Source organism: Staphylococcus microti (genome assembly GCF_000934465.1).
GTDB classification, from domain to species: domain Bacteria; phylum Bacillota; class Bacilli; order Staphylococcales; family Staphylococcaceae; genus Staphylococcus; species Staphylococcus microti.
The window spans coordinates 115,344-168,429 of record NZ_JXWY01000033.1 but is presented as its reverse complement, the minus strand read 5'-3'; the positions used below and the strand labels follow the sequence as shown (position 1 = coordinate 168,429).

Here is a 53,086-nt window from a genome sequence, read left to right as displayed (position 1 = left end):
AAGTGAACACGTTGAAATGGTGTTGTCATCACAATCACTCCTTAAAGTTTTATGTCTTTTAATAATCTGTGTCTGCTTCTAACCCTTGCATAATTTGTACGCCTGCACTTGCCCCAACACGTGTTGCGCCTGCGTCTAACATTGCTTGGAAGTCTGCCAAGTTACGCACGCCACCTGACGCTTTCACTTCTAATGCATCGCCTACTGTATCTTTCATTAATTTCACATCTTCCGGTGTTGCACCGCCACCTGCGAAACCAGTAGACGTCTTCACAAAGTCCGCTCCTGCTGCTTTAGAAAGCTCGCATGCTTTGACTTTTTCTTCGTCTGTTAACAACACTGTTTCGATAATCACTTTAACCGTTTTATCGCCAGATGCTTCAACAACCGCTTCGATGTCTGCTTGTACATCATCATAACGTCCGTCTTTCAACGCACCAATGTTGATTACCATATCGATTTCATCTGCGCCTTTCGCAATCGCATCTTTCGTTTCACATGCTTTCACGTCAGATGTTGATGCTCCTAATGGGAAACCAATAACCGTACATACTAAGACATCTGAGTCTGCTAATTTTTCAGCCGAATACGCCACATGTGTTGGATTCACACATACTGATTTGAAGTGGTATTCTTTCGCCTCTTCAATAATTTTATCAATTTGTGCACGTGTTGATTCAGGTTTTAATAAAGTATGATCAATATATTTTGCGTAATTCATCTTATCATGCTCCTATCTCTATGATTTATATATTAATTATAACATTGTGCTTGATAAAAACCGATTTATTAAGTGTTGCACTCACAAATATAGTAGTGATTCAAACATTTTCAATTTGCCTACGCCACACAACTATTTAGAAAACCATTTCAATTTAACCCCTTACAAGACGGAATTATATTATTTTTCTGATTATTCTGTTGAAATGTCTATTGCGATATGCTAACATAACCGTATTACAAAAACACTTTAGTTTGGTAGAGAGTGAAAGCGAGGTTAACAAAATGGAGAATGCTTTGATTACATCGAAGTTGGATGAAGTATCTTTTTTACGTTTGGCGGAACAACGTGGCTTTCAACTCATTGACACGTCATTTATCGAGACGTTGAATTGGGAGGCACTCACGCCGGATGATTTAAAACAAATGCAAGAGCGAAGTGTGTGGCAAGACCATGAGAAGTTGTTTGCGTTGCGCAATGACTTTACAGATCAACTTGTGCGCTACTATCAGCAGTACGATCGTCAACATGAATCTGTCGCTTATTCTGGTCCGATTGTGCGACATCAAAAGATTCAAACACAACTCGGTCTTGAGTGTTATCAGCCAACCATTCAAGCGATGCAACGTGCATTCACTACATTTTATGACTATATTCGTGAAGCGTTACGTGACGACATTGATTATGTCATCATCGGTCATTATGAACTCGTTCATTTATTGCTTGGTGATCAACAAACCGATGCGGTAATGACTGCACTCGCACAACGAAATATATCGGTGCTTGCAACGCTTCTCGGTATCGAACATCCACTCGTTCAATTGTTGCAGACACCTACACAAGAACAGTTACAACAGCTTAATACACGTTTTGATGCGAGTCATCACATTGTTGCAACGTTGAATCATTGGGATAGCTTTTTCCGTTCACTCGGCATTAAAGCGATTCATTTGGACTTAACACCACAACCACCACGTTCTTACTATAAAGGCATTTTTATGAATGCTGTCTTAACAGAACGTAACACAACATTAAACGGAGGCTACTATAAAGGAAATCTTGAGGGATTCGGTCTCGGTCTCACATTATAACGTTACAAAGGGGGTTCTGGCATGCTCACCATCGCATTAGCCAAAGGACGTTTATTAAAAAGTTTTATTGATTATCTTACACAACGCGGTGAACGCGACTTAGTACAACTTATTGAGTCACGCGATCGTCAACTACAAGTTCAAACAGACCAGTATCGTTTGTTATTTGTGAAAGGGAATGATGTTCCCACTTATGTTGAACAAGGGATTGCGGATATCGGCATTACAGGCAGTGATATTTTAGCCGAAAAGTCATATGACGTTAACCAACTCATTCGTTTACCATTTGGTGCGTGCCATTTTGCGGTTGCTGCATTTGAAGAAACGACTGAATACCGTAAAATTGCGACATCGTTTCCTAAAACCGCACAGCGTTATTTTAAAGAAACTGGACGAGATGTGTCGCTTATCGAATTATCTGGTTCGATTGAACTTGCCTGTGTGATTGGCATGGTTGATGGTATTGTCGATATTGTACAGACGGGGAATACGTTGCGTTCTAACGGGCTTGTAGAAAAGGAATTTATTGGAGATGTCCAAGCACAATTAATTACAAATCGTCAAAGTTTCTTTACCGCATCTGATGAAATTGATGCCTTTATTAATATGTTAGGAGTGTCGCTCATTGATTTATAATACAGAACAATTTTTCGCGCAATATCAAGCTACTGCCCAGTTGGATACGCAATTACATGATCAAATCGCTACTATTTGTGAAACGGTCAAACAACAAGGCGACGAGGCACTATTTCGTTACAATCAACAGTTTGATCGTGTCAACGTAACAACACTTGAAGTGCCACAAGCAGAGCTACAACAAGCATACGATCGTTTAGATTCTCAGTTACGCCAAGCGCTAGAACTCAGTTACAACCGCATTCGTACCTATCAAGAAAGCATTCGTTATCAAAACCAATCGAGTGATCAAGAAATGTACGAAGTGTATCATCCAATTGAACGTGTGGGCGTCTATGTACCAGGTGGTAAGGCAAGTTATCCGTCTACTGTATTAATGACTGCTACATTGGCGAAAGTCGCTGGTGTAAAAGAAATTGTCGTTGTAACGCCACCCCAAGCTGAAGGCGTTGCACAAAGTGTATTAGCTGCTTGTCATATCGTTGGCGTCGACCACGTCTATCAAGTTGGTGGTGCGCAAAGTATCGCAGCGCTCGCCTACGGGACAGAAACCATTCCAAAAGTAGATAAAATCGTTGGGCCTGGTAATCAATATGTTGCTTATGCAAAAAAACTCGTTTACGGCGAAGTGGGCATTGATCAAATTGCAGGACCGAGTGAAATTGCCCTTATTATTGATAACACATGCGATATTGAAGCCGTAGCATACGATGTATTGGCACAAGCAGAACATGACGAACTCGCTCGCACATATGTCATTTCAACTGATTTAAAATTACTAGAACGCCTTGAAGTACGTTTAGCAGAACTTGCGCAAACATCTGAGCGCCAAAGTATTGTCTCAGCAAGCCTACGTGACCATCACTACGCCATTCATGCAGAGAGTTTTGAAGCATGTTGTCAGCTGATGAATGAAATTGCACCCGAACACGCATCTATTCAAGCCGCGCAACCTGAACAGTTCGTGCCACATATTCACTATGTCGGCAGCTTATTTTTAGGCGGTTACGCACCGGAAGCGATTGGTGACTATATCGCAGGACCAAGTCACGTCTTACCGACTAATCGAACGGCTCGTTTTCAACACGGTTTATCAGTGAATGACTTTTTAACAAAACATACAGTCATTCAACTGTCTAAAACAACCTATGCGAAAACATATCGTGAGGCTGCCATCATTGCAGAAGATGAACAGCTTTATAATCACAAACAATCTTTATTAGTCAGAATGCGAGGGGAACAGAATGATTAGAATCGATAAAAATGAAGGTGTCGGAACGCCTTTATCAGCAGAGACATACTTTGAAATACTGAATAACCAAGATTACAACTTGTACCATGACAATGACTATGACCGCTTCTGCCAAGCGTATGCTAATTATTTTGGCGGCTTTTCAAAAGACCAAGTCTGTGCCGCAAATGGCTCTGATGAACTGATTCAAAAGCTCATGCTGATTATGCCTGAAGGTCCCTGTCTTACGCTGAATCCTGACTTTTTTATGTATCAAGCTTATGCCGAACAAGTACAACGTCCGATTGAATTTGTCGATGCCACAACAGACTTACAATTTCCGATTGAAAACGTCTTAAAACGCATCGATGAAGTCAAACCGAGTTTCTTTATTTTAAGCAATCCTCATAATCCAACGGGACAACGTTTCGCTGAAGATTATATTTTACAAATTGCCGATAAAATGCGTGAAATAGGTGGCTATATCGTTGTCGATGAAGCATATATCGACTTTTCAACACCACTCGACATTACGTTAGAAGATCATATCGTAGTGATGCACACATTGTCCAAAGCGTTTGGACTTGCTGGTTTACGTGTTGGTGTATTGATTGGCACACCAGAGACAATTGCACGTGTACGTCGTATCGAACACCCGTACCCACTGAATATTTTGTCACTACGCATTGCGACGTATTTGTTTGAACACCCTGAATCAACGCAAATGTTTGTTGAACAGCAACGTGCATTAAGTGCGCGACTTAAAACGATTTTTACACGTTATGTCGATGATAAATTGACCCTTTACCCGAGTGAAACGAATTTTATTTTAACAGCAGGTGAACAGGCAAAGGCACTGGGTGAATATATTTATGAACGCGGCTTTAAACCAAGATTTTATGATCCTGTGACAGAGCAACCGATGGGTGATTGCGTACGTTACTCTATTATGTCTACTGAAGATATGGACCGTTTTGAAGCAATCGTAAAAGAATGGAGTGAACAGAATGACCTTTCAAATTAAACGTGAAACGAAAGAAACAAAAATTGACATCACGATAACACAATCAAACGCAGAAAGTCATATTAACACAGGCGTTGGTTTTTTAGATCATATGCTTACACTGTTCAGCTTCCATAGCGGGTTATCTTTATCTATTGATGTTCAAGGCGATACATGGGTAGACGATCATCATACGACAGAAGATATCGGCATTGTATTGGGACAATTGTTGTTACAGCTCACTCAAGGCAACCCGTATTATGAACGCTATGGACAACAATATTTACCTATGGACGAGACGTTAGCACGTGCTGTTGTTGATATTAGCGGACGTCCTTATCTCAACTTTAACGCCACTTTTAGTAAGGAAAAAGTGGGACAGTTTGATACTGAACTTGTCGAGGAATTTTTCCGTGCTTTCGTGATTAATGCGCGGTTAACAGTTCATATCGACTTATTACACCAAGGCAACACCCATCATGAGATTGAGGCGATTTTTAAAGCTTTTGCACGTGCGTTAAAACAAGCATTAGCCCCTGCTCAGACGGCACGCATTCCATCATCAAAAGGTGTGATTGAATCATGATTGTCATTGTAGATTATGGACTCGGCAATATTCATAACGTCAAGCGTGCAGTTGAACATTTAGGATATGACGTCGTTTTATCACGTGACCCAAAGACGATTCAGTCGGCAGATCAACTCATTTTACCAGGCGTCGGTCACTTTAAAGATGCGATGACCGCCATTCGTCAGTACAATCTTGATACACTCTTGCAACAATACGACAAGCCGATTGTTGGGATTTGTCTCGGTATGCAACTGATGTATGAAGGAAGCGAAGAAGGTCATGAGACCGGACTTGGACTACTTAAAGGGCAAATTACTGAAATCCAAACACCGTATACTGTGCCACATCTCGGTTGGAATAACTTGATTGCGCCAAATGCTGATTTAACGCATGACGTCTATTTTGTGCATAGCTATCAAGCGCCGATGAATGATGATGTTGTCGCATATGCGGACTACGGCACACGTATTCCGGGCATTGTACAACACGGCCGTTATATCGGTATTCAATTCCACCCTGAAAAAAGTGGTGAAATCGGGCTACAAATACTCGCACAAGCACTCAAAGGAGGATGGCAACATGCTTAAACTATGGCCAGCAATTGACTTAATTGAAGGACAAAGCGTGCGCTTAACAGAGGGCGATTATAATACATCAGAAGCGATGACACGTTCAGCAGAAGACAGCATTCAATTTTATCAACAGTTTGACTGTGTCGATCGCATTCATATTATTGATCTTATCGGTGCTAAATCACAACGCGCGATAGAAATGGACTATATTCAGAACTTGATTGATAAAAGTACGAAACCTATTGAAGTGGGTGGTGGCATTCGTGATGTCGAGACAATTCGCGCTTACCTATCCCGTGGCGTGGACTATTGCATCGTTGGAACGAAAGCGATTCAAGATACAGCATGGCTTACAGAAATGGCTACATTATTTCCCGGGAAACTGTACGTTTCTGTTGACGCATACGACACCGACATTAAAATTAACGGTTGGTTAGAAGACGCGCAACTGAACCTATTTGATTATGTATCAACAATCGAACACTTACCGATTGGTGGCATTATTTATACCGATATTTCCAAAGACGGGAAACTACAAGGACCGAACTTTGAACGTACCGCACAACTGGCAGAACATACTCGACTCCCTGTTATCGCATCAGGCGGGATTCGTAACCAAGATGACTTGCAACGTCTCGAAGCAACAGGTGTGGCTGCCGCAATTGTAGGCAAAGCCGCTAACCAACCTGAGTTTTGGGAGGGATTACAATGATTAAAAAACGCATTATCCCCTGCTTAGACGTAAAAGACGGGCGTGTTGTTAAAGGTGTACAATTCAAAGGATTACGTGACATTGGAGATCCTGTGGCACTGGCAATGTATTATAACGACAGCGGTGCGGATGAACTTGTCTTTTTAGATATTTCAAAAACTGAACGTGGTCATGATTTAACGTTAGATATCATTCAACAGACCGCTTCACAATTATTTATTCCATTAACAGTTGGTGGCGGCATCTCAACATTGGACGATATTTCTCAACTGCTTAAGCACGGTGCGGACAAAGTATCACTCAACTCGGCAGCACTTAAAAACCCGGAACTCATTCGTCAAGCGAGTGAAAAGTTCGGACGTCAATGTATTTGTATCGCGATTGATAGCCAGTACGACCCTGAGACGGATGACTATTACTGTTGCACGCACGGTGGAAAGAAACGTACCAATAAACGTGTTTACGATTGGGTGAAAGAAGTTGAAGCGCTTGGTGCAGGTGAACTACTCGTCACAAGTATGGCATACGATGGCATGAAAAACGGCTTTGATCTTGAACATTTGAACGGCATTGCTGAACGTGTCAACATTCCGATTATTGCTTCAGGTGGTGGCGGCAATGCAGACCATTTTGTGGAACTATTTAATGAAACACCTGTGTCTGCCGGACTCGCTGCCAGTATTTTACATGATAAAGAAACGACTGTTACCGCCATTAAAACAACACTCGATCAAGGAGGGATTCCAGTCAGATGGCACTAAAACCAGACTTTTCCAAAGGCCTTTTGCCGGCTATTTTACAAGACGCCACAACACAACAAGTACTGATGTTAGGCTACATGAACGAGGAAGCATTTGAACGCACCGTAGACGAAGGTGTCGCATGGTTCTATTCTCGTTCAAAGCAACGTTTGTGGAAGAAAGGCGAAACATCAGGTCATACACAAAACGTCGTCGACATACGTCTCGACTGTGACAGCGACGCCATTTTAGTGTTCGTCCACCCACAAGGACCAACATGTCATACCGGCTCGCAAAGTTGTTTCAACACGGAAATCCCATATCGACTCCAACAGCTTGAAACAACGATTCAGCAACGCGTCTCAGCACAAGACGACCAATCGTACACCCATTACTTATTAACACAAGGGAAAGAAAAAATTACGAAAAAATTTGGCGAAGAAGCATTTGAAGTGGTCATTGCTGCTATGAAAAATGACCGCTCCGAACTCATCGCCGAAAGTGCAGACCTACTCTACCACTTCTTCGTTCTCTTACATGAACAAGGCGTAACGATTGAAGAAGTGGAGACGCTACTCGCCGAACGCCACAACACTCAAAATAACTTCAAAGGCGTACGACAAGATATTGAGAATTGGTAATAACCATAAAAAAACATGCCACCATTGCCGTGAGCATGTTTTTTAATGCTGTTCATCTCTTTGAGCCCTCAACAGATGTAATTGTTCCTTTCCCAACCTCATCATCTCTTTCTCAATAGTATGCCACTTGCCAAAGAGACATGCTTGTAGAACTGCTGCTGCTCCATTTTTGTCTTTGTAAGAATCATACACACATTGTTTATCTCTTTGATAAATTTGAATTTGATCGAATTGTTTTTCGTCTTCAAGTTCTTGTAGATTGCCGACTAAATGTCTCACAATATTGTCATGGTATGCTTTGGATGTCGCTCGAGCCTTATTAGGATCAACCGCATAAAGTTCTTCATATCGGATTAAAGTACTGAGATATGATAATTCTGGCTTTGTCGCAATCAATGCTAAAGATACTTTGTAACCATATGACTTTAATAATCTAGCAGTTTTTCTAGGAACTTCCGTTGTTCTCAATGTCCCTTCTATTAATAAATGATAACCTTGTTTACCAAGTACACACACTAGATGTTCAACCATTTTTCCAGCAAACCATTTCGTATAATTGACACTTTCTTTACCATATTCTCTCTGTATAGCAAGATAGTTAGGATGCAGGTAGCGATAACTATCCCCATCAATGATAACGATATTCCCTTGAAATTCCTTTTGTTTAATGCGGTGTAAAGTTGTCTTACCGGCACCACTTTGCCCCCCGAGTAAGATGGCTCGAGGGTGTTTTGATGGTGTTTTACCACGCGTTAGAGAACGAATTATTCGATTTAGTGCTAACTGAAGCTGTGTCTCACTAAATGCCTCTAGCTTCATGAAACAACCGCCTGCTTCATAGCATGTTTGAGCATCCGCTCAATGCCATCTAAGTAACCATTATATCGTTCTATTTCTTCAAAGGTATCAACAAGATAAATCTTCATATTGATAAGATCAGATATATCATCACTCATGATAATCCAGGGATTTGCGTCGTCATCAAAAGCTATTCCTTGACTGTCTTGATAACGGTAGAGTTGTGATAAAATTGATGATCCTCGCTCTTTAATTACCTCAATTTTTAATGTGAGTTGATAATCTTCTACAGGTGTTAACATTTTTTCTTCACCTACAATATCAACATACGATACATTAAATTTTTGACAAATACGATCGATTAAGTCTGTAGAAACAGAACTCGTTCCATTTTCATATCGGCTAAGGCTATTTCGTGAAATATTTACCATCTTAGCAAATTCTGGTTGTGTTAAATGGTTGGTTCTGCGTAAAGATTTTATATTTTGTCCAATCATAAAAAACCTCCTATCGTTGTTTTGATTATAGCAAAAAAGCAGATAACGCACCAATTTTGGTGCATTATCTGCTTTCTACTTAAAAAGTGAATATATCATCCGCTTCCACCATAGCGCTATATGATATATGCACTAATACCTCTAAATAAAAGCATGACATTTCACTTTCCCACTTAATTTTGTACTTATAAATGTGTATCTTCTTCATCTTTTTCATTCGCATGTAAGATGCTTAGTGAGCGTCGTTCAATCTTCTTAAACCGATCAGCACGCGTTTGAAGCGCAATACGATCAGCTGATAACATCATCATAAAAGATATCATGATAATAACAAATATGATGATAAGCGGGACACCCGCAACAATAGATGCTGTTTGTAGAATCTCAAGCGCACGTTCGCCACCAACAAGCATTAGTGAAAACGGTAATAAGCATAGCGCAAACGCCCAAAACAAGCGATTCAATTTAATGGGCTCTCCTTCTACGCGAAGCTGTGTCGCTGAAGCCACAATATATGATGCCGAATCAAATGTCGTCACTAAAAATAAAAATGCTGAAAGGACGAATAATCCGATTATAACTGGCGCAAACGGTAGATGATTCACCACTTCTATAATCGCCGCTTCTGTACCATGTGTATCTAAGAATGCTATCACATCAAATTGACCTGTAATCTGTAGATACGTTGCATAGTTACCAAAAATACCAAAGAATAACATACAACCAAATGTACCATAAACAATTGTACCTAGAACGACTTCTTTCAATGTACGCCCTTTTGAAATTCGTGCAATAAACAAGCCAATAAATGGTGCAAAGACAATCCACCAAGCCCAATAGAAAATCGTCCATTGTTGAGGGAAATTCGTTTCTTCACGCCCACCAATACCACCAAACGGCTCCAACCATGTGGCCATTTGGAAGAAATTTTTAAGCATATTCCCAAAGCTTGTAACGGTTGTTTCCATCATAAAAATTGTCGGTCCAACGATAAAGACAAATCCCAGTAAAATCAATGATAGCCATACATTTACATCACTTAATACTTGAATACCTTTTTTCAAACCCTGATAAGAGCTGTATGCAAAAACAATCGTAATTGCAATAAGTACACAGCTTCTTACAACCATACTAGATCCATCAACACCCGTCAATTTCTCTAAACCAGCTGAAATCATTGGAACCCCCAGTGCAAGTGATGTTGCAGTCCCACCAATCAAACCAAAAATAAATAAAATATCAACTAGTTTACCAATAAATTTATCCGTTTGCCCTTTTAAAATCGGACGACACGCTTGACTGATTTTAAAAACAGGTTGCTTTTTTACAAAGACTAAATAACCAATTGGCAATGCCGGTAAAACGTATATCGCCCATGCGATCGGCCCCCAATGAAACATGCCATACATTGTGGCAAAATTTAGTGCGGCATCATTCATAGGCTCGGCACCTTGAGGCGGGGCTTTAAAATAGTACGCCCATTCAATCACACCCCAATACAAAATATTCGAACCTATTCCAGCACAAAACAGCATAGATGCCCACGCAAAATCACTGAACTCTGGACGATCACTTTCACGTCCAAGTGTCACTGAGCCATACTTTCCGAACGCAATATATAAAACAAAACAAAAGATTGCGAGACCCAATACAAGATATGTCGCTCCGAGATTTGTTGTCACGACTTCATTCATCGCCACAACAACAGCACGACTTTGATTTGGAAATATCATCATTGGTATAACAGCAAGCAACAAGATACACGCTGCCCCACAAAAAACAATCCAATCCATTAATTTTTGATTTTTATACATCCTAACATCCCCTTTTTATCTATAGCATATGTCATATCTCCAATGTATCTTCAATACATGTCATTGTTGGAAATTGGACAACATCAATTTACGAACACTAGCCTTCAATGTATACTGTAACAAACCAGTAAAATATGTCATCATGACACTCGCACCAACTTTCTATACAAAAATACAGTGCTTTATCAGCTTATAACCTATTCCCTATTTTTATTCATGAGTAAACAACAGATAGATACCTTTTTGAAAAAACTAAAAAACAAAGGGGACGATATTGATGAGCCTTATCACGCTTATATTAATAGGTATTATAGGAACACTCTTATACGCACTCATTTGGACATGGCTATTCAACTGGAATCAAAAAAGGAGAGCGCAACGGTTCGCAAGCCAGTCTCCTCTAACAAAAAAACAGCGCTATGTTATCTTTTGGGTGCATATGTTGTTCGGCTTTATTTTCGTAACATATTTAGTCTATATGAACTACAAGTAAACAAACCATTTCACGACATAAAAATACCCTCACATCAGAACATATCTGCCTAAAAGATGTGAGGGCGTTGTCGTTTTAATTTGATGATAATCATACACTTAACACTGTAAAACAAAATTAGCACAGGTTATACCTTTTTTCACAGGTAATATGATTCAAAATATATCTTCTTAGAAAGTTTGTGTGAATCATGAAAACAATGATGTACGTTATAAATGCCGCTAATTACTTAGTACTTTTAGTCTTACTTTTTCTCCCTATCACACCTTCAGATTGGTATGGTGGGGACAGTCTTAATAGTTTTGTTGTGACCTCATTTATTTTATTAACATTCTCTTTACTACTATTAATCGTTAGCCAACCTGAACATAAAGCCATTTGGAAAATAAGTAGCTTGATTAACACTATCAATTTAGTGGTGTTATATCCTCTTCTCTTGTTCTTATTATTTTTTGGTCTTCCCTTTATTTAACCATAAAAACAGCCCTTAACTTTACACAACGAATGCGGTGTGGTTAAGGGCTCTATATGTTAGATTCGATATGATGTTACGGCACCATCGTCCGGATCATTTTTGCCGTGAACATAGTAATCCACATGTTCTGGCTCTAATGGTTTCACACCTTTGATGATATCTGCTGCTTTTTCAGCGAGCATAAGCACTGGTGAATGGATGTTACCGTTCGTTGTGGTTGGCATAACAGATGCGTCAACAACACGTAAGTTTTCCATGCCGTGCACTTTCATCGTTAATGGGTCTACCACTGCCATTGGGTCTGAGGCAGGTCCCATTTTGGCGCTACATGATGGGTGCAATGCTGTTTCTGCATCACGGCGTACCCAGTCCAAAATCTCTTCGTCTGTTTGAACGCTTGGTCCCGGAGAGATTTCGCCACCGTTAAAGCGATCCATTGCGGGTTGTTTCAAGATATTACGTGCGACACGAATCGCTTCAACCCATTCACGTTTGTCTTCTTCTGTTGATAAATAGTTGAAGACGAATTTCGGTTTCACGTATGGGTTTGTTGATGTAATTTTCAAGCTACCACGTGAGTTTGAATACATTGGTCCTACGTGTACTTGATAGCCGTGTGCTGTTTCTGCTTTTTGTCCATCGTAACGTACCGCAAGTGGCAAGAAGTGGAACATTAAGTTTGGATACGCTACTTCATCGTTTGAACGTACGAAGCCGCCACCTTCAAAGTGGTTACTTGCGGCTGCACCTGTACGACGTGTTAACCACTCTAAACCGATAAATGGCATTTTCAATTTATTCAAGCTTGGTTGCATTGACACCGGTTCTTTACATGTATGTTGAATGTAAACTTCCAAGTGGTCTTCAAAGTTCTCACCGACACCTGGTAAATGAACACGTGGTTCGATACCTAATGTTTTTAAGTATTCTGTGTCACCAATACCTGATAATTGTAATAGTTGTGGTGTGTTGAATGCGCCACCTGATAAAATGACTTCTCGTGCTAATACTTTGTGTAAGCGACCGTTGCGTTTATATGTAACGCCTGTCACTGTATTGCCATCAAAATGCAGTTTCTCAACAAATGCACGTGTTTTGACTGTTAAATTTTTACGTTTCATCGCTGGGCGTAAATACGCACGTGACGCTGAAACACGACGCCCGTTATGAATTTGACTGTCGAATGGGCCAAAGCCTTCTTGACGATAACCGTTCACGTCTTGTGTTTTTTTGTAGCCCGCTTCTACCGCTGCATCAAAGAATGAATGGAATAGCGGATTGTTCGCTGGTCCACGACGCAATTTGATAGGCCCATTTAAACCACGAATTGGATCATCCTCTGCTGCACCAAATGCTTTTTCCAAGCGTTTAAAATATGGTAAGCAATGTGCATAGTCCCATGTTTCCATACCTTCTGGGCTACCCCATTTTTCATAATCAAGCGGGTTCCCACGTTGATAGATCATGCCGTTAATCGAACTTGACCCACCGAGTACTTTCCCACGTGTATGGAATACTTTTCGTCCATTCATATGTGGTTCGCCGTCTGTTTCATATTTCCAATCATAAAAACGATTGCCTGACGGATACATCAGTGCTGCTGGCATTTGAATTAATAAATCCCACGGGTAGTCACTGCGTCCCGCTTCTAATACCAACACTTTTTTATTTTTATCTTCACTCAGGCGTGCACCTAATACAGATCCTGCGCTACCGCCACCAATAATAATATAGTCGTACATTTTATCGTATGCTTTACCCATCGAACATCCTCCTCAAGTTTAACTTCAAGTGATTGTTTCTCTATGTGCAAATTACTATTCTTTACTGCTAAACCAATTCACTGGTTCTGGATTTGTATTCGTTAAAATATGTTTCAACTCTAAATATTCTTCTAAACCTGCTGAACCGAGCTCACGGCCGATACCTGATTGTTTATAGCCGCCCCATGGTGCTTGTGCAAAGTAAGGATGGAAATCATTCACCCATACTGTGCCCATGCGTAACTTGTGTGCAACGCGTTGTGCTTTACCAATATCTTGTGAGAACACACCGCCTGCAAGTCCGTAAATGGAATCATTAGCAAGGCGAATCGCTTCTTCTTCTGTATCAAAGCCTTCGATTGTCACGACTGGACCGAATACTTCTTCTTGGACGATACGCATTGACGTCTCACAATTTGTGATAACAGTCGGTTCAAAGAAAAAGCCGTCTTGTAAGTCTTCACGTTCCGGACGCTTACCACCAATAGCGATTGTCGCGCCGTCTTCTTTGGCAATTTGCATGTAGCTTTCGACTTTATCACGATGCGCCGCTGAAATAAGTGGGCCCATTTCTGTTGCATCGTCAAAGCCATTGCCCATTTTAATACCTTTGACACGTTCAATTAACGCTGCTTCAAAATCATCTTTGATCGCATTATGAACGATTAATCGTGAACCAGCTGAACATACTTGCCCTGCATGGAAATATGCCCCGTTCAATGCTTGGTCTACAGCTAAGTCAAAGTCTGCATCGTCAAACACAATATTTGGATTTTTACCGCCAAGTTCTAATGCAACATTTGTCACATTGTCGGCCGCTTGTTTCATAATGCGTTTACCTGTTTGAATGCCACCAGTGAATGATACTAAGTCTACTTCTGGATGCGTTGACATAACGTCGCCAATTTCAGAGCCAGCACCTAAAACAAGGTTAATAACGCCTTTCGGAAAACCAACTTCCTCCATCAATTCAAAAATACGAATTGTCGTTAACGGCGTAATTTCACTTGGCTTCATGACCAATGAACAACCTGTTGCTAAAGCTGGTGCAATTTTCCATGACGCTTGAAGCAACGGATAGTTCCACGGTGTAATTTGAGTAACCACACCAATCGGTTCTTTCACGACTTTGCTTTCTGTATTTGGAATTGGCGAATCGATCAGTTCACCGCCATCTTTGTCTGCTAATCCTGCAAAGTACATAAAAACATTATGAATATCGTCCATATCCGCACGAGATTCTTCTAACGTCTTACCTGTATCCAACGTCTCCAACTGTGCAAGATTTTCACGATTTTCTTTAATTTTATCGGCAATTTCACGTACTTTTTGCCCTTTATATTCGGCAGTTGCTTGCGCATAGTCCCCCGCATCAAACGAACGACGTGCTGCTAAAATCGCACGTTCTACATCATCCGTTGTGCCTTCTGCGACTGTCATAATAACTTCTTGATTGTATGGATTGATAATCTCACGTGTGCCGTGATTACTGCTTTCTACCCACTCGCCATCAATAAACTGACGGCGTGACAAATTTTTAATCAGTTCCATCCTATACACCTCTGTTAAGTTTGTTAAGTTTTTATTTAACGAATTTCACAAAATTAACTCTAACACACCTTTTGAAAGCGGTCAACTTTCCTCAAAACGCCTTGATAGCCCATCGACTTTTCAATTTTTTGCGAGAAAAACTTGAGTTTCTGCTCTCAACAAGCGTACAATTTAGCCGATAGGACTCATATTAAGGGAGGTGACCTTGCAGTGAAACATCATACAAATTATGAGGCACAATTAGAAGACGCAAAAGATATTGTGATTAATTCGATTGCTGAAACAATGGATTTATACGGTATTAACCGCAGTGTCGGCAACTTATATGGCACAATGTTATTTGAAGAAAGTATGACACTCGATGAAATGCGCGCGGAACTCCAAATGAGTAAACCAAGCATGAGTGCAGGCGTAAAAAAATTACAAGAGTTTGATGTCGTAAAACAACGCTTTACACGTGGTAGCCGTAAACAACATTTTGAAGCTGAAAAAGACTTCTTTACGTTTTTCAGTAATTTCTTCACACAAAAATGGTATCGTGAAATTAAAATCAATATGGCAGCCCTTCAAGAAGCAGAAGCGATGATTGATGAAATTCTTGAAGCTGATGATGTCGATGATGCGGTACGACAAGAAGCACAAGAAGTGAAAGCACATATGGGCCACTCACGTCTATATTATCAATGGCTTAATTCGATTAGCGATGCGATTAAATCAGGCGCTATTTTTGAACATTTCCCAATTCCAAATGAAGAAGACGCATAAAAAGAAGTCTGGCACGACGAACTGCCAGACTTCTTTTTATGTTATAAATTATTATCTTCATCCTCTTTTTCGCTCACTTGCAAAATTCTAAGCGAACGACGTTCAATTTTCTTAAAGCGTTCTGCACGGCTTTGTAGCGCAATGCGGTCACCCGATAAGATCATCATAAACGAAATCATAATAATGATAAATATTGCGATAAGCGGCACACCTGCCACAATTGACGCCGTTTGTAGGATTTCAAGGGCTCGCTCGCCCCCTACAAGCATTAATGAGAACGGCAATAAGCACAGCGCAAACGCCCAGAATAAACGGTTTGCTTTCAATGGCTCACCTTTCACACGTACTTGTGTCGCCGCAGCAACAATGTATGATGCTGAATCGAATGTCGTGACTAAGAACAAGAACGCCGACAAGATAAATAGTACGATCATCACATTTGAAAACGGCAGATGATGTACCACTTCTATAATTGTCGCTTCAGTACCATGTGAATTTAAAAAGCCAATCACATCAAATTGTCCTGTGATTTGTAAATACGTTGCATAGTTACCGAAAATACCGAAGAACAACACACAACCAAACGTACCGTAAACAATCGTTCCGAGAATGACTTCTTTCAACGTACGTCCTTTAGAAATACGTGCAATGAACAAGCCGATAAATGGCGCATACACAATCCACCAAGACCAGTAGAATATCGTCCATTGTTGCGGGAAGTTCGTTTCTTCACGACCGCCTACACCGCCAAATGGTTCCAACCACGTCGCCATTTGGAAGAAGTTTTTAATCATATTCCCGAAACTTGTAACTGTGGTCTCCATAATGAAAATGGTTGGTCCTACGATAAAAATAAATGCGAGAAGCACAAATGAGAGCCAAACGTTCAAGTCACTCAACAGTTGAATACCTTTTTTCAAACCACGGTATGAACTGTACGCAAATACAATCGTAATTGCGACTAAAACGAGACTTTTCACAGTGAGACTGGAACCGTCGATGCCTGTGAGTTTCTCCAGTCCAGCTGAAATCATCGGCACACCTAGTGCGAGTGATGTCGCAGTCCCGCCGATTAAACCAAAAATAAATAAAATATCGACGAGCTTACCAATGACACCATCTGTCTTCCCTTTTAAAATCGGGCGACATGCCTGACTAATTTTGAAAATCGGCTGCTTTTTCACAAACACTAAATAGCCAATTGGTAAAGCTGGCAATACATAAATCGACCATGCGATAGGTCCCCAGTGGAACATGCCATACATCGTCGCATATTGAAGCGCTGCATCACTCATCGGTTTTGCGCCTTGCGGTGGGCCTTGGTAGTAGTACGCCCACTCAATCACACCCCAATATAAAATATCCGAGCCAATGCCGGCACAAAATAACATAGACGCCCAAGCAAAGTCACTAAACTCTGGTCGATCGCTTGCACGTCCGAGCGTTACAGAACCGTACTTACCAAACGCAATATATAATACAAAACAAAAAATTGCGAGACCTAATACAAGGTATGTCGCTCCTAAGTTCGTTGTGACAAAATCATTCATCGCCACGACGACGGAACGGCTTTGTTTTGGAAAGACCATCATAGGTATGACAGCGAGTAACAGCACCATTGCTGTCCCGCAAAAGACAATCCAATCCATTAGTTTATTCTTTCTATGCACAGTGAATCCCCCTTCGTTAATCTGTAGCATGTCATCATAAAACCTCTGCTTTAGCCTAACGAAGATTACATTTTAATGCAAATTTCATTCAATATCATACACATACGATTATGAATATATATAACAACTCTACAATTGAAACGCTGACAAAACAACGTTATAAAGTAGGTTAAGAACGTTAAATCAAAACTTAACAATTCATTTTATGTATTTTTATTCATAATTAACTAATAATTATTTATTTTTAAAAAGCACAAAAATACTCACCTTTATATAAGATGAGTACATTATTTTAAATATTTGGACCATATAATCTTGGGGTATCGTCAACTGATTCGCCAGCAATACGTTTTGCCAATGTAGCGTGCCAACTTTCAGGTGTAAACGGTGCTTCTTGTAGTTCCTTTAATGACGCCATATCAGTTGCACCACGCAATGTATCATTCATGCGCTGTATCGTCCATTCAGGATAAGGACGTTCTTTTAATTCTAGCGTATCGCCTTGTTGGATATAACCTTCTTTGAGCACACGATAATACCAACCCGCTTTACCCGTTTCTTCTAGCATTGCACCAAAGTCCATAATGCGTTGACGGCGGCTCGTCTTCCAACATGGACGTCTCGGCTGTGACACTTGCACAAGCGCATCGCCAATCTGATAAATATCGCCGATACACACATTTTCTTCATCCATTCCCGTTACCACAATGTTCTCGCCATTGCTGCCAACACGTATCTCTTGTTGGTAACGCTCGCTAAACGTGGCATAATGCAACACAGCATAAGCAAATAATGCTTTTTCTGGGCCACCATGATGGCGTGTGTCCGCCACAGCATCCCCTTTTAACCCTTCTTTACTCAGCCACACAGGCTCGGTTGTTTCTTGCTTATACATCGCTGTTGTCCATGTTTGTGCCATTTTGTCGTCTACATTGGTTTCTCCGTGTTGTTGTACTTCACCGACATAAAGTTTTTGAACTTGACGTGTCACGCACATCGTCCCCTTTCGAACTTGTCAGATTTAATCGCATACAATCTTTACGCTTGTATCCAATGAAAATGCCTTATACACTAACAATAACCAATATAGATAAAGGTGGCAACAACTTATGCAACATACATTATTTCAACATGGGACTTTAGGAACATTGATGGCAGGTGCATTGGAAGGCACATGTTCAATCGACACACTACTTCAACACGGTGACCATGGCATTGCGACATTGACAGGCTCAGACGGCGAAGTCATTTTTGTTGACGGTCAAGCATTCCATGCGACCACTTCTGATAGTGACGTACACAAACTAACTGGTGATGCACTGACACCTTATGCTTCTGTTTCAAAATTCTCAGCAGATACAACCTTTGAATCTAGCACATCGGATCATGAGACTTTATATCAAAAAATTCGCGAACAAATGCTCAGTGAAAACTTATTTGCGATGGTTAAAATTACTGGCACATTTCAGCACATGCATGTCCGAATTATGCCAAAACAAAATCCACCGTACACACGATTAATTACATCAGCGAAAGCGCAACCTGAATACCATCGCGACAATATTTCCGGTACGATTGTGGCTGTTTATACACCTGAAGTCTTTCACGGCATTGGTGCGGCAGGTTTCCACGCACACTTTATTTCTGAAGACCGTACATTTATGGGACATATTTTAGGATTTGACCTTGCAGAAGGGACTATCCAAATTCAAAATTGTGCACGATTTGAGCAACATTTATCCACCGATCCGAGCTTTCTTAATAAAACATTTGATTATGAAGATATTGCAGAAGACATTCGCCAAGCAGAATAGCAAACCGCCCATTCATAGACAATTGTCTATGAATGAGCGGTTCAATATTTTATTGCTGATCATAGAAGTTAAAAATATGTTCTGCATTCTCAACGTTATTAATATGACCGCGGAATGCTTCAGCACCTGGTCCATAAGCATACGTATTTACATCGACACCCGTATGACCGTATGATGTCCAGCCCGTATGTGACGCATCATTAATTGGCTGTTGCACTGCATTTTGTAACGCTTGATACTGTTGCTTGTACTTGTCTTCATCTTTCTTTTCATCTAATTTCGCAAGTTTATTTGCTTCTTTTGTTATCTTTTCAATCGCTTTGGCATCCACATCAAAGCCATAACCTGCTTGAATTGTTTCTTCTATAGATTTTCCAGCTACAATCTGTTCTGTCATCCATTGTGATGAATGTTTCATATTGCGTATAGGTTCAGCATCCCATGAATATTTGCCATCTTTTCCGACCGATAAACCACCTGTTGAATGGTCTGCTGTCGCCACAACAAGTGTATCTGGATTTTCTTTCGCATACTGCATCGCACCTTCAAACGCCTTTTCAAAACCTTGCATTTCTGACATGACACCTGTGACATCATTCGTATGCCCTTGTTTATCAATCGACGCACCTTCTACCATTAAGAAAAAGCCCTTGTCATTTTTCGATAAACGATCTAAAGCCGATTGTTGCATATCAACAAGACGTGGATCATCGTCAGGCGCATCAATTTGTAATGGCATATTCTTTTCGGCAAACAACCCTAATACTTGATCACTGTCTGATTCAGCCAACTCTTCTTTGGTAGTTACAACATCATAACCATCTTTTTCAAATTTTTTATCAAGCTGTCCATTCTCTTTACCGAAATATTTCGCACCACCACCGAGCAATACATCTACTTTATGGTTTTCTTGAATACGATCTTCAAAATACTGTTTCGCAATTTCATTTTTTTGATCACGATCCGGTACATGTGACGCATACGCAGCAGGTGTCGCATCCGTGATTTCTGCGGTTGTCACCAATCCTGTTGATTTACCAAGTGACTTGGCACGTTCTAGCACTGTTTCCACTTTATTTTTATTCGCATCCACACCAATCGCACCATTGTACGTTTTATGTCCTGAACTAATCGCTGTTCCAGCCGCTGCAGAGTCTGTGACATTTTCTTTCTTATTAGCAGAGAATGTACGTTGGCTACCGACAAAATAATCATCAAATGCGGTTAACTCCATATCTTCTGTTTCCGGATTATCAGCAAAATAACGATACGCCGTTTGATAAGAAGGTCCCATACCATCGCCAACCATGAAAATGATATTTTTCGGACTTTCTGTGTCACCATAAACAGATACTTGATCTTCCGTCTTTTCTTTAGCCATCGTTTCAGGTGCCGTCCCAACTAACGACGCACCTACTAATGAACTTGCAATGACGATATTGCTCAATGATTTTCGTAACTTCATATGTCACAAACCCCTTTTCAAAATATTAGATTCAGCCTTATTGTAATCAAAGTTATTAAAGAGACTTTGAAGTTAATATGAAGATTATGTTAAGGCCTTCCGAAGCTAGAGTTTAAGGGATTGGGACTCTAGAAATGGGACAGCAATCTCATTTTTACAAAAAGCTTTCCCTGTCCTTCCGATTAAATATGCATCAAACATCTACTACTAATAAGGTTAATGGAAATTGAATACACTGAGATTCTAATCTGCTAAAATCCTAAACGCTTGTATTCCAACCTCACGTTCCACATGAAACATTTTGACTAATGTACAAAAACGTACAAAAGGTAGACTCCCCGCTCACTGCCAGTAGCCTACCCGCTGTTTAAAATACTAATTCTCCATTATACATATTGAATTGTCGCCGTTAAAAGCACTTGTTCTGTCGTGTCATTGCGATAACTGTGCTTACTATTTCCATTAAAACTAATCGCTTGTGACCCTTCTACTTGATATATTTGATCGCCTATTTCCAACGCAAGTGTTCCGTCATTAACAATAATAAATTCTTTAGAACCTTCTCGATGTCCTTCCGATTCCAACTTACCACCCGGTTCAATAACCATACTGAACATTTCAAATCCATGCGCATTATCATATGGAAAATATGGATACACAATGACCGATTGATCGTCATTATAAATGGGTGTTAAATCTTCTGTCGCAACGTGCTGTATGCCACGTTTATCATAACTAATCAACGCATTTAACGGTAAATGTAAGCCATTGGCAAGTTTCCACAACGTATTAATACTTGGATTCCCTGTCCCTTTTTCAATTTGACTAATCCCTGTTAACAGTCTATGTGTCTTCTGAATAATATTATTCACTAAATTGGCGTCTGAAAATCAAAGTTAATACCAAAATAACAACTGAACTTAATGTCGCCGTTAAAAAGACCGGCATAAATGCTGTGCTTGCTACAGACTCTAGTGCGTGCATCAACGCTTGACGTACAGGTGTCTGTGGCATGCTTTCCAACTGTTGCCAAAGTGCATACGTACTGCCATTCACTTGTTCCACTTTATCCATTAAATGTGCCGGTACCTCTTGTCGCGCAATACGACGTTCGGCTAACGTATCCATTACTTTTGCCATCGTTTGGCTAAAACCAAGTTGAATCAATGTCGCAAATAACGTTGGGGCAATCGTGATCCCCATTTGACGTGACACAGATAACGTCGCAATAACCGTACTATTACGATCTTCAGCATAACCTGCCGTTCGTGTCGCCAATACGGTCATAGGTGCACCAATCGTAAAGCCAAATCCAAGACCAGCAATAATTGAAAAGCACATAAATGTCACGACACCCGTTGTAAATAGGGCTAAACCACCATAACCAAGTATGCTAATCAAGCTCGCCACGATTAATGCAAAAACAGGTCCTTTTTTATCGACCATACGACCACCCATAGACGCACCGACACCTGATGCCAATGCGAGTGGTGTCAGCCAGAAACCACTATCTGCCGCACTCACATGTAATACATTTTCGACAAAAGAAGGAATAAAGATAATGGCGCCGATTAACATACCCGAACAAATTCCCATAACAAGAATCGCAGAAAATGTCGGTTTACGTAATAAAGAGTATGGTAAAAATGCATCAATATTTTTGCCTTCATTGCGTTTTTCAATCCAAATCATTAGCGCATAGCCTAAAATGGCTAATGCGAAGAAAACAACAACAGACCAACGCATCGTGCTACTCATTGCACTGCTTGCACGAATATTATAAATACCGAACATGACAAACAATGTCGAAAGTGAAAACATCATAATCGCATACGTATCCATTTTCTTTTGAACCGGTCGTTGCGTTTCTGACATTTTCAACATGACAAACACAGTAATAAACACCGCAATCGGAACGTTAATCAAAAACAGCCAGTGCCATGTGCCTGTGAGTTTAATCAATAAACTGCCAAGGTTCGGCCCGAGTACGGAAGCAATCCCATTCATCGCACCTAACGCACCAAGCATTGCGCCTTGTTTAGAACGATCATACGTTGAGATGAAATGCGCACTCGCAATGACGAATAAACCACCGCCACCGAGAGATTGAATCAAACGCGCGATAATAAAAAATGTATAGTTCGGACTTAACGCCACAAGTAATGACCCGAGTCCAAATAAAATCACTTCAATGATATAGACTTTCTTGCGCCCATACATATCCGCCAATTTACCGGCAATCGGTGTGGCAACCGCCATTCCTAGTGTATAAATCGCAATGCCCCAAGCACCCATTTGAGGCTGTATTTCAAAAGATTGGTTAATCGTCGTTAAAGCCGCACTAATAATCCCATTGTCCAATGCAGCCATAAATACACCAATCAATAAGAGCATCGCTACAAAATTAAATTGGGTTTGTTTCCCTGACTCCACCAAAAGTCCTCCCTTATCGTTTTTCTTAATACTACTATTTTATGGTAGGGATGTGAATAACATATGAACAAATAAAAAGACTACATGCAACAACCTTCTTAGTCATTACAATGTAGTCCTTGATGTCATCATACTTATTCTGCTTTATGTGCTGCATGCACGATATAATTCAAATCAGCTTTATGACGTTTGAACGTCGTGAACATACGCATAAATATCGGTCGATTCTCTTTTTTTAGTGCATTTTTAACAATCTTCACAGTACCCTTCACGCCTTCATCATAAATCATTCCTTTAGGCGTCATCAACGTCATCGGTCCCTGTTCAGTTTCAATATCCGTAAAACCGGCTTCACGATACAATGCCGCCCACTTCTCTTTTAATTGAGGGGAAACATTTACATTAATTGCTTGAGACAAGTCGTCAATAACTTCCGCTTCTTTCTTGGAATCTTGAATGACAATATCGTGCGTTAAAAGTACACCACCCGGTTTCAGTACACGGTAGTATTCTTGCAATGCCTGTGCTTTCGCTTTCACTGGAAGCATCGTTAACATTGCTTCATTCAATACAATATCAAAACTGTTGTCTTCAAACGGTAAATTCATCGCATTCGCTTGTTGCAAATGAATTTTATCAGACAAGCCTGCTTCTTTCACATGTTTCTCCCCTTGTGCTAACGCCGTTTTGTTTAAATCAACACCTTCAATATGACAACCGTACGTCTTTGCCAAATGTATCGCAGTCGTGCACATATTACATGCCACTTCGAGTACTTTTTTATCTGAACGAAACTGTCCTTTATCTATCAACCAATCCGTCGCAAGCTTACCACCTGGACGTAATCTTGTTTTACCGAGTTTTGCTAAAAATGTATGGCCTGCTTCTTTTCTCATATGTGTCACCTCGAATAATTGATAATGATTATCATTATTATAGCATGACAAAAATAATGCCATCGCACACCAAGTATGGATATTTCATGACATTCTCACACGCAAATAGACGTGAAATGATTTTTTCTAGCGCATTGTTTATGATAGAACTATCACACAAAAAGGAGTTGCCTTATGAAACCTGTTTACTTTAACCATGACGGAGGAGTAGATGACCTCATCTCACTTTTCCTACTATTACATATGGATAATATCGAATTAATTGGCGTCAGTGCCATTGGTGCCGATTGTTACGTAGAACCTGCTGAAAGTGCATCACGTAAAATTATCAATCGCTTCAGTACATATCCAGTCGATGTCGCAACCTCATATGAGCGTGGTAAAAATCCATTCCCAAAAGATTGGCGTATGCATGCTTTCTTTATGGACGCACTCCCAATTTTAAACGAACAGCGCCCAGTACAATCACATGCACTTGGAACACACGCTTATGAAGACATTATCGAAAAAGTACAAGCATCTGAACAACCTGTCACACTCTTGTTCACAGGTCCATTGACAGACCTTGCGAAAGCTTTAGATGTCGCACCTGACATCACAAACAACATTGAACGACTCGTTTGGATGGGTGGCACATTTTTAGCTAAAGGCAACGTAGAAGAACCCGAACATGATGGCACAGCCGAATGGAATGCTTTCTGGGATCCAGAAGCAGTCGCACGTGTGTTTGAAACAGATATCCCTATCGATATGGTCGCTTTGGAAAGTACAAACCAAGTGCCACTCACACCTGCCATCCGTCAATACTGGGCAGATCAACGTGAACACACTGGGGTAGACTTCCTTGGCGTGAGCTATGCAGCTGTTCCGCCGTTAACACATTTCCAAACAAACTCAACGTACTTCTTGTGGGACGTTTTAACAACCGCTTATACAGGCAAGCCAGAACTCGTTCGTCAAAAAACCGTCCATGCTTCTGTTATCACACACGGACCAAGCCAAGGACGTACGTACCTTGACGACACAAACGGACGTCCACTAAACCTCGTCTATCATGTAGACCACGACGCCTTTTTTGCCTATATCACAGACCTTGCTAAAAAAGCATGTGATTAATCAATAGCGGGCAAACAGGCATAAGGTCTGATTAAATGTTTTTCGACACTTAATCAGACCTTTTTTGTTACTTCTTAGGTTTTTCTAATAAAATCCAAGCGATTAATAGAAATACAAAAGTAACCGCCTCAACAAAATTCCCCTATTAATAGCGCCAGCCGGTACCAACTAAAATGTATGAAACTAATGAACGACTCCCTTAATAACTTTCTCTATACTCGATGTAACAATAATATGACATCGCAGTTCTTTTTATACTCATTTTTATTTTTTCTCTAAAACATTTAAAATAATATTATATACTTAAAGGAGCTGACACTAATGACATATCATGATGATACAACAAAACGTTGGATTTACGGCCTTGTGTATACGTTAATTGTTATTGGCTTTATTTTGCTTTTATTTGATTTTGTCATCGCTTGTGTGTGCATATATATCGTTACTTCAATTATTTTGCTTATCTTCAATTTAGCGAGACAAAGAAGCTTTCAAGTCATCATTAGTTTATTAATAGCCTTGGCTCTCATCGCTTATTTAATTTATTACAACAGCTAAATATGATGGCTATCTTCCCCCACAGGATGCCCTGTCAGGGGGTTTTCTATAGATTAAAGCTGACCTTTTTCCATTGATTTTGAAAATTTCACGTAACCAATGACTAAAAAGAGTACGCTCAATATAATTGAAATGACCATTAAGACGATTTTATTGTAACCGTTGTACAGTGTAAAAACTAAAAATGAATAAAAGTATAAATGACTCACATACGTTCCTATAATCCCTACGAAAAAGTTGCCAATCGTTAGCAGAAAACTTATTACAGCAGGTAACACAAAGCCTTGGAACAAGTGATTCAACATATAAACGAAACTAATGACTGGCAATGACGTTACGATTAACACAGGTAAAAGTGGCAATGCGTTAAAATCCACGTTCTGCATAAAAATTAAAGAACACGCCACGTATGTTACGTATGCAATCAATAACATGACAATGGCAATAAAAACATAGAACAGAAAATGTAGGACATAATATGTTTTTAAGCTTTTAAAATAAATTAACGAATTTTGAAATGCATGGTGTCTTCTTTCAATTCTAAACATTAAGCCTATAATTAATGTGATCGCGAAAGGCAAAACAATTTCTAGAAATAATTGCAGTGCCGTAATACGAAAAATTTGCGTATCCGTTTGATTTGCCAAAAATCCTAAACACGAAAATAAGGCGACCGTCACAATAGGCAATGCGACCATAATCGGCACGATAGACGTGCGTTTCATTTTTAAAAATTGGCTTTTCAAAAATAACATATTCTTAAAATTCCTTTCGATTAATATAGGCGCTGGATACGATTAATACGAGTACAAATACGAACACACTATAACTGCCATACACGAAAAACGATGTATCAAAAAACATGACGTTGTTTTGGTATAATATGTGTTTTGCATTAATAATATGTTCTGGAATTTTAAACGGCATCGTCTCTGATTGCATCAGCAAACTAACAATCGCAAATAACATCCCTAATGCCATCACATACACTCTGTTCTCAATCACTAACGCAATGAAAAATTGAATGGCTTGCATCGCTAACGTACCAATAAACACCCCAAACATCACGTATAGTAAAGTCATAAGTTGCGGTATGGCTCCCGTCACTAAAAGACTCATTACTACATGTAACACTGTAAAAATGACAGTCGTTAACACCATCAACATAAGTAGTACTAAAAATTTCGCAAAGATGATCGTGTTTTTACTTTTCTGACTGACGAGCAACACGGACCACATATTATTTTCATATTCCGTCGATACCAATTTCGCACTGAATATGCCATATAATAAATAAAATACTGGTATAAACCATGCGATTGCATAAATGAGATAACGTAACGCTGTTCCCTCAACATCTGAAAAATGTAGGTTATACGTATACAAGCCGATTGCTAAAGCTTCCGAAATAATCACAGCCACAACAATAGAAATGACAAAATGAACTTTTGGTACTTTGAATAATTCTGCTTTTATCAAACTATTCATCGGCAACATCGCCTTCAACTTGTTCATTTGTTAATTTTAAGAAGATGTCTTCCAACGATGACTTTTCATGATAAATTTCGTAAATATCTACATCATGACCGACAAGCGTTTTATTAATTTTTGGAATATCATTGCGATGTGCTTGTACATGCAAGCGTTCATTTTGAATTGACGTGTTGAAACCGTCTAAAAGTGACTGTGCTTTCTCATTATCGCCCGTCATAAAATACACATTATCTTGATTGTACTCGCTCAATAACGTCTGCATCTCGCCTTGAAACAGTAGTTTCCCACTATTGATTACACAGACATAGCTACACATTTGTTCAATTTCAAATAAGTTGTGACTTGAAACGATAATACTAATACCGCGTTCTTCAACGAGCTTCATTAATAGTTCTCGCATTTTCTTAATGCCACTCGGGTCTAAACCATTCGTTGGTTCATCTAAAATAATTAATTTTGGATTGTTCATAAGTGCAATCGCAATACCTAAGCGTTGTTTCATGCCTAACGAATAGTCTTTCACTTTTTTATGCGCTGCATGTGTGAGTTCGACAATCTCTAAGACATTTTCTATTTCATTTTCACGATTGTTGTGAATATATTGCATGATTTTTAAATTTTCATACCCGGTCAAATGATCGTAAAAAGACGGCGAATCTACTAAAGCACCGACTTGATTTAAAATCTCTTGTTTATGATCTTCAAGTGCCATATCAAATAATTTCACATGCCCATCAGTTGGCTTGGCTAAGCCTAACAACATACGAATAGTTGTCGTTTTTCCTGAACCATTAGGGCCTAGAAACCCACATATTTGCCCCTCAGGAATACGAATATTTAAATCTTGAACAGCTTGAAAACTCCCAAACTTTTTACTGACATTTTGCGTTTCAACAACATTCAAAACAGTTGCCTCCTTCTTGATATGTTTGTATGATCTATTTTTTAGGTTTCGCTAATTTCAACGTGATTAACGCAAAGACAATCGTCATCACCGCATATACAATGGCTGAAACGATAATAACTGTACTATTTGGATTTTCAAGTTGTATAGGTAGTGGTGCGTAACCTAACTTCAAATAACTGTCCGTATGTGCTAACGCTACAAACATATGAATCGTACTCCAAGCTGTTACCAGCGTAATAATTCCTAAAATCACTGCTAAAATTTTTCTTCCCATCATGCCCATCTCCTATCCATGTTTAAATTAAATTATTTTGTCTCTTAAACTTTTTACCCTTAATATATAGATGATATTCATAAAATAGTCACATTTGCACACGCTTATTGTGTATAATTTTCTGAAAAACAGCATCACAAAAAAGCCCACGTTACTATGGGGAGAACGTAGGCTAAAGCATTAAAAATATGAAAATAATTAACACTGTAAACGTATTATAACATTATTTTATATTAAATTTATATAATAAAGTGTGACAAAATTAAAATAATTAGGTATTGTTGAACGATTGTAACATGTTGTCATACGCTTGTTACATCTTAAAACGCATATATGATAAAACAAGCATGCTGATGTAACGATTTTGTCCATCAACATGCTTGTCTAATTATTACGATCTATTCAATTATAACCCTAAAATTGTTTTAATTGTTAACCCAACACATACTGTTGTGGCAATTAAGAAAAAGCCTGGTAGTAAGAAGCTTGTTGTTTTGGTGGATCGCGTTTCATCCACATCTACCGCAAACAAGATTGTCGGTTGTGCTGGAATGACAAAGTTTACATTCAATGTTTGTACTATTGCCAAGAAGAATGTTGGCGGAATGCCTAATGTTATCACAATCGGTACCATAATAGACGCTGTCGCTGATTGTGAAATAACGACCATAGATACAAGGCCTACGAATAAAATCAATAACCATGGCGCTTGTTCAACGAGCCCACCAATTTGTGTTTCCATAATGTCACGATTCGATGGCGCACTAAAAATGGTTGCACCTAACCAACCCGGTCCTAATACCGCAAATAAAGCACCGATAGCGGCTTGTGTAATATGCGAATTTAAAATTTCATTTGGCTGAATTTTAATTAATAACAAGTTAACCATTGCGCTCATATACATAAAGAGCTGTACAAGGTCTGTCATTTGTAACTTGACGATCTCGCCGTCCATTTTAAATGATGGTCCAAGTTCTGGGAAAATACCAAATGTTAAAATACAAACGACTGCAATAATAAATGACAATACGCCGATTTTGACGCGTGTTGAATATGTTTTTGTAGCATCTTCATTTACAATTTTTTGAAGCATTGTTTCCGCTTGACGCTCGTCCATTTTTGTTTCTCCTACGAGTGTCACGAAAGTGCTTAATATAACCATACTAATGAGTGCGGTTGGGAGTACGATTGATAAATACTGTCCCATTGTAATACCTAGCCCAGCGAATTCTGAAATCATATATGCTGTTGCTGATGCTGCTGGACTACATAGTAAAGCGATATTTGCCGTTAACACAGAAGCTGTTAATGGCTTTTTAGGTTTAATACGTGCTTTTAACGCTGTTTTCGCAATAATCGGTTCTAATGATAATGCGATATTTGCTGTCCCAATTCCAAAAACAAATAAAAAGACGATCATTGGCGCAATAAAGATAATCGACTTTGGAAAACGCTCGATAACTTTTGAGGCTAAGTGAACTAAGTAATCAATACCACCTGTCGCTTGAAGCGTCCCGCCAGCAATACCAATCGCTAAAATGATTAGTACAGCTGTTACTGGGGCTGAACCCGGAGGCAAACCAAAACCAAATATCATAACTAATTGTGCAACAATCGCAAAAATCCCACACCCAAGTGCGCCTGCTGTACGTAAACCGAGTACGATCGCAAGCACCATAACGATGATTTCTAAACTAAAAAGAAGCATTCTTTTTCTTCCTCTTTCCATTTTTTCAATGTGAATATTTTAACACAATACTAACAGCATGATAACGTGTTTTTTATACGCTTTTTGACATATTTGTTAACATCTGAACATGCTTCATAAAGCAGTTTGTTTCCTTATAACCACTCAATGTGTTAGGTTATGGACGAGATACAACCATGATATTAACGTTCTGGAAGGTGGAAAATTGATGGAAACACTTAAAAATAAAGTAGCTGTTGTAACGGGGGCGAGTAGTGGCATTGGGGCTGCGATTGCGCAAAAACTGAACGAACAAGGCGCAAAAGTCGTGCTACTGTCTCGTAACGAAGACAAAATGAATGAAATTACAGATGATTTCACAGATGCGCTTATTATTCCAACAGACGTCACAGACCGTGAAGCTGTTGAACAAGCGATTCAACATACCATTGCACATTTCGGTCAAGTCGATATATTAGTAAACAGCGCAGGACTGATGACCTCTTCAGCGATAACGAAAGGTGACGTTACGGGCTGGGATGCGATGATTGACGTCAATATTAAAGGGACGCTCTATGCGATTCATGCCGTGATGCCTCATTTACAAGCACAGTCAAGCGGGCATATTATTAATATTGCATCTATCTCAGGCTTTGAAGTCACAAAAGTCAGCACGCTTTATAGCGCAACGAAAGCAGCTGTTCATGCGATCACACAAGGGCTTGAAAAAGAACTCGCACGTACAGGCATTCGTGCTACAAGCATCTCACCAGGCATGGTAGACACACCACTTAACGCCAGCTATGACTTTGGCGATCGCAAAATGTTAGAAGCAAATAATATTGCAGACGCTGTCTTGTATGCACTCACACAACCCGCACACGTCAATGTGAACGAAATCACCGTGCGCCCTGTTTAATATATTATTTTAGAAAAGTATCTCAACGAATGTTGGGATGCTTTTTTTCACACAATTGACATAACTACCACAAACTTCTAAACTTAAATTAAACGTTTACATATTCAATTATGAGGGGGCTATATAATGACTAAAATTGCTATTGCTGGTGCAGGTGCTATGGGAAGCCGTATCGGGAGTTATATTAAACGCGCAGGCTATGATGTCACACTCATTGATGCGTGGCCAGATCATGTTCGTGCGATTAACGATAAGGGGTTAGAAGTACAAACAGAAACAGATACATACATCGTAGAGATTCCTGCAGTTTTACCAGAAGATGTGACAGGTACTTTTGATTTAATTGTTATTCTCACAAAATCAATGCAATCTGAAGCAATGATTCATCAGTTAAAAGACAAAGGAGCGATTCATCAAGATACCGCCATTTTAACGATGATGAACGGGCTCGGTCACGACGAACGTTTCGCAAAAATCGTCCCACATGAACAAGTCTTTTTAGCAGTAACAATGTGGACAGCTGGCATGCGTGGACCTGGACAAATTTTACTTGAAGGTCAAGGTAGCATTGAACTACAACGTGCTGACGGGCAAGCGGATGAACGCACTGAAACGATTAATAAAATTTTCAATGACGCTGGCTTAAACGCTAAAATCAGCGATAATGTGTTCCAATCTATTTGGTCAAAAGCAACATTGAATAGTGTGTTAAACCCATTATGTAGTATTTTAAACAAAACAATTTATGAATTCGGTAGCTATGAACACGCACGTGCGATGGTGACACCGATTATTGATGAAATTGTCGCTGTCGCAAAAGCACGCAACGTCGAACTGGACGGTGCAGCATTACTTGAAAAAATTGAAGCTGCATACCCGAAAGAAACGCAAGGCTTACACTATCCATCAATGCATCAAGACTTGTACAACAGACGTTATACCGAAGTCGACTACTTGAACGGACAAATTAGTAAATATGGACGTGAAGCGAATATTCCAACACCGAATAACGATATGTTGACACACCTCATCCATCAGCTTGAAATGAAATACATTAAATAGTAAAAAGCGTGGCACGACAACCTTTCTCAGTCATCGTGTCACGCTTTATTTGTTGGAATTACCAACCAGTGAAATCTGATTTATCTATATAACGTAATGTAAAAACTAAATCTACAACTGCGAAAATGATACCAATACAACCAAACATAAATAAAAGTATTTCACCATCCATTGGTTTTGCAAATAATAATGGTGGACATACAATTAAAAGTACAGCAATCAAAATGACATTAAAAAATAGTTTATTATTCATATGATATAACCCCTTTTTTAAAGCTAAATAATAAATCCCCTTTGTTTTTGTGACAAAAATGTGTCTAACTAAATTTTACAATAAATTAATTTTTTAATCAATCTCATATGAATAATTTATACTTTAAACAAAAGCGTGACATAACGATACTTATCCGTCATCGTGTCACGCTTTTTACGTCATTTAAATAATGGCATCTGGTTCTTCTGGTAGAATTTGACCCCCGTCAATCACTAAATTTTGTCCTGTAATAAATTTTGCTTGTGGACTTGCAAAGAAAGCTACGGCATAACCAATATCAAATGGTTCACCCAGTTCATGTGTTGGAATAATTTTACGTGTTCCTTCCAAATAGGCCTCTCCTTGTGCTTTCAAGCCATCTGTTAATACATTACCCGGCTGTACAGCATTAATTGTGACACCATATTTCGCGTATTCCAAAGCCGCACTACGCATAAAGCCAAGTTGCCCTGCTTTTGTCGCACCGTAATGTGCCCAACCAGGGTAACCTGTTATAGGACCTGTCACCGAAGATGTTAATACGACACGCCCATAATTTTGCGCCTTCATCACCGCAAGAACAGCTTGTGTCACAAGGAATGTTCCTTTTAGGTTAACATTTTGGATATAATCCCAGTCTGCTTCTGTCATGGCTTCAATCGCAATTTGTGGATACACGCCTGTATTCGCAGACAAAATATCAATGCGTCCGTGTTGTGCCACAATATCAGCGACAACCGCTTCAATACGCGCTTTATCCGTAACATCTAACTCATAAAATTGACCGTTTACTGCTTGCGCCGTTTGTTGTCCTGCTGCTGTATCAATGTCACCGATCATTACCTTTGCCCCTGCTTGTGCCAATGCTTCGACAATGCCTTTACCAATACCGTTGGCACCGCCAGTTACAAATGCGATTTGTCCAGATAAATTAATCATACAATTGCCACCTTTCCATTTTATAAAACGTTTTCATTTATAGTATCCCCTAAAATCATACTGTTCAGACACGATAATGACGACAATTCGATGACAAAATTGTCTTTTAAATATAAAAACAGGACAGCCTTAAAAAGTCACTGCCCTGCTTCACGCTATGTTACTGTTCTACTTTTTGTTTACCTGTTCCACGTTCACTAACAAATTGCTTGTTGTAATAGTTGCTATTCACGCTAATTTCATGATCAAACTTGTCAATACCATCACGTTCAATCAATGTTGGTGTTTCAGAGAACAAGTCTGTACCTAAACCAAGACGGTCTCCTTTAATCTCTACGCCCATGCTTGATAAAATCGTTGGGAACATGTCTAATGGCGCAAACTTACGATTTTGCACTTTTTCAGGTTCTTTTGCAGGGTTGATGATTAAGTTGAAGATGTCACGTTTATAATTTGGGTCGAAGTGTTTAAAGAACTTCTTATCCATGCTGAGGTGATCCCCAGTAATAACAATCGTTGTATCTTTATAATACGGTTGTTGTTGAATCCAACGTACGAATTCCACCGCTTCAGATGTTGAATATGCAATAACATTCGCATATTGGTTGTCACGTGGCGTTGGCGTATTTTTAGACACATAACCGTCTGGGAAATGCGTATCTGCCGTTTCCATCGTAAAGTTGAATGGCTTTCCTGTTTGTGACAAACGTGTGATCTCTTGTTTCGCAAAGTCATACAATTTGTCGTCTTCAAAGCCCCACCAAACTTTATAATCTTTTGGAATATAACCATTATCACGTGCGTACTTCCAATCCCATATATTGAAGTCGCCATGTGATTTGAAATATGTTGTTAAACCACCAAAGTCTGCATCGGCACCGAACATAATCGTTTGTTCGTAACCTTCCTCTTGCAAAATATCTCCAAGTCCACGTGCACCCGGTAAGAAGTATCCTGACTTACCATAACTGTTACCATTCATTGGAATTTTAAGTGGAATTCCCATACCCATGTTGATCATACCTGCGACAGACCAACTTGAACCGTACGTTTGATATGGCCCACCGAATGGCGCTTTCGTATCAGAGAAATGCACGCCCTCTTTTGAGAGTTCCGTTAACTCTGGCATCAGATTTTCATGCATATAGCCACCTAAATCTTTAGACAAATACGAGTTCTCTACAGATTCTAAATAAATGTGGACTAAATTTCGTTTCTTTTCAGGAAATTCATATTGTTTCGCTGTTGGTGCGACATAGTTTTTCGCAATATATTGTGAGTCTTTCGCATAAGCTTCATACACTTCTGGTAAGCGTAACTTTTGAGAGCCATATGTGACACCAGATACTAACACCGCTAATGCGACAAGTAGCAATAATACTTTACCGACTGTACGCTTGAACAACGTACGCTGTGGTTTCGCTACAACGACATCGTAGCGGTTATAGACGACTAAAATGAATAACGGCACCGCAAAGAAAAATGCCTTTAATATCGGTGTACGAATGATTTCTGCTACCATACCGTCCGAAGTCCCTTTAATCGGCGACTTCAAGTTAAATAAAAATTGTTCCGGCGTAATGTTACCAAAGTAATCAATAAACCAATCTGCAAAAAATACAACGAGCAAGCCAACAATTGTGAAAAGCATAATCAGTGCTTTAACAATCACATCGAGCCAACGACGCTTCACAGTTGCTTCACGGAATTGTATAAGTGTTTGACGTTGTAATAAATACTTAATACCTAGCCATACGACGCCAATGAGCAATGCAACACCTACATACTGTGCGGCAAATGCTGTTGTATAAACTGGACTTTCTACACTATCTGGACGTCCTAAAACAATGACAAATAAACCAAGTGTGATAATGTTTAACGTAATCGTGTAAAATAAAAATTTGGCAATGAGATGCTTGATTGCACGTGTTCGTCTGATCAATGTGACATCAAGCACTGTGCATATAACACCTACTACAAGATAAATGAGCCATTGCATCTTCTGTTAATACCTCCGAGTTGTTAATATATGACCTTTTTATTTTACACTACAAACAAATAAATTGTAATTCTAATTATTGGTAGTTTAAATGAACAAAGTGTGTACATTGTATTACACTAATCACACACTGATAACCAAGCTGTCATGCGAATGAAAAATCAGTTGCATTCATAACACGACAACGCTATACTAAAAACACGTATATAATTAAATATAATTCATTTTTATATTAAAATTATTCCCGTGCGTTTGCACAACTTCTAAATACTTCTATCATGGGTGGCTACAACCCTTTGAATGGTCTGTTTCGTTCTCACTTCTACGCCAAGATGTCATCAAATACAATGATATTCCCACAATTTGAAAACACACATTACACAAATTCAAGACAACACGTGCACTGTCTCTATTTGTCATGTCGCTAATGGTTGGTAGGCGGCAAATTAGTGCGTCGTTTTGTACGTAACAGCTTTCAATAAAAGTAGTAAATCTATCATCACACTGCATATGTTATACGAACAAAGACGCAGTATGTGGGAGCTTTGCGTCAATCACAAGGCATTTATGACTGGGAGCACATAGATGCCTTGTCATCGCATCATCGCCTAAACATGTCTATCCATTTTGATGATAGTCGTTCATAAAAGGGATAGGCGCATATCTTTCACTTTTATGTCTGTTTCTGTCGCATCGCACAACGAAAATTGAGTCAATGACCGGGATACGCAAAAAGCATGTGACAAGACTGTCTTTCATGACACGTCTTGATTCACATGCTTTTTGTCACGTTATGAAGTTAATGCCGTTTCGAGTGCTTGTTCACTCTCAATATCGGGATGAATTGGATCATTTTCATAATACACGCCTGTGCGGTCTTTAATTTTATAATTCGTAATCACCATTTCTGCCCCGTCATACAACGGAATCGTCGTATTGGCAGTTGTATAGGTTGCGGTGTCTTGACCGATAAACTGCGCATGTGGACGCCCTTTAAAAGCGAGTGCGGTAATCTCACCAGAACTTGCGGTCTTGTTACTGATTAACACGCGCACTGGCGTCTTTAAATCTTTAGCGCCTGCTTTCACTTGGACTTCCGTGCCACCACCCATTATTTTGCCATCTTTTAACGTCGCATCGAAGTGATTGCCATCGCGATCAATCCATGACATGAGCGTACCGTCTGGAATTATTTTAGACAGCCCTGCAATCATCGGTCCCATATCGCCACCATCATTGTCCTGTAAGTTGACGATGACCTTTGTATAATTTTCTTTTTCTAATGCGTCATTCAGTTTCTTCGCATAACGTTGTGCCTCTTTCTCACTGCCCATAAATCCCGGCAAGTTTAGCACTAACGTTTCGCCGTGCATTTTTGTCGTTGGATACGCAACTTGCTTTTTATGTTCATCTTGTTGTTGCGTTGTTTCAAGAAACGAATGCTTGCCACCTGCTACTTTTAACGCCTTATGCAACGCATCATGTGTCTCATCATACGTTTTAGCATGCGCAGTTGCTTTATATGCATCCGCTTTTGCACGTTTCCACTCATCACCTTTTGCGTAAAGCCCTTGATTTTCCATTTGTGTTAACGCAATTTTGACATAGTCTTTTGTTGATGGTTTTGTTACATAAATTTGATAGTAAGGGCCATATGTCTTGAGCAGAAAGAACAGTGTCACAACAATCACTGCTAAAATGCTGACCGTCCACCACAATACTTTTTTCATCTCACACGCTCCTCATGTCATTACATCTTATCGGTTCAATTATATCACGATTTCATGATCAAATTTGCTTTGAATCAAGTGTGTCACACAAGCCTCTCACTTGATTTATTTCCTTCAAAACGAGAAAAAACACCTATGATGGGCAATGACGCCTGTCATAGGTGTTTGTCGTTTAATATTATTTAAGTTAAGGCTTTAACAATAAGCGTCGCAGCAACTTTATATATTATGAACAGCACAACTACTTTTATCACAAAAATAGACACAAATACCATGCCATGTCCTATGCTGTTAATAGATGTAAAAGCAGTCATAGGTGTACTAAATGAGACAAACATTAATGCGATAAAAAGGCTGAACCAATAACTCGTTACCATTTTCATATTATCACCCAATTACTTTGGTTAAGATAGATGTTACTACGGTTCACATCTAACCCCTTTATATAACCATTCCCCTACGACGCTGACTATAAACAGCCTCAGCTACACACTACGACAAAAACACCTATGATGGGCAATGACGCCTGTCATAGGTGTTTGTCGTTTAATTATTAGTGTGCTAACATTTCTTCTTTTACTTCTTCTTTAGAAAGGTCTGCTGGGTAATATGTTGGCCAGTTTTCCAATTCTTTTAAAACTTTGTCACGGTCGTTACCTACAAAGATGTGGTAGTGACCTGTTTTAACTGGTGCGATGTTGTGGTCGCTGAATTGTACATATTTCGGTAAGTCTTTAGACGCTTTACCGTCTAACTTGAATGTGTAACGTACACCACGGTTACCACCTTCGTAGTCTAAGATGTCTTTGCCATCATACTTATACTTACCTGTTACAGATTTACCATTTTTCGTAAATGTAATGCTGTCGTCTGTAATTTTAATATGTTCAACATCTGTTTTGTAGCCTGTGTCATAGTATTTTTTGTACTCTTCTGCTGACTTGTCGCCTTTTTCTTCGGCTTTATGTTCAAATACTTCGTCTAGTGTACCGTCTTTCAATAATGGGTAAACAGATTGCCATTCACCAGCATAGTCAGATAATGGACGGTCTTTCACTTGGTCATCTTTAAAGTAACCGTCTTGAATTGCTTTTGAATGCTTATCTGCCGCTTTTTCATCTTCAACTTTGATTTTATCGTTTAACGCTTTTTCAATGTTTTTGATGTTTTCTTCCATTAATGATTGATATGTTGCATCTTTCGCTTGGTCTTTAGAAACAGCTTCCATGTTGTTGAATTTTAATGGTTTTGCATCTGTTTCTTTACGAATTGTATCTGTTACTTTGTTCGCAACGTTTTCTTCGTACAAGATGTATTTCGCACCTGTATCGTTAATTTCTTCAACAATTTTTGTTAATTCTTGTTGTGATGGGTCTTCAGCATTTAAACTTTGTACGCCTTTTTGTACGAAACCGTAACGGTCTGCTAAGTAACCAAGTGATTCATGTGATACGAATACCGCGTGACCTTCATGGCCTTTTGTCGCTTTTTTCATATCTTTATCTAATTTATCCAAGTCTTTTAATAACTTGTCTGCATTTTCTTCGTATTCTTTTTTATGTTCTGGATCACGCTTGCTTAAGTCGTCACGAATCGCTTCAACGAATGATTCGTCCATGTTTGGATCTAACCATACGTGTGGATCATACCCACCGTGGTGATGATGTTCATGTTCTTCTGCTTCGTGGTCGTGACCTTCCCCTTCATGATCATGGTCTTCCCCTTCATGTTCATGTTCATGCTGATCAGTTAATAATTCAGACTTATCAAGTGTCTCTTCTAATGATAACTTGTGATCGTCTTTTTTAATCGCGCCGGCTACTTTTTTCGCTACTGGATCTAAGTTGTCACCTGTGTATACAAACACATCTGACTTGCTGGCATCGATAATGTCTTTTTGTGACGGCTCAAAGCTATGTAAGTCCGCACCTTTAGGGTAAATAGAATCTACTTCAACATGTTCGCCACCAATTTGTTCAACGAATGATTGGAGTGGGTAAACAGTCGTTGTTACCTTTAATTTGTCGCCTGAAGCAGCTTTATTATCGTCTGACTGTCCACATGCGACTAATAGTGAACTTGCTAATGCTGCGGTAGCTACTACTTTTAAACTTTTCTTCATTTATAGGACGCCTTCCTCCAAATAGTAATCATTACGATTCAAATTATACATGAGCCTCTACAAATGTGCAATGTCAATTTTTAGTTACCTAATAACTTTTCAACATGGCATCCATAAAAAAGGCAGATGGGGTTGGAACATAAAGAAAATCATCTTAAATAATTAGGGGAAAATCACTAAGTGGCAGTAGGTGCCTGAAGTGAAAATGCGTTTTAATAAACTTTTTTCACTTCTAGTCACCCTTGCCGGGCGGGACTACGAAAGCTTTTTATAAAAATGAGCTTTCTGTCCCGCTCCCAAACTCTGCCAAGTCTTTCATATTATATTGCGTTAAAGCCTTTTTCTAAATCGGCGATAATATCATCGACATGTTCCAACCCGATTGAAACGCGAATTGTTTCTGGTTCAATGCCTGCATCATGCTGTTCTTCTACCGTTAACTGTTGGTGTGTTGTTGAAGCTGGATGAATCACCAATGATTTGGCATCGCCGACGTTCGCTAACAATGAGAAAAGTGATAAGCCTTCAATAAACTTTTTACCTGACTCATATCCGCCTTTCACGCCGAACGTAAAGATAGATCCAGCACCTTTTGGTAAGTAGCGTTCTTTATGTGCATAATACTCACTCGATGGCAATCCTGCATATTTCACCCATTCAACTTGTTCATGTTGTTCCAAGTAACGCGCGACTTTTTCAGCATTTTCAACATGACGTTCTACACGTAAGGACAATGTTTCTAATCCTTGTGTTAATAAAAATGCGTTGAACGGAGATAATGCGGCACCTGTATCTCGTAATAGTGTTGTACGAATTTTAAATGCTAGTGCGGCTGGTCCGAACGTTTCGTGAAATATTAAGCCATGGTATGACGGATCTGGTTCACTCAAACCTGGGAATTTACCGTTGTCCCAGTTGAAGTTACCGCCGTCAACGATAACGCCACCGATGGATGTACCATGTCCCCCTATAAATTTCGTTGCTGAATGCACGACAATGTTGGCACCGTGTGCAATCGGTTGGAATAAGTATGGCGTCGCAAATGTATTGTCCACGATGAACACAATGCCATGTTTTTGTGTTAATGCTGCAATTGCATCAAAATCATCAATATTCCCTTCTGGATTACCAATTGTTTCGATAAACAGCCCTTTCGTATTCGGACGAATGGCTTGCTCGATTTGTTCAACTGAAGCTGTATCGACTAACGTCACTTCAATGCCAAACTTGGGTAATGTATGATTGAATAATGTGTGTGTACCGCCGTACAACTTGTCACTTGCGACGATATGGTCACCTTGTTGTGCCACTGCTTGTATCGCGTATGTGATTGCCGCCATACCAGATGCGACCGCAACACCTGCAGACCCGCCTTCCAACTCCGCAACGCGTGTTTCTAATACGGCTGTTGTTGGATTTGTTAATCTTGAATAAATATTCCCAACTTCTTCTAAACCAAATAAGCGTGCTGCATGTGCCGTATCATCAAATGTATATGATGTCGTTTGATAAATTGGCAATGCGCGTGCCTTTGAGTATTCGTCTACTTCTTGACCTGCGTGCAACTGTAATGTTTCAAACTTGTATGACTCTGTCATGGTTATTACCTCCTATAATAAAAAAGACGCCACCCAAAACTTTCATTTCAAAAGATTAAGGTGTGCGCCTATCAAGTAACTTAACTACTTGTTACTTTCCGTCTAACTTATCTCTCAGGTCGCGTCACCTGCAGGAATTAGCACCTAATTCAATAGGTTGCCTGGTTTCATAGGGCCTGTCCCTTCACCAATCTTGATAAGAAATGTTTATCACGGTATGCAATTGTTTAAATGATACAGCTATAATATATCAGAAAATTCTGATAGTCAATGCTTTTTCTAGAAATTCCGATAAAATTATTCAGTTTTCCATAAAATATATATTACTCAACATAAATCGCTTGTGCGACCGATTGCGTTTCAATATATGTCGGAAGATGAATCACACGCTGGTTAAGCGAACCACGATACGCTAAGTTAGGACGGTATAACGTTTGAATAAACATCCCGTCAACAAGCATATCAATTTCGTGTAATAAAGCCGTACGTTCATCGTGTTGACGCCATAAATACTCTAACTGATACCCCGTCCATACCCATATGTTCTTCGTATGGCCAAAGCGCTCTCGAAATGCTCGAATTAATGGCGCAATCACGGCTAAGTTACAAAAGGGTTCGCCACCTAAAATACTCAGCCCTGAAATATACGACGGTTCACAAGCTAAGATCACTTCTGCGATAACGTCATCAGTAAACGGTTCGCCATAACGAAAGTGTTGAGCGGCAACATTGTAACAACCGGGACAGCGAAATGGGCAACCGGATACGTATAAGCTACAACGTACCCCTTCGCCATCCACAAAGCTATGGCTTTCAATTTTAGCGACATATCCTGATCCTTGCGTTAATAGTGCGCCTTTCATGACTTCGGTACTTTCATATGTTTGACACGGGCACAAATTTCTTTGTGTCTTCCCGCAATCGTTGGGCGTTGTACTGGGTTGCCAAGATAACCACATGTTCGCTTCACAACATCAACCGTTTCAGGGTTTTGATTGCCACAATGTGGACAGCGATAACCGGTATCGGTCGTCTCAAAATCCCCTTCAAAGTCACACTCATAACAATGATCAATCGGAATATTCGTGCCTAAGTAGCTCACACGGTCATACGAATAGTCCCATACCGCTTCCAACGCTTTTCTATTATGGTCTAACTTCGGATATTCGCAATAATGAATATAGCCACCGCTCGCATAATATGGATAGTCTTGTTCAAAGTCTAACTTTTCAAAAGGCGTCACATCTTTACGCACATCATAGTGGAAAGAGTTTTGATAATAGCCTTTATCTGTCACATCGGCCACTGCACCAAACTTATCGTAATCCAAACGGCAAAAACGATCTGTTAAAGATTCACTCGGCGTACTATAAATGCTAAACCACACATCATGTTGCGCCGTCCATTCATGCTGATAATCACGCATCGCTTTTAAAATATCTAACGTAAAGGCTTTCGCTTCAGGATTCGTCTCCCACTCTGGCCCGTAGAAAACCGTTGCCACTTCGTAAAGACCGATATAACCCATCGAAATCGTCGCACGTTGCTTGTTAAACAATGTAAACACATCATCTTGTTCTTGTAAGCGATGTTTAAACGCCCCATGCTTGTATAAAATCGGTGCATTGTTCGGCTCCGCTTGTTTCACACGTTCAATACGAAAGGCAAGCGCATCATGTAATATCGCCATACGTTCTGTAAAAATTTCCCAGAAACGCGCTTTGTCGCCTTGAGATTCCAATGCAATACGCGGTAAATTCAGTGTCACCACGCCTAAGTTACAGCGACCACTATTTTCATATTCTCCGTCTTCATTTTGCCATGCAGGTAGGAACGAACGACATCCCATCGGCGCTTTGAAATCCCCTAAAAGTTCTACCGTCTTGTCATAGTTCAAAATATCCGGATACATACGCTTCATCGAACATTCCAGTGCCAGTTGCTTCACATCATAATTCGGGTCTTCCGGCGCGAAGTTTACACCCTTTTTAATAGAAAAAACGAGTTTTGGGAAAATCGCTGTCACACGATCTTTGCCCAATCCTTTAATACGTGTCTGCAAAATCGCCTGTTGAATTTTGCGACTCATCTCGTCCGTACCTAAACCAAAGCCAAACGTCACAAAAGGCGTCTGTCCGTTAGATGTGTAAAGCGTGTTCACTTCATATTCCAAGCTCTCAATCGCCGCAAAAATATCTTGTGTCACTTGTTCGTCCACATAACGCTCAATTTGTTCTGGGCTGACATACTTTTCAGCCATTGCTCGATGTTTACGTTCATTATGTATCGCGTATGTGCTTAATACTTCATCTATACGGTCTATCGTACAACCCCCGTACTGACTGCTCGAAACGTTCGCAATCATTTGGACTAACTGTGCTGCCGCTGTCTGAATCGATTTAGGTGATGTCACATGTGCATTGCCGATTTGAAAACCATTCGCTAACATTCCTTGTGCATCAATCAAACAGCAATTCGTTAACGGTTGAAAAGGATGATAATCTAAATCGTGAAAATGAATATCTCCCGATTGATGTGCAGCTGCAACATGTTCGGGCAAAAGATATTGTAAGCCATAAGACTTAGAAACTACACCTGCTGTTAGATCGCGCATCGTTGCAAATGTTTGACTGTCTTTATTGGCATTTTCATTTACAATCTTCGGATCTTTCGTCATCAACCCTTGAAGATCTTTTTCTAATTGTGTCATACATTCACGCTTCTCTCTATATATAGTGTCTGAATACTATGTTAGATACTATATATTGTATTTTCAACTTAAAAAACCGGCGTTAACTGATTTGTCATTTCTTTGAGAACGTTATGTGAACTTTCAATTTTGCACAATTTTTATACGCACAAGTTGACTGTGCGCAATCCACCCTTTTACATCACAGCTTGACGCTCTATACATTATTCGTTACATTGAAACTATAAAAGAATAGCACTAGGGGTGTTTACGAACTGAGATGAGGGCAACCTCAAACCCTTTGAACCTGAACTAGGTCATACTAGCGGAGGAAAGTGTCAATCGATGAACAACTTGTAGCGATTGAGATAAAATCGAACAAAACCACGTCTTTCTGATAGACGATGCTTTTGTATTATCTCAACCTAACGATACCACAGCGATGAATTTCGGCAATCATAGTATTAAGCGTCCTAACTGAGGCGTTTGTTTTATCTTATGATTGTCGTACGATACGATGCGCAACTTTCCTTGTTAGGAGTTGCGTATTTTTTTATGCCTTTCAAACTGTAAAAGGAGTGTTTCATATGACAAAAACCGTATTAGTCACTGGGGCGAGTCGAGGTCTTGGTGCGACAATTGCACGCACATTAGGGGAACAAGGATACAACGTCATCGTGAATTATCATACAAGTGAAGCAGCAGCACAGGAGGTTGTCGCTGACATTGGTACATCACATGCACTAGCAATACAAGCTGATGTGACAGATCGTGCACAAGTAGACGCACTCGTCAAACAAGCAACCGCTCATTTTGGTCAAATTGATGTCGTTATCAACAATGCGCTCGTCAATTTCAAATTTGATCCAACTGCTCAAAAAGCTTTTAAAGACTTAAATTGGTCGGACTATCAAGGACAGCTCGACGGGACATTAAAAGCAGCGTTTAACACAACGCAAAGTGTCCTACCACAGATGATCCAACGACAAAGCGGTACGATTATTAGTATCGGTACCAACTTATATCAAAATCCTGTCGTACCTTACCATGAATACACGACTGCCAAAGCCGCACTCATTGGCTTCACACGTAACATTGCTGCAGAACTTGGACAACATGGCATTAACGCGAATGTCGTATCCGGTGGTCTGTTAAAAACGACTGATGCAAGCGCCGTAACAACACCTGAAGTATTTGATTTAATCGCACAAACAACACCACTACGCAAAGTGACGACACCACAAGACGTTGCAAATATGGTTGTGTATCTCGCTTCCGAACAAGCCAAAGGGATTACCGGTCAGAACATTACCGTTGATGGTGGCTTGACGATGAACTAATTTGTTGAAAATACACATATTGAAAGGAGTCTGTACGAATTATGACACCCACTACGCAACAGCTTCACATCGGTGTGTTGCTTTACGGCTGTGGACATCATCAGGCAGCATGGCGCATGCCCGATTCGTCTATTGAGCGACTAGGCGATGTGACGTATTATCAATCATTAGCACAACTGGCAGAAAAAGGCTTGTTAGATGCCGTCTTTTTTGCAGATAACCAATCATTCCCTGCTAAAACAGACACCGAATTGCCCGCTTTTTGGTTCGATCCAGTCATCAATCTGACAGCTATTTCACAAGTGACGACACATATTGGCTTAGTTTCAACGATTTCAAGCACTTTTGCGAATCCTTTTACAACCGCAAGACAATTACTCAGCCTAGATCATATAACTGGTGGACGTGTCGGATGGAACTTGGTGACATCTATGACAGACTTAGAGGCGCAAAATCACAACATGCCGGCACTACCGAATCACGATGCACGCTACAAAAAAGCGGATGAATTTGCCCATGTGGTGAATCAACTTTTCACTTCATGGCATACGCAAGACTTTGTCCACGAACGTGATACGAATCGAGTCATCCATGCGCACGATGTACAACCTATTAATCATCACGGTACACATTTTAAGGTTAGAGGACCTTTGACAACACCAGCAAGTCCTCAAGGGAAACCTGTCGCAATGCAAGCAGGTGCTTCAGAACAAGGCGTTGCACTGGCAGCGAAATACGCAGATGCCGTCTATTCGGTGTCTTGGAACATTGATCAAGCACGCCGTTTTCGTCAACGTCTTGATACACAATTGGCACAAAACAATGACGAACGTCATATTAAAATTTTCCCTGGACTCGTCACTTACGTAGGCAAAACGCATGAAGAAGCGCTGGCTAAAAAGCAGGCATTAGATAATGCTCTTCCTATCGAAACCGCTTTACAACAACTGAGCTTCTTCGTTCAACAAGACTGTAGCACTTGGAATTTGGATGACAAAGTACCCACACTCCCACCTGTCGAATCATTTACAGGGCCGATCGGTCGCTATGAAACGATTCTTGCGATTATTCGTGATAAAGATCCGACCGTGCGTGAACTACTCGGTTATCTGAACGCAGGGGGCGGACATCTCACACTTATCGGTACACCTGAAGAGATTGTCGATACGATGGAAACATGGCTAGATGAAGGCGTGGCAGATGGCTTTAATTTAATGCCACCGGTCTTACCCGACAGCCTAGAAGGCTTTGTCACAATGGTTGTCCCGGAATTACAACGTCGTGGATTGTACCGGACACGTTATACAAGCAACACCTTCCGAGGACATCTTCAATTGTAAAGCACACAAAAAGAGACCGTACACATCATCCATCTAATGTGTATGGTCTCTTTTTTAACGCTATAACGGACTAATAAAAGAATCCGAAGTAAATGAAAAACATCTTTCTGCTTAATTTCGCTAAATAAAGAATTAAAATAATCAGCATCGTAATAAACATGGCGGATTTATATTTTTTCTTTTCTTTCTTCTCTTCTTCTTCTCCGTTTTCCAAATACGCTAATAACTCAGCTTCAATCTCTTTGTTAATATCTGCGTTCGGATCTTCATGTTTTTCTACGTGATCTTCTGTTTTGACCTTTTCTTGCGTCATCTGTCTAGCTCCTTATTCCGCTTTTTTGAATACATGTTGATATTGTACATAACCTGATAAGTAATGTTCAATATCATCGATTCGCACACGATAACCATGGTGCTTAATAAAGAAACTATTTAAAATGCGACTCGGCTTTTTGAAGTACATCGCAATTTCCGGATAGAAAAAGCCTGTACGCTCATAATCTGCACGTGTATGAATCGTATCTAAAAACTTCTCTTCGTCTAACAGTTCATCTACCAAGTGCTGATAACCTGATGTTTTCGCCTTTTCAACTAAATGATACGTCGCCATTAACATCTCTAAGAACGTTGGGAATGTTGTTTCCCTTTGTTTCATATAATCCAAGTATGAACTTACGTTGTTAATACCGAATCGGAAATATTTCTCTTCTGGAACGACTTGTACCAATTCGTTCGTACAATAACCAAGCCAATGGTCATGATACTTCCAATAATCATTTTTGATGAAATGTTCAAAAAGTGTTTGAACCGTTTTAAGCCAACGCGTGTCATTATCTTGTTGATATAGACGTAATAAACCTAACGCTGCCTCACCATCATAATACACGATACGGAATTTTTCTTTCATTTTGAAGTCTGGATAATTCAAAATATGCACCGTTTCACCCGTATCTGGGTTAATCATTTTCAAAATACCTTCCGCAACACCTTGCGCATGCTTCAAGTAGTGTTTATTCTGACCGCCGTGTTTCAAATATTCACAAACTGTAAAGATAAACGCCGCATTTTGACCGAGTTTGATTTCGTTAATATTTTCAGTATCGTCAAACACAAACTTCGCACCTGTTTCGTCCGTCGCAATGTAATTGTCAATCACATATTCAATCGCACGTTCAGCCGGTGCCAAATCTTTATTTAAGTACGATAAACCTTCAATAAGCGAATACGTTGATGAAGAGTGACGTAACATATTATAGAAGTTAATCGTATTATCGAAATGTGGGAAGTAGCCGTAAATGTAGCGGCCATTCTCTTGCAACATGCCTTCTAAGAACGATGTACTATGCCCGATTAAACGATCCATCTCAACGTTCAAATCTTCTACAATACGTAGGTTCTTTTGATAACCTTTGCTATGAAGTTTGTACACACCTTCACCATCAAAAATAAAGCCTTGTGTATAGAACTTCGTTACCATTTTGCCTTTATATGCCGCAATGCTGAACTTTCTACGATGACTCGTATATTTTTTCATGTAGTTGTTAACGTTTTCTTCTGATAAGTAAAATTCTTTCGTTCCTTTTCTAGGACGTACAAACGCATTCGCATTAATTTCTTCTGGTAAGAATGTCAGGTACCAGTTTTTATCCAGTGCCACACCGAAGTCTACATAGTTACGACGTGTTTGAACTAATGTTTCCGCAATATCATCAAACAACACGGATTCTGTTTCTGTCACAATATCCACTTTAATCCATTGTGGAAATTTGCCAACCTTCTCTCTAAACTTTTGGCAGAACTTATTAATATCTCTATCAAGATAACGTCGATTTTTAAAAAGGCGCACTTGTGCTTTCACATCAGGGATGCCCAAGCTAATGAAAACATAATCGTATGCCAACGCCTCTTGATCAATCGTTTTGACAAGTTCTTGAATGTTGTTTTCTAAAGCCATATCTTTTCTCCTTTAAGTATCATTTACTATACTTTACAAGTATTTGCGCATTTCTGCAATCCTTAATAGAAAGAGTGAGACACCAAAATGCCTCACTCTTAACTGTAATACACCGTAACCCATAATGAAAATACATTGATGTCGTTAAAAAGTATTTAACTTATATCAGTCATATGCACCCTTATATCACTGACCATCATATGAAATCTTCAAAACATCCACAAATATTACATCTTATACTATTTATTTTTTCTGCGACGTGATCCTACTAAGAATAGAGAACCTACAGCGGCAAACAATGAACCAAACAATGTCGCATTTTGACTAGCTGAACCAGTTTCAGGTAATGCATGATCATGTGAATCTTTCTCATGGTCTGCATCAGCATCTGAATCTGAGTCTGAATCGCTATCTGAGTCTGAATCACTATCTGAGTCAGAATCGCTGTCCGAATCAGAGTCGCTATCTGAGTCTGAGTCACTATCGGAATCAGAGTCACTATCTGAGTCTGAATCGCTATCTGAGTCAGAGTCACTGTCGGAGTCAGAGTCACTGTCTGAATCAGAGTCGCTATCTGAGTCTGAATCACTGTCTGAATCGGAGTCGCTATCTGAGTCAGAGTCACTGTCGGAGTCAGAGTCACTATCTGAGTCTGAATCGCTATCTGAGTCTGAATCACTGTCGGAGTCAGAATCGCTGTCTGAATCCGAGTCACTATCTGAGTCGGAGTCGCTATCTGAGTCCGAATCACTGTCCGAATCCGAATCGCTATCTGAGTCTGAGTCACTATCTGAGTCTGAATCGCTATCTGAATCCGAATCGCTATCTGAGTCTGAGTCACTATCTGAGTCAGAGTCGCTGTCTGAATCCGAGTCACTGTCCGAATCTGAGTCGCTGTCTGAGTCTGAATCACTGTCTGAGTCTGAGTCGCTGTCTGAATCGGAATCACTGTCTGAGTCTGAATCGCTGTCTGAATCGGAATCGCTATCTGAATCCGAGTCACTGTCTGAGTCTGAGTCGCTATCTGAGTCAGAATCACTGTCTGAGTCGGAATCGCTATCCGAGTCGGAGTCACTGTCCGAGTCGGAGTCACTGTCCGAGTCGGAGTCACTGTCTGAATCTGAGTCACTGTCTGAGTCAGAGTCACTGTCTGAATCGGAATCACTGTCTGAGTCAGAGTCACTATCGGAATCTGAGTCACTATCTGAGTCGGAGTCGCTGTCTGAGTCTGAATCACTATCTGAATCTGAGTCACTGTCTGAGTCTGAATCACTATCTGAGTCCGAGTCGCTATCTGAGTCGGAATCGCTATCCGAGTCGCTGTCTGAGTCTGAGTCGCTATCCGAGTCGCTGTCTGAGTCTGAGTCGCTATCCGAGTCGCTGTCTGAGTCTGAGTCGCTATCCGAGTCGGAATCGCTATCTGAATCCGAGTCACTATCGGAGTCGGAATCACTATCCGAATCTGAGTCGCTATCGGAGTCGGAATCACTATCCGAATCCGAATCACTGTCCGAATCGGAGTCGCTATCTGAGTCCGAATCACTGTCCGAATCTGAGTCACTGTCTGAGTCAGAATCGCTGTCTGAATCCGAGTCGCTATCTGAGTCTGAGTCGCTGTCTGAATCTGAGTCACTGTCTGAATCTGAGTCGGAGTCACTGTCTGAATCTGAATCCGAGTCGCTATCGGAGTCGGAATCACTATCCGAATCTGAGTCGCTATCTGAGTCGGAGTCGCTGTCTGAATCCGAATCACTGTCCGAATCGGAGTCGCTGTCTGAATCTGAATCACTATCGGAATCCGAGTCGCTATCTGAGTCAGAATCGCTGTCTGAGTCGGAATCACTGTCTGAATCCGAGTCACTATCTGAGTCTGAGTCGCTGTCTGAGTCGGAATCACTGTCTGAATCTGAGTCAGAGTCACTGTCTGAGTCAGAGTCGCTGTCTGAATCCGAATCACTGTCTGAATCCGAATCACTGTCTGAATCTGAGTCTGAGTCGCTGTCCGAATCTGAGTCACTATCTGAGTCAGAGTCGCTATCTGAATCCGAGTCACTGTCCGAATCTGAGTCCGCATCAGAATCTGCATCTGCATCAGAATCATCTTTATAGAAACCTGAGTCGATTGATAAATCATCTTCTTCAAGATCAACTTCAACTACAAGACCATCTGAGTCTTTTTCGTAGTTGCCACCTTGATTTACACCTGTTGGCACATAACCTTCTGGCGTTTCAAATTCGACTGTGTAAAAACCTTTGTCTAATTCTTCAAAGATATATCTACCGCTATGGTCTGTCGTTGTACGGTCGATTTCTTCGCCACGATCATTTTTCAAAATAACCGTTACACCGGCAATCCCGCGTTCATTAACATCTTGGACACCGTCTTTATTTGTATCTTCCCATACATAGTCACCTAATCTTACTTTTGGTTCTCTATGTTGGTTACCGTCCGCATTACCCGAACCAGAATACATGAAGTTTTCATTATCCCAGTAGAAAGAACTTCTATCGCCTGTCTCACGTTCTACTGTTTCCATGATGACACGTGTACGCACATTTTCACCATTTTTCACATAGTGACCGTCAACAGTGATTGCGTATGTTTTAGTAATATCACCAAAGTTGATGCTTAATGAGTTGTCGTTGTTGTACGTTACATACGGTAACACATCATCTGTCACATCAATGTAGTTAGGGTTATTTGGATCAATATAGTAACTATCTGTGATTTTTGTTCTATCTTTCACTTCATAGATTCTTAAATTCGTTTTATCTTGGCTAATTACTGTTGCACTCTTCGTTGGGTCTTCTTTGTAACCTTGAATTGTTAACATTGTGCCTCTTGCATCATGACCCATTGGGTTAACGTAAACGGTTTGTTTGTATTCATTTTTACCTGAATCCACATCAATATCTGTAATTGTCGATGTTGTATTCGCACCAAAGTATACGTCATGACCTTGCGCAGGATTACCGTAATCAATCTCTACATTTCCTCTGTAATGTTCGCCGGCCATATCAAAGTCAACGTTATATACACCATTTCTCTGTGAATTCATACGATCTGAGAAAATTGGTAATGTAAATTGACCTGAAACATCGTCTTTGTCGTTTACATAGTCTGTGAAGAAGTATTTACCGACTTTACTTACTGTATCGTAGTAACCTTTCGCAACAACTTCCCCAGTCTTACTATATAAATCAGGTAACACATACGTATTATTAATATTTGAATAGTCGATGTCACCATCAAGACTTAAATTATGTGGAATAACAAACGTAAAGTAGTCATTTTCTCGAACACTGCCTTCAACTCTAAATTTACCACTAAAGTTTAATGAATCCCCACTGTTTGGATAGAAAGGTTCGTTATCAATCTTGAAACCGTCCATGACAACTGCATCGTTTACAAGTTGCCCAGACCCTTCATTCGTTGCATTACCAGCTGCACGGAAAGCTGTACCATGCGTAATTGAACGCGTGCTTGTTGTTCTCGTTGCAGCTTTTGGCGCCTCTACTGATTGAACAACCGCTTCTGTTTTAGGTTCAACATTTGTTGTTTCTTTTTCAGTTGTTTCCGTTTTGTCATGAGCTGACTCAGCAACTTCTTTAGTCACTGCTTCATCAGCAACAGGTGTTTCATCTTCAGTCGCTGGCGTTTCTTTCACGACTGGTTCTGTTACTTCATCACTTGTTGTTTCTGCTTCAACTGCTGTATCTTCTGCATTTGTTGATACATCAGATGTTTCTTCAGCTACTTCGTTATTTTCTACTGACGCTTCTGTAACAGGTGCTTCCCCTTGTGCATCGCCAACTTCTTGAGCTGCAGCACTTGTGCCGTCTGTCACTTCATCCGCTCTCGCTTCTTCATTTAATCCAAATAACAAAGTTGCACCTACTAAAATAGATGCTGTGCCTACTGTGAATTTTCTAATCGAATACTTATTCAACCTGTTAGGCAAAAAGTCAAGTCTATGACTGCCAGGTTTTTTCTTCTGTGTCATTATTACATTCCTCCCGCTTCACTTGTAACTCAAGTTGTTAAAAATACTTTTGTCTAACAACTTATAGTTTTTGATAATGCCAAAAGAAGTAATAAAAAACTATTGTTTTGTAAAATCTTTAAACTGCACAGAAGGATAGATTCATCTCGAAAATATGTAATTAAAACCAGTATATATTGTTCAATACTTGTTCTTGCAACATCATATTTTTAGTAACTTATAATATTTGGTTTCAGACTAAATAAAATATGAATTAAACTTTAGAGCTTTTGCACGAAAGTAATTACGTGTTGTAGATCCTTTTTATTTGGGGTACACATAACACATCCGTCTTGCCAAAGAGATTGTGAACGACAACCCTACACATGTCTATAAAGACGAAAAAAAGAAGCTCCTCATGCTTTCATGAGAAACTTCTTTTCTGTGTTCTGGAATATTCCAGTACTTTTTATCTATTTAGTCTTGGATTTTACTTTTAATGGCGGAGGAAGAGGGATTCGAACCCCCGCGAGCCGTTAAGCCCCTGTCGGTTTTCAAGACCGATCCCTTCAGCCGGACTTGGGTATTCCTCCATGTCATCGAACACAATAACTATAATATTATAGCCAGCGTACAATGTCAACACTATTTTTCAAAAAAATTTCACACCTCGTTCATAAAGGCTTTACAATGCTACCATTTGATATTCCGCCTTTACTAAGATACGCTTATTTTATTCATTTTCATCACGAGAGGAGCGAAATCATTTG

Annotated in this window: 46 protein-coding genes, 1 tRNA gene and 2 riboswitches (1 of these 49 running past the window's edge); of the genes, 18 read left to right on the top strand and 29 right to left on the bottom strand. The window is 39.9% G+C overall.

Translation table 11 applies throughout. The annotated features are described in order from the left end of the window. Positions 1-58: 58 nt before the first annotated feature. Positions 59-721 (bottom strand): deoxyribose-phosphate aldolase, encoded by a 663-nt coding sequence (gene deoC / locus TP70_RS05635; RefSeq protein WP_044358479.1) that lies wholly within the window; start codon positions 719-721, stop codon positions 59-61. A 284-nt stretch (positions 722-1,005) separates the two neighbouring features. On the opposite strand from deoC, the gene TP70_RS05630 reads away from it, so the two are divergent. From TP70_RS05630 to hisIE, 9 genes are read left to right on the top strand one after another with little or no spacing between them, the layout of a single operon-like run. After that, positions 1,006-1,812, top strand: coding sequence for an ATP phosphoribosyltransferase regulatory subunit (locus TP70_RS05630; RefSeq protein ID WP_044360205.1), 807 nt, complete (start codon positions 1,006-1,008; stop codon positions 1,810-1,812). Positions 1,813-1,833: 21 nt separating this feature from the next. Next, the gene (hisG, locus tag TP70_RS05625) at positions 1,834-2,448 is read left to right on the top strand and encodes an ATP phosphoribosyltransferase (protein WP_044360203.1); all 615 of its coding nucleotides are present in this window, start codon (positions 1,834-1,836) and stop codon (positions 2,446-2,448) included. Continuing rightward, positions 2,438-3,700, top strand: a complete 1,263-nt coding sequence (gene hisD, locus TP70_RS05620; RefSeq protein WP_044360201.1) for a histidinol dehydrogenase — start codon at positions 2,438-2,440, stop codon at positions 3,698-3,700. Before hisG ends, hisD begins: the two co-directional genes overlap by 11 nt. Continuing rightward, positions 3,693-4,703, top strand: coding sequence for a pyridoxal phosphate-dependent aminotransferase (locus TP70_RS05615; RefSeq protein WP_044360199.1), 1,011 nt, complete (start codon positions 3,693-3,695; stop codon positions 4,701-4,703). The genes hisD and TP70_RS05615 overlap by 8 nt, the downstream gene beginning before the upstream one ends. Then, positions 4,687-5,268, top strand: a complete 582-nt coding sequence (hisB, locus tag TP70_RS05610) for an imidazoleglycerol-phosphate dehydratase HisB (RefSeq protein ID WP_044360198.1) — start codon at positions 4,687-4,689, stop codon at positions 5,266-5,268. The genes TP70_RS05615 and hisB overlap by 17 nt, the downstream gene beginning before the upstream one ends. After that, positions 5,265-5,840: an imidazole glycerol phosphate synthase subunit HisH gene (gene hisH / locus TP70_RS05605; protein WP_044360196.1), complete on the top strand. Its 576-nt coding sequence runs from the start codon at positions 5,265-5,267 to the stop codon at positions 5,838-5,840. Before hisB ends, hisH begins: the two co-directional genes overlap by 4 nt. Then, on the top strand, positions 5,833-6,537 hold the full coding sequence (gene hisA / locus TP70_RS05600; protein ID WP_044360194.1) for a 1-(5-phosphoribosyl)-5-((5-phosphoribosylamino)methylideneamino)imidazole-4-carboxamide isomerase: 705 nt from the start codon (positions 5,833-5,835) through the stop codon (positions 6,535-6,537). The genes hisH and hisA overlap by 8 nt, the downstream gene beginning before the upstream one ends. Beyond that, complete coding sequence (gene hisF, locus TP70_RS05595; RefSeq protein WP_044360192.1) at positions 6,534-7,298, top strand: imidazole glycerol phosphate synthase subunit HisF; 765 nt, start codon at positions 6,534-6,536, stop codon at positions 7,296-7,298. The genes hisA and hisF overlap by 4 nt, the downstream gene beginning before the upstream one ends. Continuing rightward, complete coding sequence (gene hisIE, locus TP70_RS05590; RefSeq protein WP_044360191.1) at positions 7,289-7,918, top strand: bifunctional phosphoribosyl-AMP cyclohydrolase/phosphoribosyl-ATP diphosphatase HisIE; 630 nt, start codon at positions 7,289-7,291, stop codon at positions 7,916-7,918. The genes hisF and hisIE overlap by 10 nt, the downstream gene beginning before the upstream one ends. Positions 7,919-7,960: 42 nt before the next feature. On the opposite strand, the gene pezT is transcribed toward hisIE, so the two are convergent. From pezT to betB, 5 genes are all read right to left on the bottom strand, one after another. Next, positions 7,961-8,737 (bottom strand): type II toxin-antitoxin system toxin PezT, encoded by a 777-nt coding sequence (gene pezT / locus TP70_RS05585; RefSeq protein ID WP_044360189.1) that lies wholly within the window; start codon positions 8,735-8,737, stop codon positions 7,961-7,963. Further along, on the bottom strand, positions 8,734-9,213 hold the full coding sequence (pezA, locus tag TP70_RS05580; protein WP_044360188.1) for a type II toxin-antitoxin system antitoxin PezA: 480 nt from the start codon (positions 9,211-9,213) through the stop codon (positions 8,734-8,736). The genes pezT and pezA overlap by 4 nt, the downstream gene beginning before the upstream one ends. Positions 9,214-9,398: 185 nt before the next feature. Continuing rightward, positions 9,399-11,027 carry a BCCT family transporter gene (locus TP70_RS05575; RefSeq protein WP_044360186.1) on the bottom strand — a complete coding sequence of 543 codons (1,629 nt, stop codon included), beginning with the start codon at positions 11,025-11,027 and terminating at the stop codon, positions 9,399-9,401. Between the two features lie 1,024 nt (positions 11,028-12,051). Further along, positions 12,052-13,758, bottom strand: coding sequence for a choline dehydrogenase (gene betA / locus TP70_RS05565; protein ID WP_044360184.1), 1,707 nt, complete (start codon positions 13,756-13,758; stop codon positions 12,052-12,054). 54 nt (positions 13,759-13,812) lie between these two features. After that, positions 13,813-15,309: a betaine-aldehyde dehydrogenase gene (gene betB / locus TP70_RS05560; RefSeq protein ID WP_044360183.1), complete on the bottom strand. Its 1,497-nt coding sequence runs from the start codon at positions 15,307-15,309 to the stop codon at positions 13,813-13,815. Positions 15,310-15,519: 210 nt separating this feature from the next. Between betB and cudC the strand changes: the two genes are divergently transcribed. Beyond that, entirely contained in the window at positions 15,520-16,074 is a 555-nt protein-coding gene (cudC, locus tag TP70_RS05555) for a choline uptake/conversion transcriptional regulator CudC (RefSeq protein ID WP_044360181.1), read from the top strand. 41 nt (positions 16,075-16,115) lie between these two features. On the opposite strand, the gene TP70_RS05550 is transcribed toward cudC, so the two are convergent. Both TP70_RS05550 and TP70_RS05545 read right to left on the bottom strand, forming a co-directional pair. After that, complete coding sequence (locus TP70_RS05550) at positions 16,116-17,723, bottom strand: BCCT family transporter (protein WP_084207657.1); 1,608 nt, start codon at positions 17,721-17,723, stop codon at positions 16,116-16,118. 313 nt (positions 17,724-18,036) lie between these two features. After that, on the bottom strand, positions 18,037-18,741 hold the full coding sequence (locus tag TP70_RS05545; RefSeq protein WP_044360178.1) for an MOSC domain-containing protein: 705 nt from the start codon (positions 18,739-18,741) through the stop codon (positions 18,037-18,039). Positions 18,742-18,853: 112 nt separating this feature from the next. Between TP70_RS05545 and budA the strand changes: the two genes are divergently transcribed. After that, the gene (gene budA, locus TP70_RS05540) at positions 18,854-19,558 is read left to right on the top strand and encodes an acetolactate decarboxylase (protein ID WP_044360177.1); all 705 of its coding nucleotides are present in this window, start codon (positions 18,854-18,856) and stop codon (positions 19,556-19,558) included. 49 nt (positions 19,559-19,607) lie between these two features. Here the strand turns inward: budA and TP70_RS05535 are convergent, their stop codons facing one another. The 4 genes from TP70_RS05535 to TP70_RS05520 form a co-directional block, all read right to left on the bottom strand. Further along, entirely contained in the window at positions 19,608-21,023 is a 1,416-nt protein-coding gene (locus TP70_RS05535; RefSeq protein WP_044360176.1) for an alkaline phosphatase, read from the bottom strand. A 386-nt stretch (positions 21,024-21,409) separates the two neighbouring features. Further along, on the bottom strand, positions 21,410-21,895 hold the full coding sequence (locus TP70_RS05530) for a helix-turn-helix domain-containing protein (protein ID WP_044360175.1): 486 nt from the start codon (positions 21,893-21,895) through the stop codon (positions 21,410-21,412). Next, on the bottom strand, positions 21,888-23,456 hold the full coding sequence (locus tag TP70_RS05525; RefSeq protein ID WP_240626957.1) for an MFS transporter: 1,569 nt from the start codon (positions 23,454-23,456) through the stop codon (positions 21,888-21,890). Before TP70_RS05525 ends, TP70_RS05530 begins: the two co-directional genes overlap by 8 nt. 134 nt (positions 23,457-23,590) lie before the next feature. Continuing rightward, a complete protein-coding gene (locus TP70_RS05520; protein WP_044360174.1) occupies positions 23,591-24,352 on the bottom strand; it encodes a class I SAM-dependent methyltransferase in 762 nt (253 codons plus the stop codon). A gap of 174 nt (positions 24,353-24,526) precedes the next feature. On the opposite strand from TP70_RS05520, the gene TP70_RS05515 reads away from it, so the two are divergent. Together TP70_RS05515 and TP70_RS05510 are read left to right on the top strand one after the other, a co-directional pair. After that, complete coding sequence (locus TP70_RS05515) at positions 24,527-25,468, top strand: nucleoside hydrolase (protein ID WP_044360173.1); 942 nt, start codon at positions 24,527-24,529, stop codon at positions 25,466-25,468. A gap of 321 nt (positions 25,469-25,789) precedes the next feature. Beyond that, on the top strand, positions 25,790-26,026 hold the full coding sequence (locus TP70_RS05510) for a hypothetical protein (protein WP_044360172.1): 237 nt from the start codon (positions 25,790-25,792) through the stop codon (positions 26,024-26,026). Positions 26,027-26,079: 53 nt separating this feature from the next. Here the strand turns inward: TP70_RS05510 and TP70_RS05505 are convergent, their stop codons facing one another. From TP70_RS05505 to TP70_RS05485, 5 genes are all read right to left on the bottom strand, one after another. Next, positions 26,080-26,781, bottom strand: a complete 702-nt coding sequence (locus TP70_RS05505) for an ABC transporter permease (protein ID WP_044360171.1) — start codon at positions 26,779-26,781, stop codon at positions 26,080-26,082. Positions 26,782-26,785: 4 nt separating this feature from the next. Next, entirely contained in the window at positions 26,786-27,514 is a 729-nt protein-coding gene (locus tag TP70_RS05500; protein WP_044360170.1) for an ABC transporter permease, read from the bottom strand. Beyond that, positions 27,507-28,424, bottom strand: a complete 918-nt coding sequence (locus TP70_RS05495) for an ABC transporter ATP-binding protein (RefSeq protein WP_052502879.1) — start codon at positions 28,422-28,424, stop codon at positions 27,507-27,509. The genes TP70_RS05500 and TP70_RS05495 overlap by 8 nt, the downstream gene beginning before the upstream one ends. 34 nt (positions 28,425-28,458) lie before the next feature. Beyond that, complete coding sequence (locus tag TP70_RS05490; RefSeq protein WP_044360168.1) at positions 28,459-28,701, bottom strand: hypothetical protein; 243 nt, start codon at positions 28,699-28,701, stop codon at positions 28,459-28,461. Positions 28,702-29,107: 406 nt separating this feature from the next. Continuing rightward, complete coding sequence (locus TP70_RS05485) at positions 29,108-30,409, bottom strand: anaerobic C4-dicarboxylate transporter family protein (protein ID WP_044360167.1); 1,302 nt, start codon at positions 30,407-30,409, stop codon at positions 29,108-29,110. 208 nt (positions 30,410-30,617) lie between these two features. On the opposite strand from TP70_RS05485, the gene TP70_RS05480 reads away from it, so the two are divergent. Next, positions 30,618-31,307 (top strand): SDR family oxidoreductase, encoded by a 690-nt coding sequence (locus tag TP70_RS05480; RefSeq protein WP_044360166.1) that lies wholly within the window; start codon positions 30,618-30,620, stop codon positions 31,305-31,307. A 126-nt stretch (positions 31,308-31,433) separates the two neighbouring features. Continuing rightward, positions 31,434-32,369, top strand: a complete 936-nt coding sequence (locus TP70_RS05475; RefSeq protein ID WP_044360165.1) for a ketopantoate reductase family protein — start codon at positions 31,434-31,436, stop codon at positions 32,367-32,369. A gap of 58 nt (positions 32,370-32,427) precedes the next feature. Here TP70_RS05475 and TP70_RS05470 read toward each other — a convergent pair whose 3' ends face one another. The 8 genes from TP70_RS05470 to nrdD all read right to left on the bottom strand — a co-directional run bounded on the left by TP70_RS05470 (position 32,428) and on the right by nrdD (position 43,744). Beyond that, entirely contained in the window at positions 32,428-32,622 is a 195-nt protein-coding gene (locus tag TP70_RS05470) for a hypothetical protein (protein WP_044360164.1), read from the bottom strand. Positions 32,623-32,805: 183 nt separating this feature from the next. Beyond that, complete coding sequence (locus TP70_RS05465; RefSeq protein ID WP_044360163.1) at positions 32,806-33,561, bottom strand: SDR family oxidoreductase; 756 nt, start codon at positions 33,559-33,561, stop codon at positions 32,806-32,808. A 160-nt stretch (positions 33,562-33,721) separates the two neighbouring features. Then, on the bottom strand, positions 33,722-35,560 hold the full coding sequence (locus TP70_RS05460; protein ID WP_044360162.1) for an LTA synthase family protein: 1,839 nt from the start codon (positions 35,558-35,560) through the stop codon (positions 33,722-33,724). 791 nt (positions 35,561-36,351) lie between these two features. Then, the gene (locus TP70_RS05455) at positions 36,352-37,290 is read right to left on the bottom strand and encodes a S41 family peptidase (protein WP_044360161.1); all 939 of its coding nucleotides are present in this window, start codon (positions 37,288-37,290) and stop codon (positions 36,352-36,354) included. Between the two features lie 553 nt (positions 37,291-37,843). Continuing rightward, positions 37,844-39,412, bottom strand: a complete 1,569-nt coding sequence (gene adcA / locus TP70_RS05445; RefSeq protein WP_044360159.1) for a zinc ABC transporter substrate-binding lipoprotein AdcA — start codon at positions 39,410-39,412, stop codon at positions 37,844-37,846. 320 nt (positions 39,413-39,732) lie between these two features. Next, positions 39,733-41,010: an O-acetylhomoserine aminocarboxypropyltransferase/cysteine synthase family protein gene (locus tag TP70_RS05440; RefSeq protein WP_044360158.1), complete on the bottom strand. Its 1,278-nt coding sequence runs from the start codon at positions 41,008-41,010 to the stop codon at positions 39,733-39,735. 104 nt (positions 41,011-41,114) lie between these two features. After that, positions 41,115-41,213, bottom strand: a riboswitch (SAM riboswitch). A gap of 120 nt (positions 41,214-41,333) precedes the next feature. Beyond that, the gene (gene nrdG, locus TP70_RS05435) at positions 41,334-41,873 is read right to left on the bottom strand and encodes an anaerobic ribonucleoside-triphosphate reductase activating protein (protein WP_044360157.1); all 540 of its coding nucleotides are present in this window, start codon (positions 41,871-41,873) and stop codon (positions 41,334-41,336) included. Then, positions 41,870-43,744 (bottom strand): anaerobic ribonucleoside-triphosphate reductase, encoded by a 1,875-nt coding sequence (gene nrdD, locus TP70_RS05430; protein WP_276307491.1) that lies wholly within the window; start codon positions 43,742-43,744, stop codon positions 41,870-41,872. The genes nrdG and nrdD overlap by 4 nt, the downstream gene beginning before the upstream one ends. A 205-nt stretch (positions 43,745-43,949) precedes the next feature. Beyond that, positions 43,950-44,050, top strand: a riboswitch (TPP riboswitch). A 236-nt stretch (positions 44,051-44,286) separates the two neighbouring features. On the opposite strand from nrdD, the gene TP70_RS05425 reads away from it, so the two are divergent. Next, positions 44,287-45,039, top strand: a complete 753-nt coding sequence (locus TP70_RS05425; protein ID WP_044360155.1) for a 3-oxoacyl-ACP reductase — start codon at positions 44,287-44,289, stop codon at positions 45,037-45,039. A 41-nt stretch (positions 45,040-45,080) separates the two neighbouring features. Beyond that, the gene (locus TP70_RS05420; protein WP_044360154.1) at positions 45,081-46,379 is read left to right on the top strand and encodes an LLM class flavin-dependent oxidoreductase; all 1,299 of its coding nucleotides are present in this window, start codon (positions 45,081-45,083) and stop codon (positions 46,377-46,379) included. A gap of 70 nt (positions 46,380-46,449) precedes the next feature. Here TP70_RS05420 and TP70_RS05415 read toward each other — a convergent pair whose 3' ends face one another. The 4 genes from TP70_RS05415 to TP70_RS05400 all read right to left on the bottom strand — a co-directional run bounded on the left by TP70_RS05415 (position 46,450) and on the right by TP70_RS05400 (position 52,909). Next, a complete protein-coding gene (locus TP70_RS05415; RefSeq protein WP_044360153.1) occupies positions 46,450-46,692 on the bottom strand; it encodes a hypothetical protein in 243 nt (80 codons plus the stop codon). 12 nt (positions 46,693-46,704) lie between these two features. Then, positions 46,705-48,333: a hypothetical protein gene (locus tag TP70_RS05410; protein ID WP_044360152.1), complete on the bottom strand. Its 1,629-nt coding sequence runs from the start codon at positions 48,331-48,333 to the stop codon at positions 46,705-46,707. 239 nt (positions 48,334-48,572) lie between these two features. Then, positions 48,573-52,337 carry an SdrD B-like domain-containing protein gene (locus TP70_RS11970; RefSeq protein WP_084207655.1) on the bottom strand — a complete coding sequence of 1,255 codons (3,765 nt, stop codon included), beginning with the start codon at positions 52,335-52,337 and terminating at the stop codon, positions 48,573-48,575. A gap of 479 nt (positions 52,338-52,816) precedes the next feature. Next, positions 52,817-52,909, bottom strand: a tRNA-Ser gene (locus tag TP70_RS05400). 174 nt (positions 52,910-53,083) lie between these two features. Between TP70_RS05400 and TP70_RS05395 the strand changes: the two genes are divergently transcribed. Further along, positions 53,084-53,086, top strand: the beginning of a protein-coding gene (locus TP70_RS05395; RefSeq protein ID WP_044360151.1) for a YibE/F family protein. It continues 1,110 nt past the right edge of the window; the window shows 3 of its 1,113 coding nt (coding positions 1-3); it begins with the start codon at positions 53,084-53,086; its stop codon lies beyond the right edge, outside the window.

Coding starts and splice junctions, on each gene's coding strand:
- deoC (WP_044358479.1), bottom strand. CDS start 721: ATGAATTACGCAAAATATATTGATCATACTTTATTAAAACCTGAATCA.
- TP70_RS05630 (WP_044360205.1), top strand. CDS start 1,006: ATGGAGAATGCTTTGATTACATCGAAGTTGGATGAAGTATCTTTTTTA.
- hisG (WP_044360203.1), top strand. CDS start 1,834: ATGCTCACCATCGCATTAGCCAAAGGACGTTTATTAAAAAGTTTTATT.
- TP70_RS05615 (WP_044360199.1), top strand. CDS start 3,693: ATGATTAGAATCGATAAAAATGAAGGTGTCGGAACGCCTTTATCAGCA.
- hisB (WP_044360198.1), top strand. CDS start 4,687: ATGACCTTTCAAATTAAACGTGAAACGAAAGAAACAAAAATTGACATC.
- hisH (WP_044360196.1), top strand. CDS start 5,265: ATGATTGTCATTGTAGATTATGGACTCGGCAATATTCATAACGTCAAG.
- hisA (WP_044360194.1), top strand. CDS start 5,833: ATGCTTAAACTATGGCCAGCAATTGACTTAATTGAAGGACAAAGCGTG.
- hisF (WP_044360192.1), top strand. CDS start 6,534: ATGATTAAAAAACGCATTATCCCCTGCTTAGACGTAAAAGACGGGCGT.
- hisIE (WP_044360191.1), top strand. CDS start 7,289: ATGGCACTAAAACCAGACTTTTCCAAAGGCCTTTTGCCGGCTATTTTA.
- pezT (WP_044360189.1), bottom strand. CDS start 8,737: ATGAAGCTAGAGGCATTTAGTGAGACACAGCTTCAGTTAGCACTAAAT.
- pezA (WP_044360188.1), bottom strand. CDS start 9,213: ATGATTGGACAAAATATAAAATCTTTACGCAGAACCAACCATTTAACA.
- TP70_RS05575 (WP_044360186.1), bottom strand. CDS start 11,027: ATGTATAAAAATCAAAAATTAATGGATTGGATTGTTTTTTGTGGGGCA.
- betA (WP_044360184.1), bottom strand. CDS start 13,758: ATGGGTAAAGCATACGATAAAATGTACGACTATATTATTATTGGTGGC.
- betB (WP_044360183.1), bottom strand. CDS start 15,309: ATGGAACTGATTAAAAATTTGTCACGCCGTCAGTTTATTGATGGCGAG.
- TP70_RS05550 (WP_084207657.1), bottom strand. CDS start 17,723: ATGGATTGGATTGTCTTTTGCGGGACAGCAATGGTGCTGTTACTCGCT.
- TP70_RS05545 (WP_044360178.1), bottom strand. CDS start 18,741: ATGTGCGTGACACGTCAAGTTCAAAAACTTTATGTCGGTGAAGTACAA.
- budA (WP_044360177.1), top strand. CDS start 18,854: ATGCAACATACATTATTTCAACATGGGACTTTAGGAACATTGATGGCA.
- TP70_RS05535 (WP_044360176.1), bottom strand. CDS start 21,023: ATGAAGTTACGAAAATCATTGAGCAATATCGTCATTGCAAGTTCATTA.
- TP70_RS05520 (WP_044360174.1), bottom strand. CDS start 24,352: ATGAGAAAAGAAGCAGGCCATACATTTTTAGCAAAACTCGGTAAAACA.
- TP70_RS05515 (WP_044360173.1), top strand. CDS start 24,527: ATGAAACCTGTTTACTTTAACCATGACGGAGGAGTAGATGACCTCATC.
- TP70_RS05510 (WP_044360172.1), top strand. CDS start 25,790: ATGACATATCATGATGATACAACAAAACGTTGGATTTACGGCCTTGTG.
- TP70_RS05505 (WP_044360171.1), bottom strand. CDS start 26,781: ATGTTATTTTTGAAAAGCCAATTTTTAAAAATGAAACGCACGTCTATC.
- TP70_RS05500 (WP_044360170.1), bottom strand. CDS start 27,514: ATGAATAGTTTGATAAAAGCAGAATTATTCAAAGTACCAAAAGTTCAT.
- TP70_RS05490 (WP_044360168.1), bottom strand. CDS start 28,701: ATGGGAAGAAAAATTTTAGCAGTGATTTTAGGAATTATTACGCTGGTA.
- TP70_RS05485 (WP_044360167.1), bottom strand. CDS start 30,409: ATGCTTCTTTTTAGTTTAGAAATCATCGTTATGGTGCTTGCGATCGTA.
- TP70_RS05480 (WP_044360166.1), top strand. CDS start 30,618: ATGGAAACACTTAAAAATAAAGTAGCTGTTGTAACGGGGGCGAGTAGT.
- TP70_RS05475 (WP_044360165.1), top strand. CDS start 31,434: ATGACTAAAATTGCTATTGCTGGTGCAGGTGCTATGGGAAGCCGTATC.
- TP70_RS05470 (WP_044360164.1), bottom strand. CDS start 32,622: ATGAATAATAAACTATTTTTTAATGTCATTTTGATTGCTGTACTTTTA.
- TP70_RS05465 (WP_044360163.1), bottom strand. CDS start 33,561: ATGATTAATTTATCTGGACAAATCGCATTTGTAACTGGCGGTGCCAAC.
- TP70_RS05460 (WP_044360162.1), bottom strand. CDS start 35,560: ATGCAATGGCTCATTTATCTTGTAGTAGGTGTTATATGCACAGTGCTT.
- TP70_RS05455 (WP_044360161.1), bottom strand. CDS start 37,290: ATGAAAAAAGTATTGTGGTGGACGGTCAGCATTTTAGCAGTGATTGTT.
- adcA (WP_044360159.1), bottom strand. CDS start 39,412: ATGAAGAAAAGTTTAAAAGTAGTAGCTACCGCAGCATTAGCAAGTTCA.
- TP70_RS05440 (WP_044360158.1), bottom strand. CDS start 41,010: ATGACAGAGTCATACAAGTTTGAAACATTACAGTTGCACGCAGGTCAA.
- nrdG (WP_044360157.1), bottom strand. CDS start 41,873: ATGAAAGGCGCACTATTAACGCAAGGATCAGGATATGTCGCTAAAATT.
- TP70_RS05425 (WP_044360155.1), top strand. CDS start 44,287: ATGACAAAAACCGTATTAGTCACTGGGGCGAGTCGAGGTCTTGGTGCG.
- TP70_RS05420 (WP_044360154.1), top strand. CDS start 45,081: ATGACACCCACTACGCAACAGCTTCACATCGGTGTGTTGCTTTACGGC.
- TP70_RS05415 (WP_044360153.1), bottom strand. CDS start 46,692: ATGACGCAAGAAAAGGTCAAAACAGAAGATCACGTAGAAAAACATGAA.
- TP70_RS05410 (WP_044360152.1), bottom strand. CDS start 48,333: ATGGCTTTAGAAAACAACATTCAAGAACTTGTCAAAACGATTGATCAA.
- TP70_RS11970 (WP_084207655.1), bottom strand. CDS start 52,337: ATGACACAGAAGAAAAAACCTGGCAGTCATAGACTTGACTTTTTGCCT.